The sequence below is a fragment of the Klebsiella sp. Q11 genome (assembly GCF_964241505.1).
In the GTDB taxonomy this organism is placed as follows: Bacteria; Pseudomonadota; Gammaproteobacteria; order Enterobacterales; family Enterobacteriaceae; genus Klebsiella; species Klebsiella michiganensis.
In genome coordinates, this window is sequence record NZ_CAXSXW010000007.1 from 223753 (window position 1) to 279648 (window position 55896).

Here is a 55896-nt window from a genome sequence, read left to right on the forward strand (position 1 = left end):
CGGCTCGCGCTGCGCTTAGCCGGGCTACAATTCGTGCGGTCTGTAGCCCGGGTAAGGCGTCAGCCGCGACCCGGGGCCTCGCCGGAACGAGCCGTGGTTTGACTATCGCGAACCGACGTCCAGACAAACGCGATAACGAACAGGACGGTAAACAGCACCACAATGGTCGGCGCCGGGGCGCTGTCGAGATAAAACGACAGCCACACGCCGCCCAGCGAACAGCTTAACGCTATCGCCACTGCCAGCAGCAGGGCGCTGACAAAACGCCGCGTCAGCAGCAGAGCGATCGCCCCCGGCGCTATCAGCAGCGAAATCGACAAAATGATCCCCACCGCTTTCAGCGTCGCCACGATGGTCAGCGCAATCATGCACAGCAGCCCATAATGCAGCAGCCCGCAGCGCAATCCGCTGGCCTTCGCCTGCTGCGGATCAAAGGCGTGCAGCAGAAAATCACGCCACTTAAGCCCGATTATCAGCGCAATCGCCAGCGCGATCAGCGACGTTTGCGCAATATCGCTGGCGGAAATACCCAGCATGTCGCCAAACAGAATATGATCGAGATGGACCTCCGACTGAATCGACACGTACAGCACCAGGCCCGCGCCAAACATCCCGGAAAATACGATGCCCATGATCGTATCGCGTTTAATGCGGCTGTTATCGTCGAGATAACCGGTGGCGATGGCGCAGAACAACCCGGCGATAAACGCGCCGATGGCGAAGGGGATACCGAGGATATACGCCACCACCACGCCCGGAAAAACCGCGTGGCTCATGGCATCGCCCATCAGCGCCCAGCCCTTGAGCACCAAAAACACCGACAGCAGCGCGCAGGGGACGGCAACGATCGCCGCCACCAGTATGGCGTTGACCATAAAGGAGAACTGGAAAGGTTCAATCAGCGCGCTCAGCATGAGGCCTCCCTGGCGCGGCGACGGCTGGCGAGCAGGCCGTGCTTCGGCGCGAAAACAAAAGCGGCTAAAAACAGCAGCGTCTGGGCGACGACGATAATCCCGCCGGTCGCCCCGTCCAGATAGTAGCTCAGCCACGCGCCGAAAAAGCTGGTCAGGCTGCCAATCGCGACGGCAATCGCCAGCAGGCGCGGGAAGCGGTCGGTCAACAGCCAGGCGGTGGCCCCGGGCGTCACCACCAGGCAAATCACCAGAAACGCGCCGACGGTCTGCAGCGCCGCCACGGTACAGGCCGCCAGCAGGGTAAAGAACAGCAGCTTCAGCGCGGTGGTATTCAGGCCAATGGAACGAGCGTGGTTCTCATCGAAAAAGGTCACCATCAGGTCTTTCCACTTCAGCAGCAGAATCGCCATCGAAATAGAGCCAATCGCCGCCAGCTGGATAATATCCTCCGGGGCGATGGCCAGAATATTGCCGAGAATAATGGTCTGGATATTCACCGAAGTGGGGTTCAGCGACACCATAAACAGGCCAATACCGAAAAAAGAGGAGAAGATCAGGCCGATAATCGCGTCTTCCTTCAGCTTCGAACGCTGGTTAAGAAACAGCATGCTGCCCGCCGCCAGCCCGCCGGAAAGAAACGCCCCCAGCGCGAAGGGCAGGCCGAGCATATAAGCGCCCGCCACGCCGGGCACGATGGAGTGGGAGAGGGCGTCGCCAATCAGCGACCAGCCTTTAAGCATCAGGTAGCAGGAGAGAAACGCGCACACCCCGCCCACCAGCGCCGAGACCCACATCGCGTTCAGCATATAGTGATAACCAAACGGCTCCAGTAGCCAGTTCATCTTTCGCCTCCCGCCGCCCGACGGCTGATAAACGGCCGCTCATCGTCGGTGATAATCCGCTCTTCCGCGCCGCTCAGCACCACGTGGCGCAGCACGCCGCTAAACGCCAGTTCGAGGTTTTCGGCGGTAAAGGTGCTTTCCGTCGGGCCGCTGGCCAGCACGGTGCCTTTGACCATCACCGTGTAGTCGCAGAACTCGCTTACCGAGCCGAGGTTGTGAGTGGAAACCAGCATGGTGCAGCCTTCGTCGCGCAGTTCCCGCAGCAGCTCGATGATGCGCGCTTCGGTCTGCACGTCGACGCCGGTAAAGGGTTCATCCAGCAGAATGACTTTTCCCTGCTGAGCGATAGCGCGGGCCAGAAACACGCGCTTTTTCTGCCCGCCGGAGAGTTCGCCGATCTGGCGGTGGCGGTACTCGCTCATACCGACCCGCGCCAGGGCGGCGTCGACAATCTCATGGTCGCGCGGTTTGGCCCGCCGTAGCCAGCCCATATGGCCGTAGCGCCCCATCATCACCACATCTTCCACCAGCACCGGGAAGGACCAGTCCACCTCTTCCGCCTGCGGAACGTAGGCGACGAGGTTCTGCCGCAGGGCGCGATTAACCGGCTGACCGAGAATCGCAATATCGCCTTTTCCGACGCGCACAAAGCCCATCAGCGCTTTAAACAGCGTCGATTTTCCCGAGCCGTTCACCCCGACCAGCGCCGCGATGGCGCTGCGTGGGACGCTAAATGAAGCATCGCGCAGCGCGGTATGACCGTTGCGGTAGGTGACGCTGACGTTGTTGACCGCGAGGCCCGGCAGCTCGTGACTCATGCCTGTTTCCTTAGTCCGTCGTTGATGCCCTGGACGATGGTTTGGGTCGTAACGCGCAGCAGGTCGAGGTAGGTCGGCACCGGGCCATCGGCGGTACTCAGGGAGTCGACGTACAGGACGCCGCCATAGTGGGCGTCGGCTTCCCGGGCCACCTGACGCGCCGGTTTATCGGAAATGGTGCTTTCGCTAAAAATGGTCGGGATGCGCTCTTTCTTCATGGTGTCGATGGTTTTGCGCACCTGCTGCGGGGTACCCTGCTGGTCGGCGTTGATCGGCCACAGATAGCGCTCCTGCAGGCCGTTATCGCGGGCCAGGTAAGAAAACGCGCCCTCGCTGGTCACCAGCCAGCGCTTATCCTGCGGCAGCTTCGCCAGTTCCGCCTTCAGCGGCGCCATGGTCTGACGGATCTTCTCTTTGTAGGCTTCGGCGTTGTGGCGATAGGCGTTGGCGTTTGCAGGATCGTATTTCACCAGCGCGTCGCGAATATTATCGACATAGATCAGCGCGTTGTCCGCCGACATCCACGCGTGCGGGTTGGGTTTGCCGTTATACGGCCCTTCGCTGATGCCCATCGGCTGAATGCCGTTGCTGACCACCACTTCCGGTACGCCGTTTAAGTGCTGATAAAAGCGGGCGAACCACAGTTCAAGGTTCAGGCCGTTGGCGAGGATCAGCTGCGCGCCCTGCGCGCGTTTGATATCCCCGGGGGTCGGCTGATATTCATGGATCTCGGCCCCCGGTTTGGTGATGGAGCAGACGTCGGCGGCGTCGCCCGCGACGTTTTGCGCCATATCGGCGATCACCGTGAAGGTGGTAATCACTTTAAATTTCTCTTTTGCCTGGACGGGGGCGACGGCCAGCAGCGCCAGCGTGGCGGCAAACATCAGATGCTTCAGGGGTGGCAGGTGCAGCATAAGGTCCCTCACAACGTTGCGGTTAATTAATCATCATTTATAGCCATTGCTATGTTATATAGCACAAGCTATTTATAAATGAAAATAATTCTTATTTAGATGTGAGGCGAATGATTAGCGTGCGAACCCGCGGCGGGAGAGGAAAAGGCCCGGCCACGCGGAAGGCCGGACGCTGAAGTCAGGAGAGATCGGCCACCGACTGGCGGGGGATCAGGCGGCCCGCCAGCGTGCGCCCTTCGGGAGAGAAGGTGGGGCGCTCGTCAATCAGGTTGCGGATACGCTGCAGGCAGTTCTCCATCAGCTGCTCCAGCGGCCAGGAGATACAGGTCAGCGGCGGATTGAGCAGGGAGGCGAGGGGAGAATCTTCCAGGCTCAGCAGCGAGACCTCCTGCGGTACGGCAACGTTGAACTCGCGCAGCAGGCGCATCGCTTCGGCGGCGTAGCGGTCCCGTTTCACGATAATCACCGAGTATTTGCTGAAGCTGTTAATCAGCGTCAGCAGCGCCTGTTCAACGTTATCGTTGGCCGCCAGCATCAGCTGCCGGTTAAAAGGGATGGAGTAGTTTTGCAGGACGTTGCGATAGCCTTCGAGCATCTGGCGGCTGGCGTCATCGCTGTCGTTATCAACGATCAGCGCGATATTGCGATGGCCCTTGCCGATCACGTAGCGGCAGGCGCTTTCGGTGGCAAAAGCGTAGTCGTAGCCCTGATTATTGACCCCGGCAATGCTGAAGCGGTCAAAGGAGATCACGTTGCGCGGCGCATCCGCCGGCACGGCGCCGAGCACCACCACCGCCACGCACTGGCGCTGTAAATCGTCGACGACCGCCGCCTGTTCCGCCGCATCCGTGACGTACTGAACAATCAGGTTTTTATTCAGCCCCTTCAGCGCTAGCGAGAGCATCGGCAGCAGGCGCGCGCCGCTGCTGTCATCGTTCGCCGGGATCACCAGCCCCACGTGATTAGATGTCTGACTGGCGAGGTTTTGCGCGGCAAAGCTCGGGCGGTAGTTAAGTTCCTCTACCGCGCGCAGCACCGCTTCCCGGCTCTCTTCGCGCACGCCCCGCGTGCCGGTCAGCACGCGCGATACCGTCGCTCGGGAGACATTCGCTAATCTTGAAACATCATCAATGGTTGGCATGGCATTTTCTGTCTGAATATTTTCGCCTAGCTTAGCATACCTGCTGAAAAAAGTGTCTACCGCCGACCGGCTTCAGCGTTGGCCAGAACCGGCAGCCAGGCCGCGCCGCGCACGCCGCTGGCGTCGCCGAAGCGGGCCTGTTTGATCTGCGTTCGGCAGCTGTCGGAAAAGAGATACGGGACAATCGCCGACGGCAGCTGCTCATAGATTTGCCCGACGTTGGAGAGCCCGCCGCCCAGTACAATCACCTGCGGATCGAGGATATTGATTACCGACGCCAGGCTACGGCCGAAAGCGTCAATAAAATGCCGCCAGTGGGCCAGCGCCTGCGGTTCGCCGTTTTGCGCGGCGGCGATAATCGCTTCCGCAGGCGCCTGCTCGCCGTAGCGGCGGGCAAAGCCGGTACCGGAGATAAAGCTTTCGATGCAGTTCTCTTTGCCGCAGTAGCAGGGCTGCGCCGGGCCGTCGCGCTCGGGGCAATAGCCCGGCAGAGGATTGTGTCCCCATTCGCCAGCGATGGCGTTAGGCCCGCTGAGCAGCCGTTGGTTCACCGCAACGCCGCCGCCGCAGCCGGTACCGATGATAACGCCGAATACGGTCGGTGCCCCCGCGCCCGCGCCGTCTACCGCCTCAGAGAGGGTGAAGCAGTCGGCATCGTTTGCCATCCATACCGGTTGACCAAGTTCCCGCATCAGGTCATGACGCAGGTCGTGGCCGTTGAGCACCAGACAGTTACAGTTTTTAATCAGGCCGCTTTGCGGGTCGATAGCCCCCGGCAGGCCGATGCCGAGAGTAAACGGCCGTTCGCTCCAGTCGCGGACGGTCGCAATCAGTCCGAGCAGCTGCTGCATAAACGCCTGATAGCTCTCTTTATGCGTCGGACGGCGCTGGCGATAGACGCATTCGCCCGCCGCGTTGAGCAGGACGGCTTCCATTTTGGTGCCGCCAATGTCTAAACCCAGATGTAGCATGGTTGTCCTTAATTGTGGTCGACGGTTTCCCGGGCCGCTACGCGTGTAGTCCAGGTAGCCCGGCTAAGCGTAGCGCGAGCCGGGAGGTCAGCCAGGTGACATGAGCATTTACCGTTTTCCCGGGTTGCGGCGTCAACGCCTTACCCGGGCTAGGTCATCTCCTCTCCCCCGGAGAGGGGGAACCCTACGCGTGCAGCGGTCGCGAGCGGTAAATGGCGATCAGTTCGCCGATCAGCTCTTTCGCCAGAATCGAGGTCATCAGATGATCCTGAGCGTGAACCATCACCAGGGTCATTTTGGTTTTACCCTCGCCTTCGTCGGCCTCAATCAGCTGGGTCTGTACCCGATGCGCCTCGCGGGCAAAATGCGCCGCTTCTTTCATTTTTTCGTCGGCGGCGGCGAAATCACCCGCTTTAGCGCAGCTCAGCGCTTCGTAACAGAGACTACGCGACTGCCCGGCGTTGATGATGATACCCATTACCTGTTCTTCTAATTCCATGACAAACCTCTGAATAGTATGAATTATGCGGACTGCGGCGCGCTTTCGGCCAGGGCCGCCGCGTTAGCGTGCTCCTGCTCCAGCAGCTGTTTTTCGTAGGCTTTGAGGAATGGCAGATACATCACCATCGCCGTCGCCATGCAAATCAGGCACATGATCACCGGGCTAAAGCTCCAGTTCGCCGCCCACGAGGCACCGATAGGGGCCGGCGTCGTCCACGGCGTCATCGACACCACGCGGCTCACCAGGTCCAGCTTCAGCGCAAAGTAGGCCAGGGTTGCGTTGATCATCGGCACCAGCACGAACGGCAGGAAGAACAGCGGATTCATAATGATCGGCGCGCCGAACAGAATCGGTTCGTTGATGTTGAATACGCCCGGCACCACGCCCATCCGGCCAATCGTCCGCAGATGCACCGCCTTACTGCGCAGCAGCATCAAAGCCAGCGGCAGGGTGGAGCCGACGCCGCCGATCAGCAGATAGTGATCCCAGAAGCCCTGGACATAGATATGCGGGATCGCGGTGCCTGCGGCCATCGCCGCCTGGTTGATCGACAGGTTCGCCATCCAGAACGGATTCATAATCCCGGTGACGATCAGCGCCCCGTGAATGCCGGCAAACCACAGCACCTGGCACACCAGCACCGACAGCAGAATCGCCGGTAGAGTATCGGACGCCGCCACCAGCGGTTTCACCAGCGACATGATCGCTTCCGGGATGATCATGCCCAGCTGCGCTTCGATAAACAGATTCAGCGGATGCAGCGTCAGCACGATCGCCAGCACCGGGATCAGGATCTCAAACGAGCGCGCCACGCCCGCCGGCACTTCAGGCGGCAGACGGATCGTAATATTGTGGCGCTTGAGGAAGGCGTACAGCTCGGTAGAGTAAATCGCCACCAGAATTGCGGTGAAGATCCCCTGGCCGGAGAAGTAGGCGGTGGAGATCTGGCCATCTTTCAGCGGCGCGGCCACCAGCAGGAACGACATCAGCGACAGCATCCCGGCGGTCAGCGAGTCCAGATTGTGGTGTTTTGCCAGGCTGGCGGCGATCCCGACGGCGATAAACAGCGTCATCACCCCCATGCTGAAGTTAAACGGCAGCATCAGCGCATCGCGATGATCGAGAGAAAATTGCAGCCAGGCGCGGGCAAAGCCCCACGTTGTATCCGGGGAAAACGGCGGGAAGATAAAGACCAGCAAAAACGAGCCGACGATCATAAAGGGCAGGGCGGTAATAAAACCGTCGCGGATGGAGGTGACGTATTTTTGTTGGCCGATCGCCCCCGCCATAGGCGTGATCTTCTGTTCAATCACGGCGATCAGCTTCGCGTACAGAGAGCTCATGATCTTTCCTTAGTTTTTGTTATCGATAAGGGAAAGCGCGAAATCCAGTACGGCGCCGCCTTTCTGCATGCCGTAATCCATCATGTTGATGGGTTCCACGCGGATACCGTATTTATCAGCCTGCTTTTGCAGATCTTTCTGCATGTATTTCACCTGCGGCCCCAGCAGGACCACCTGGTAATGGCCGACCTGTTGATCGAATTCCGCGACGCCAAAGGCGTTGATCTCCACCGGCAGACCGCGCTGCTCGGCTTCGGCGATCATTTTTTTCACCAGCAGGCTGGTGGACATGCCCGCGGAACAGCACAACATTATCTTTTTCATATATCGCTCCTGATGAGATGGATGCGCCGACTATAGTCATAACGGATATAAAACGGAAAGCGCTTTCCGTTAGTGGATTTATTTATTGTGACCACGATCACCTATGGCGGGCTTTTACTTTACCCGGGAGTGCGCGATCATCCTGGCGACACCTCTATTCTTAAAGGCAGGATTATGAACATTCAGTTGATGAATGTTGCCGTCGATATCATCGAACAGCGGCTGGCGCCGCTGGCCAACGTTCTGACGCGCAATAACCACATTACGGCGATGCGCGACAGCTTTGCGCTGGCGATGCCGTTTGTGATTGTGGGAAGTTTGCTGGTGCCGATTTTGTTTCCGCCCGTTTCCATCAACGGCGCATCGGCTTTCGGCCAGTTCTATTTCCAGCTGCGGCCCATTCTGCTGCCAACCTTTGAATTGACTATCGGGCTGGTGGCGCTGATTGTGGCCTTCGGCGCCAGCGCCAGCCTTGCCAAGCAGTACCGGCTGCCGGAGCGGCTCTGCGGGCTGACCGGCTGCCTGGCGTTTTTGCTGTTTATCGGCTTTCGCGACAACGGCGCGACCAATATTTTCCTCGGCGGAATGGGGATTTTTACCGCGCTGATTTCAAGCACTTACTCTATTGAAATCGTGCGCTTTTTCTATAAGAAAGGCTGGTGCATCCGCCTGCCGGAAGAGGTGCCGGTGATGACCCGCAACGGCTTTCAGCTGCTGATCCCGCTGCTGGTGGTGATGCTCTCTATTAGCGTCATCAACGCGCTGCTGCTGCAGAGCACCGGGCGCATTTTACCGGAGCTGATTAGCGAAGCGGTGCGGCCGCTGGTGGTGGCGTCCGATACCCTAACTGCGGTATTAATTTCTTTATTTATCTGCAACCTGCTTTGGTTTGTCGGCATTCACGGCGCGCTGATTATCACCGGGATTATGAACCCGTTCTGGATGACCTATCTGTTTGAAAACCAGCAGGCGCTGGCCGCCGGTTCCGCTACGCTGCCGCATATCTACCTGCAGGGATTCTGGGATTTCTACCTGCTGATCGGCGGCATCGGCTCGACGCTGCCGCTGGTTTTTATGGCGATGCGCAGCCGTTCGCGGCAGCTGAAAAGCGTGGGGAAAATTGGCCTCCTGCCCTCGCTGTTTAACATCAATGAGCCGATATTGTTCGGCTTTCCGATTATCATGAACCCGGTTTTCCTGCTGCCGTTTCTTTTTGTACCGCTGATAAACGCCTGTATCGCCTGGTATTTAACTCATCTTGGGGTTCTCGATCGGGCGGTGGCGATGCTGCCGTGGTCGATGCCGGCGCCGCTCGGCGCGGCGTGGTCAGCCAACGGCAGCTGGAAAAACCTCTGCATGTGCCTGTTCGCCATTTTTAATGCCTGGATGCTCTATCGTCCGTTCTTCAAGGTCTATGAACGGCAGCTCGCCGACGCCGAACGCTAAGCTTTTCGCCTGCCTGCCACAGCCCGCCGCGCGCGGGCTTTTTTATTTCCGCTCAAAGATGTGATCTAAATCACGAATATTTGCCCGCTATCGTTAAATTTGTGAACTCATCCGGCAATTACGGAAAGCGCTTTCCTTTAACGGATGTACATTTCCAATTTTGATCCGTAAATTTCCTCCCGTTCTCAGGCAGTGTTAATAAAAAAATAACCAAGGATAAAAAATGATCAGGCTAAATCATTCAATACCTCTGTCTTTACTCGCCCTCGCGGTGATGAGCGACTGCGCCATCGCCGATCAGAAGTACGATTTTATGCTCCACGGCTATATCCGTTCGGGGATCCTCGCCAACGCCGACGGTAACCGCGCCGACTCCGTTGGCCTGATGCCGGACGGCAAGTGGCGTCTGGGCAACGAAGAGGACACCAAGATCGAACTGATCCCGACGGTGACGTTAACCTCGGACAGCGGCGTGGTGGCTAAAGTCCAGGCCAACATTACCCATCAGTCGAAATGCACCTCAGACTGGAACTGTCAGGATGACGACGGGCATGATGTGCAGTTCCGTGAAGGTTTTGCCGAACTGTCAAATCTCGACTTCGCCCCGGAAATGACCTTCTGGGCCGGTAAGCGCTACAGCAGCTCCAACACCTCCAGCCACCAGTTCGACTGGGAGTACATTCAGTACAACGGTACCGGCGGCGGCTTCGACAACATGGATCTCGGCTTCGCGCGCTTCGATGCCGGGGTTTACGCCTTCTCGCCGACGGATGAAACCAAAGCCTACCCGGTCGACAAAGGCGATCAGGGCTATCCGGATGACTACTCGCTCAACCTGTGGCTGAAAAAGATCGGCGGCACCGGCTTCGATCTTGAGCTGATTGGCCACCACATGAACCGCAACGAGAAGCACCCGACCTCGGCGGAGAAGGGCTACGGCGTGACCGGCGTTTACAACTTTGACGGCTTTTACGGCCTGACCGGCGGCTACTCTCGCGTGGTCTTCCAGTACGGGCGCGGCCTGGCGGCGGGAGACTCGCTGGGTAAAAACGGCTGGGGCTGGGCAAACCTCGACGATACCCAGTCCTGGCGCGTGGTGCTGGATAACATGGCCTCGCTAGGCGACTGGGAAATCTCCACGTTCGCCTACTATCAGAAAGACAAAAACTACCGCTGGTGGACGGAAGACGCCGAAGGCTGGGGGCGCACCAGCTGGGTGGCGGGGATTCGCCCGTACCAGCAGATCACCAAAAACTTCGCCATGCAGTACGAGCTGGGCTACGAATATCTCGACGATAAAAACTACAAAGGCGTGGACGGCAAAGGCAAAGGCGGCCTGACTAAAGTGACCATCGCGCCGACCCTGACCTTTGATTCCGGCTTCTGGACTCGCCCGCAGCTGCGCTTCTTCGTGACTTACGCGAAGTGGGATAAAGGGGTGTCCGACGCGCTGGACGGCAACTACGACTGGAGCACCAATACCCTTTCCGCCGGTAGCTACTCGCGCAGCGGCGACACCGATACGCTGAACTTCGGCGTGCAGGCCGAAGTCTGGTTCTAAGGAGAGATAACGATGATTAAGCCGGTGAAAAAACTGATGCTCGTCGCGCTGCTTTCGGCGCTGGGAAGCGCAGGCGCGATGGCCGCGGAGCAGTCGCACTTTGAACACTTTATTACCCGCGACGGCGCAACGTTAAAAGATGGCGACAAGGTGTTCCGCTTTGCGGGCATTCATGCGCCGGAACTGCACCGTATCGAGGACGATGCGCGCGGTACCTGCAAGGCCGACTCGCGCGGCTGGGGGCAATACTTCCGCTGGCCGACGGCGGAGGAACAGGAAAACTGGATTAAAGCACTCGTGCAAACCGGCGCCAGGGCGCAGCGGGTATACGTACTCTCGGTGCAGCAGACGTTTGACGAGGCCTGCGGTCGCGAAACCCATATTCTGGCCCCGGAAACCGCCGACGGCATGCCGCGCCTGAACGAAAAGGCGATGCGGGTGTACGACAACATGATCGCCGAGGCGGACAAACAGGGGCTGCGCCTGATTCTGCCGTTTATCGATCACTGGTGGTGGTGGGGCGGTCGCGAGCAGCTGGCGGCGTTCTACCACGAAAAGCCGGAGGATTTTTACCGTACCGACAGTAAAACCTTCAAGGCCTATCTGGACGTGATTCGTCAGGTTATCACCCGTACCAACAGCGTGACCGGGCGCCCTTACTATGACGAAAAAGCGATTATGGCCTGGGAGACCGGCAACGAGCTGGAGGACACCAACGCGGCGTTCCTTCAGCAGACCGCCGCGTGGATCAAAAAGTGGGCGCCGCACCAGCTGGTGGTGGATGGTACCTATAAGAAAATTAATGCGTTTGCGCTTAACGATCCCCATGTCGATATCGTCAGCAACCATTACTACACCAATGCCGATAACAACCATCCCGAACAGGTGAAAAAAGACCTGACGGCGGCAGCGGGTAAGAAAGTCTACATGGTGGGCGAATTTGGCCTGCTGGACGCGCAGCAACTTAACGCCATTATGCAGTCGATCGTCCATAGCGAAGTCAACGGCGCGCAGGCGGCGGGCGGTTTAATCTGGGGCTTCCGCGGTCATCGTCACGACGGCGGCTTCTACTGGCACAAAGAGTCCACCGGCCACTACAGCTACCATCTGCCGGGCTTCCCGGTCGAAGGTAAGGCCAACCAGGAGATGGAGGTGGTCGACCTGGTGCGCACCGCCGCCGCGCAGATGAACGGGCAGGAGAAAGCGCCGCCGCTGCCGAAACCTGACGCGCCGACGCTGCGGCCGACGGATTCACCGTTTGCGATCAACTGGCTGGGGGCGGCGGTAGGGCGCGCCTATGATGTTGAGCGCGCTGATTCGCCATCCGGGCCGTGGAAGGTTGTGGGGCGCGACATTTCCGACGGCGTTAACGAGTGGAACCCGCAGACGATGGATCTGTTCCGCGATGACTATCGCAGTCTGCGGCTGGGGAATACGTACTATTACCGCGTCATCGCTAAAAACGAGAGCAGCAGTTCATCGCCTTCGAACGTGATTAGCGTGAAGCATACTCAGGCGAATCAGGCGCCGGAAGTCACGCTGGTGGAAACGCTCACCACCAGCCAGGACCAGGGCGTGCAGCTCAGCGCGAGCTGGCGCGATGACGCCCTCCCGGACCGCAACGTGACGGTGAGCTGGAGCAACGGCGGCAGCGCGCAGGCCCACTTCTGCGCGACGGATAAAGCCGAAACCCGCGCCTGGTTCAGCGCTCCCGGTGAATACGCGCTGACTTTTAGCGCCGATGACGGCCTGCTCAAAAGCAGCAAAACCGTTAAGGTCACGGTGACGGAAGCCGTCGGTAAAGCCCCCGCCGACTACTGCCGTTTTGGCGGCGGGGTATTGAACGTGACCGATGGCAAGATTGCGGCGGCGAAAAGCGAAAAAGACGCGCTGGCGATTGGCGGCGACGGCTTCCTCGGGCCGTTCGCCAACGACGGGGATAAGGTCAGCTGGCAGGTTTCCGCGCCGTGGGCCGGCAAGTATCAGCTGCGGGTGACGTTCAGCGGCAAATGGGGCGGTAAGAAAAATTCGTTTATCGTCAACGACGGCGCGCCAATCGCGGTTGAATTCCCGCAGACCGATGAGCAGGGCCAGCAGCTGCTGGTGCCGGTTGAGCTGAAGGCCGGCGATAACCGCATCGACTTCGGTAAATTCGCCGGCGACTGGGGCTACATGTTTATCAAATCGATTGAAGTGGTTGCAGAGTAGTGCTTATTGGCTGCGCCCGTTGGGTGCGGCCTTTTTTAACTTACAGGAGGCGTTATGACCCGGTATCAGTTTCCGGAAGGCTTTTTATGGGGCGCGGCGGCATCCGGTCCGCAAACGGAAGGGATAAGCAACAAGCCGCACCGTTCTATTTGGGATAGCTGGTTTGCCGAACAGCCGGAACGTTTTTATCAGCAGATTGGGCCGCAAACCGTTTGCGACACCTATCATCAGTATCCCCAGGACGTGGCGTTGATGAAGCGGACCGGGTTCAACTCCTTCCGCACGTCGATTCAGTGGTCGCGGCTGATTGACGACTTCGAAACCGGCGCGCCCAATGCGGACGCGGTGCGTTTCTATCATGCCTACCTTGATGAGATGATTGAAAAGGGCATCGAGCCGATGATCAACCTCTATCATTTTGACATGCCGGAAGCGCTGCAAAAGCAGTACGGCGGCTTTGAGTCGGCGCACGTGACCGATCTTTTCGCGCGTTTTGCCCGTACCGCTTTTGAGCTATTCGGTCACAAGGTGAAATACTGGATTACCTTCAACGAGCCGATTGTGCCGGTTGAGGGCGGCTACCTGTACGACTTCCACTATCCCTGCAAGAAAGACGGCAGGCTGGCGGCGCAGGTGGCGTTTAACATTATGCTGGCCCACGCCAAAGCGGTGCGCGAGTTTCGCGCGCTGGCGCTGGAAAGCGAGATTGGCGTGGTGCTGAATCTGACGCCGTCCTATACCCGCAACGACAGCGCGGAAGACCAAAAAGCGGCGTGGTATGCGGATCTGTTCTTCAACCGCAGCTTCCTCGATCCGCTGGTGAAGCATCAGTTCCCGAAAGCGCTGTGCGAAATTCTGGCCGCGCACGACTGCCTGCCGGAGGTGACAAAAGCCGACGTGGAGCTGATTACCGGATCGCGCGTCGATTTTCTCGGCGTTAACTATTACGTTCCGCGCCGGGTGAAGGCGCGCGAAAGCGACTATACGCTGGACTATTTCACCCCGGAGGTCTATTTCGAAAACTACGTGAATCCGCAAGGGCGCTTTAATCCTTATCGCGATAATAATGAGATTCTGCCGCAGGCGATTTATGACATTGCCGCCAATATTCGCGATAACTACGGCAATATAAAGTGGTTCCTCGCGGAAATCGGTATTGCGATGGATATTGAGTCGGAAGGCGAACCGGGCGCAGACGGGGTGATTGACGATTCGTTCCGCATCGGCCTGATGGAAGAGCATCTGGTGCAGCTGCATCGCGCCATTGCCGACGGTGCGAACTGCTTTGGCGTGCATCAGTGGACCTTTATCGATAACTGGTCGTGGATTAACTCGTTCAAGCGCCGCTACGGTTTCTGGCGGCTCGACCTGCAAACCGGAGAGCGGCAGATAAAGCGCAACGCGCTGTGGTTTGCCGAACTGGCGACCAGCAACGGCTTCAGTTCTGATAAATAGCTCGGCAAAATCCCCCGGAGGCGGCGCTTGACGCGCCTGTCCGGGCTACCAAACCGCACGAACTTGTAGCCGGACAGATGCGCAGCATCGCCTCCGGAAAACCGTACCTACCGGGGCTTCGAGGTCCCCGCCGTCTGCGGACAGGTAGCCCGGCTAAGGCGTCAGCCGCGAGCCGGGGATTACCGGCGCTATTTTTTCATTTCCGCCAGCGAGGCTATCCAGTTCATCGCCAGCTGCGGCCACTCGGCGGCGGGCAGGTCTCGGGTCCCGCGAATGCCAAATCCGTGTTTCCCCTCGGCGAACAGATGCAGCTCGGTCGGCACCTGCTGCGCGCGCAGGGCGTTAAACATCACCAGCGCGTTATCCACCGGCACGGAAGGATCGTCCACCGCGTGGAAAATAAAGGTCGGCGGCGTTTGCGGCGTGACGTTCTGCTCCGGTGAATAGCGGTGCTGCCGCTCTGCCGTCGGCGTTTCGCCAATCAATGCCTTGCGCGATCCGGGATGGGCAATCGCCGGATCCATGGAAATAACCGGATAGCCGAGCACCGCGAAGTCCGGCCGCGCGCTCTGCTGGTCAACCGCGTCCACGGCGGCGTAAGCCGGTTCGCTATAGCGTGTCTCCAGGCTTGCCGCCACGTGTCCCCCGGCGGAAAAGCCCATAATGCCGATTTTTTGCGGGTCGATATGCCAATCGGCGGCCCGCGCCCGCAGGGTACGCAGCGCGCGCTGCGCATCGGCCAACGGCGCCTCGCTGCCTTCCGCGTGACCGTCCGCCGGCATCCGATAGGTCATCACAAACAGGGTATAGCCCCGGGCGTTAAATACCGGGGCGAGATCGCTGCCCTCTTTATCCAATACCACTCGCTGGTAAGAGCCGCCCGGCGTCACCAGCAGCGCGATACCGTTGGGCTTCTCCGGCGCGTAAACGGTAATTGTCGGAGCGCGAACGCCGGTGACCGCGCGATCGGGCAGCGAGGGATCTTTGCTGCGCTCCACCAGCGATTCGCTCGCCGGGCTGTTTTTCGCGCCGGGCGCTTCACCGCCGGGCCAGACGGAAAAGGTGGGAAGAGAGGAAAATGCAGCCTGAGAAGCCAAAAGCAAAGCGATGGCGGCGGCCAGAGGTAAACGCGTCATAAGCATCTCCATTAAGGAAAAGGCTTATTTATCATTCATCAGGAACGGGTAAAGCGAGTTGTCTCACAGAACGCTGTTTCATTAAAATCAAAATGAAACAGCGTTCTGAAGATGTGCCTACTGCAGCTGGTCTTTATTAATACCCAACCGTTTCATGCGCGAAAGCAGCGTCGTGCGTTTTAATCCCAGACGCTGGGCCGCGCCCTTCGGTCCGGCGACCACGCCGTTGCTCTCTTTCAGCACCCGGACAATCAGCTGGTATTCGTCTTCCCCTTCCTCCGGCAGCACTTCCGCCGCCAGCGGCTCCGTCTCGATACTCATTTCCGGTAAGGAGAGCTGCAGCACGCTGCCGCGGGTCAGCAGCACCGCGCGCTCAATGACGTTTTCCAGTTCGCGCACGTTACCCGGCCACTCCATGCGGCTGAGCAGGCGCAGCGTTTCCGCCGGAATGCTGTCAATGTTGCGCCCGAGACGGCGGGCAATTTTAAAGGTGAAGGCCTTCACCAGCAGGGGAATATCCTCCGGCCGCTCGCGCAGGGGAGGCAGGTGGATCGGGAAGACGTTCAGCCGATAGTAGAGATCGCTGCGAAACTCGCGATCGGCGACCATTTGCTTAAGATCGCGGTTGGTGGCGGCGATCAGGCGCACGTCGGTATGAATCAGCTTATTGCTGCCGAGACGCTCGAACTCCTGCTCCTGCAATACGCGCAGCAGTTTCGGCTGTAGTTCAATCGGCATGTCGCCCACTTCATCGAGAAACAGCGAGCTTTTGTCCGCCAGTTCGAAACGGCCGATACGCTGGGCGCTGGCGCCGGTGAAGGCGCCGCGCTCGTGGCCAAAAAGGTCGCTTTCCAGCAGCCCGGCGGGCATCGCCGCGCAGTTCATTTTGACCATCCGGCGGCTATTGCGGCCGCTCAGATTATGAATAGCGCGGGCAATCAGCTCCTTACCGGTGCCGGTTTCGCCGAGGATCAGCACCGTGCTGTCGCTCTGCGCCACCATCTCCACCTGCTTGAGCACGCTGTTCATGGCCTCGCTGCGGCCGATGATTTCGCCAAACTCGCTCTCGACGTTGTTAAGCTGTTCGGTCAGGGCGAGGTTCTCATCGACCAGCCGCTCTTTCAGCCGCTGAATCTCGCGGTAGGCGAGGGCGTTGTCGATGGCGATCGAGACGCGCTCGGCGATTTGCCGCAGCAGCTTGAGGTTGGTGGTGGTGAAGACTTTCTCATCGCACTGCGCCAGCTTCAGCACCCCAAGCAGGGTATTGCCGGACATCAACGGCAGCAGGCACAGGGTCTGAATTTTGTTATCCCACATCTCGAAAAGCATTTTTTCGTACGGCGCCAGCGGGTCGTGCTGATGCAGGTTGAGCAGCAGCATCTCTTTGCTTTTGAATACCCGTTCGGTCAGGGTACCGGCTTCGTCCACTTCGCTCTGGTCGTGCACCGGGTGGCTGGCGTCGAGGTAGTGGGTGGAGTAGATATTGAGCTTGCCTTTGCGGTTGCTGCGCAGTACCACGCTGATGGCGTCGATGCGAAAGTAGCGGTGGATCTCTTTGGCCACTTCGCTGACCAGTTCGTCGATATCCAGCCGCGAGAGTACCGCGTTGGTGATCGCCACCAGGATGCGGAAGTTATCGCGTTCCCGGCACAGCAGGTCGTAATCAACGTTGTTGCTGACCCGGCTTTGGATCTGTTCGGTCACCACGGCAACGATTTGCGTAAAGGTGTGCAGCCGCTGGTACTCTTTTTCGGTCCACGGCCGGTTGTCGTCGCGAATAAATTCGCAGCCGCCGAAAATACGCCCTTCCGCCGCCAGCGGCAGCAGACAGTAATAGCCAAAGGTGGGATAGAGTCCGCTGCCGGCGAGCTGCGGCCAGGTTTCGGCAAAGGTGGCGCTATCGCAATGCAGCGCATCCGGGCGCGAGAGCAGGCGTCGAACCGGGCCGTTGGCGAGGACGGTTTCATCCTCGTAGCTCACCGGCTGCCCCGCGTCGTCGCAGGCGTGCCGGACCGCGCGATGGTTGCCGGAATGCCACAGAATAATCGCCGCCCGGTCGGCGAGCGCGGACTGCTGCACCAGGCCGGTCAGCGTCTCGCTCAGCGCGGCCAGATCCGGCTGCTGTAATAAAATGCGGGTGATATCAAACAGACCCTGCTGCCCAAGATCGCCCATCGGTGTATACGACATTGCTTAAGTCCAAAAGCGCCGCAAAGCGGCGCAGAAGAAAGTGATGACACAAATAATAGTCTGTTAATAAAGCGGTTGTGACCGCCATTAACCCATCCGTGGGTGCCCGCTGGTTTGGGCTGGATAATCATGCTGGCTTTTCCCGGCTCGCGCTGCGCTTAGCCGGGCTACAGGTGCGCGCAGTGTTGTAGCCCGGATAAGGCGTTAGCCGCAATCCGGGGGCCCGCACCGTTAACAAATTCTCGGCAGCGGCTCGGCGTGAGGAAGATCCAGCGTGCGCTTCACGCCGTACAGACCAACAGAGCGCACGCCCGCGCGCGGCACAACCTCGCCGATTATCGCCGCATCGCGGCCTAATGGATGAGACCGTAAATGCGCAAGCACGCTTTCCGCCGCCTCGCGGGCAACGGCGATCAGCAGCTTGCCCTCGTTGGCGAAATTAAGCGCGTCCAGCCCCAGCAGCTCGCACACGCCGCGCACGGTATCGTTCACCGGCAGCTTATTCTCGTACAGTTCAATCCCGCAGCCGCTGGCGGCGGCGAATTCATGGGCCACCGCGTTAACGCCGCCGCGGGTGGCATCGCGCAGGGCTTTCACGCCAGCAACGTCGCGCAGCGTCTGAATCAAGGGCGTTAGCACCGCGCAGTCGCTGGACAGCGCGCCGTCAAGCCCCATCTGTTCGCGCAGGTTGAGGATCGTTGCCCCGTGATCGCCAAGCGTGCCGCTGACCAGCAGCACGTCTCCCGCGCTAATCTGCTGCGCCCCCCAGCGAATACCGGTAGGGATGACGCCGATCCCGGCGGTATTGATAAACAGCTTATCCGCCGCCCCGTGCGGCACCACTTTGGTATCGCCGGTGACAATGGCGATGCCGGCCTCCCGCGCGGTCTGCGCCATGCTGTTCACCACCGCTTCGAGGGTGGCCATCTCCAGCCCCTCTTCGAGAATAAACCCGCAGGAGAGATAGCGCGGCAGCGCGCCGCTCACCGCCACATCGTTGGCGGTGCCGCAGACCGCCAGCTTGCCGATATTGCCGCCTGGGAAAAACAGCGGATCGATGACGTAGCTGTCGGTGGAGAAGGCGAGCCTGTCGCCCTGCGCGCTAAGCTGGGCGAGATCGAGACGCGCCTGATCTTCCTGCTCCGCCAGCCAGGGGTTGGCGAAAGCCTGCATAAACAGGTCGCCGATCAGCTGCTGCATCGCCTGACCGCCGCTACCGTGGGCTAACTGAACGCTTTTCATGCTTCGATTTCCTGACTGCGATATTGATACCAGGCGGCGCAGGCGCCTTCCGATGAGACCATCAGCGCGCCGAACGCGCTCTGCGGGTTGCAGGTATTGCCGAATAGCGGGCACTGGTGCGGTTTGCAGCGGCCGGTCAGCACCTCGCCGCAGCGGGCGCGCGGGTCGTCGCTGACCCGCTGCGGCGCCGGGCGGAAATGTGCTTCGGCGTCGAAACGCTGATACGCGGCCGTCAGATGCACGCCGGAGTCGTTAATCACCCCCAGACCGCGCCACTCGCTATCGCCGCTAAGGCAAAACACCTCGGCGATGGCCGACTGCGCCAGCGGGTTGCCCGCATCGGGCACCACCCGGCGATACTGGTTCTCCACGTCGCTGTGCCGCGCTATTGTCTGCTCAACCAGCATCACCGCGCCTTGCAGTAGATCAAGCGGTTCGAATCCTGCCACCACTAAAGGACGATGATAGTCGCTGGCGATAAATCCGTAGGCGTCGGTGCCAATCACCATGCTGACGTGACCGGGGGCGAGAAACGCGTCGATACCGTTATCCGGCTGGTCGAGCAGGCTGCGCAGGGTTGGCAGCAGGGTGATGTGCTGGCAGAAAAAATAGAAGTTGGCGACGCCGCGCTCGCGGGCCTGGCGCAGGGTCAGGGCGGTGGCGGGCATCGTCGTTTCAAAACCAAGGCCGAAGAACACCACTTCACGCTCGGGGTGCTGCTGCGCCAGCTTCAGGGCGTCCATCGGCGAATAGACGATGCGGACGTCTGCGCCGCGCGATTTAGCCTGCAGCAGTGAACCGTTTTTTCCCGGCACGCGCATGGCGTCGCCAAAGGTGCAGAAAATCACCCCCGGACGGCTGGCGATATCGATACAGGCGTCGATGCGCCCCATCGGCAGCACGCACACCGGGCAGCCGGGGCCGTGAATAAACTCGATATTTTCCGGCAGCAGCTGGTCGAGACCAAATTTAAAAATGGCGTGGGTATGACCGCCGCACACTTCCATAATGCGCAGCGGACGTTCGGCGGTATGCGGCAGCAGGCGCGCGCGCTGCCGGAGGTGTTCCACCAGCTGCATCACCTGTTCCGGAGCGCGGTATTCATCGACATAGCGCATTTACCGCTCCTCGCCGTACAGCAGCGCGCCGACGTCCGGCTCGACTTCAAACATATTTTGCAGCGCCTCGAGGGTGTCGCGGGCTTCGGCTTCGTTAATCACGCTCATGGCGAAACCCACGTGGACCAGCACCCACTGACCGAGACGCGGCTGGCCGCGATCGTCAACCGCGCCCACCAGGGTCAGGTCGACTTCGCGCTGAATGCCGCACACTTCGACCTTCGCCAGATTGCCGTCAATGGCGCAGATTTGTCCGGGAATGCCTATGCACATTGTTGCGTCTCCAGCCAGCTAAGCCACTGGTCCATGCCTTCGCCGCTGGTGGCGGAAAGCAGGATGATGTCAATATCCGGGTTCACCTCGCGGGCGCAGGCCAGACACTTTTCTACGTCAAAGTTGAGATACGGCAGCAGGTCGACCTTGTTAAGCAGCATCAGGCTGGCGGCGGCGAACATATGCGGATACTTCAGCGGCTTGTCTTCGCCTTCGGTTACCGACAGCACCGCCACTTTATGACGTTCGCCGAGGTCAAAGCTCGCCGGACACACCAGGTTACCGACGTTTTCGATAAACAGAATGCCGTGGTCCGCCAGCGGCAGGCGCGGCGCGGCGTCGGCGATCATCTGCGCGTCGAGATGGCAGCCTTTGCCGGTGTTGACCTGAATCGCCGGGGTGCCAGTGGCGCGGATGCGCGCGGCGTCGTTCACCGTTTGCTGATCGCCTTCAATCACCGCGCAGGCGGTTTTCTCTTTCAGCCGCAGCAGGGTTTCCGTCAGCAGGGTGGTTTTGCCGGAGCCGGGGCTGGAGACCAGATTCAGCACCAGCTGGTTTTTAGCGGCGAAGCGCGTGCGGTTGCGGGCGGCCAGACGGTTGTTTTTATCCAGCACGTCGATTTCCACTTCCAGCATCCGCCGCTGGCTCTGGCCCGGCGCATGGGTACCCGCCTCGCCGTGACCGTAGTGCAGGTCGCCAGCCTCCGAGCGGGTGGGGGAAAAGTTATCGGTTTTCACGCCGGTAATGTTCATCATCTGGCGCGGGGCGGGCGCGAAGGGGGCGCTGCGAAACGCCGAATGCGGGTTATGCTCGTCGCCTTCTATATAAAGGTTGCCTTCACCGCAGCCGCAGGTTGTACACATAATCTTATTACTCCACTTCTAGTCGCTGAATCTGTAAGCCGTCATCCGCCACGATTTGCAGCCGGTCGCTCTGACACTGCGGGCAGCGGCGCACGTGCTGTGAGATGAGATGCACGTACTGCTGGCAGGATTCACACCAGCATTCAGCCTGTTGTTCGGCGATATGCAGCTCGCAGCCCTCCGCCAGCGTGCCGCGGCACACCAGCTCAAAGCAGAAGGTCAGCGCGCTGGCCTCCACGCAGGAAAACGCCCCGACCTTCAGCCACACGCCGGTCACCCGACGCGCGCCGGCCTGCAGCGCCTGCTGTTCGATAATTTCCAGCGCCCGCTGGCTAAGAGTGATTTCGTGCATGGTGCCTCCGTATCGCGATGGCCCATTAATGCAATAACGATGCCAGGTCATAAGTAATGTCATAAAAATGTCGATGACACCGCTCAGACATCGTCATCGACATGTCTTTCTTATAGGGTAAATTTATTAAAATCGTTAAAAATCAATTAATTAAATTTTGGCATGAAAAGTGCTTAACCGGTGCATCTCATACAACGGGGGATCCGGGATGACTATTTGGGAATTAAGTGAAAAGGCGGACTACATCGCCGATCGTCACCGCCAGCATCAGGAGCAGTGGCACACCTATTGCAACTCGCTGGTACAGGGAATAACCCTGTCGAAAGCGCGTCTGCATCACGCCATGAGCTGCGCGCCGGATAAAGAGCTGTGCTTCGTACTGTTTGGCCATTTTCAGGTCTACGTGGCGCTGGCGGAGGGCTTTAACAGCCACACCATCGAGTACTACGTCGAAACCAAAAACGGCGACGACAGACGTCTGATTGCCCAGGCCACGCTGGGCTCAGACGGCACCATTGATGGCCGGATCAGCAACCGCGATCGCGAGCAGGTTCTGGAGCACTATCTGGCGACTATCGCCAGCGTTTACGACCGTCTCTACGAGGCAATCGAACAAGACCAGCCGGTGGATTTAAGCCACCTGACGCTGGCCCGTTAATCGTCAGGTGTCGACAAGTGTCGAAGCTGACACCTGCGCAACCTGTTTTCGTCAAAAATGACTTTCACCTGAGGATGACCCGGTGAACCGTTTTGTAATTGCTGACTCCACCGTCTGTATCGGCTGTCGCACCTGCGAAGCCGCCTGCGCTGAGACTCACCGCCAGCAGGGCCTGCAGGCCATGCCCCGGCTGCATTTAATGCGCAATGAAAAAGAATCCGCGCCGCAGATGTGCCACCACTGTGAAGATGCGCCCTGCGCCGCCGTCTGCCCGGTTAACGCCATTAATCGCGTCGATGGCGCGGTGCAGCTCAATGAGAGCCTGTGCGTAAGCTGCAAGCTGTGCGGCATCGCCTGTCCGTTCGGCGCCATTGAGTTTTCCGGCAGCCGTCCGCTGGATATGCCGGCTAACGCCAATACGCCCCTGGCCCCCGCCGCGCCGCCGGCGCCGGCCCGCGTCAGCTCGCTGCTCGACTGGGTGCCGGGCGTGCGCGCCATCGCCGTCAAATGCGACCTGTGCCACTTCGATGAGCAGGGCCCGGCGTGCGTACGCACCTGCCCGACCAAAGCGCTGCTGCTGGTGGATATCCGCGATATCGCCCAGGCCAGCAAGCGTAAGCGGCAGCTGACTTTTAATACCGATCTCGGCGATCTGTCGCTGTTCCAGGCGCAACAAGGGGACGTGAAATGAGTGTGATTTCCTTAGTGAATCAGGCGGTGGCCTGGTACGCCGCCAGCGCGGTGCTGGCGTTTCTGTTCGCCCTGCGCAAACCGCTGAGCGGGGCGATCGCCGGGATTGGCGGAGCGGTCGCCAGCGCGATGCTGGTGCTGGCGGGCGGAACGGCGCTGCTGATGCCGGAGCGCGTTAGCGGCGGCATGCTGCAGATGCTGCATTTGACCCTGCGCGTGGGCGGCGTCAACGCGCTGTGGCTGCTGGCAATCGGCCTGTCGGCGCTGCCGATTTCGCTGTTCAATATTGCCTGGCATCGTCATCCGCAGGTGAAAGCCAACGGCCTGCTGGTGAATCTGCTGCTGGCCGCCGCCGTCTGCGCCGTGGTGGTGACAAACTTCGGCGCGCTGGTGGTGATGGCGGAGATTATGGCCCTTTGCGCCGCGTTTCTTACCGGCTGCGCGCAGTCCGGCAAGCTGTGGTTTGCGCTGGGTCGCCTCGGTACGCTGCTGATGGCGTGGAGCTGCTGGCTGGTCTGGTCGTCCTACGGCACCCTTGAGCTGGCGCAGATTACCCAGCTGGCGCTGGCGGCGCCGCAGAACGCGCTGCTGTGGCTGCCGGGCCTGGTCGGCTTTGCGCTGCTGGCCGGAGTTATTCCGCTGCACGGCTGGGCGCCGCAGGCCCACGCCGGCGCCAGCGCACCGGCCGCCGCGCTGTTTTCCACGGTGGTGATGAAGGTCGGTCTCTACGGCATCCTGACGGTCTCGCTGGCCGGCAGCGTACCGCCGCTGTGGTGGGGCGTGATGCTGCTGGTGCTGGGCATGATCACCGCCTTCGTCGGCGGGCTGTACGCCCTGATGGAGCACAATATTCAGCGCCTGCTGGCGTACCACACCCTGGAAAACATCGGCATTATCCTGCTCGGCCTCGGGGCGTTCGTCACCGGCGTGGCGACCCATAACCCGACCCTGATGGTGCTGGGCTTTATTGGCGGCATGTATCACCTGATCAACCATAGCCTGTTTAAAACCACCCTGTTCCTCGGCGCGGGGGCGGTGTGGTTCCGCACCGGCCATCGCGATATCGAAAAGCTCGGCGGGATCGGCAAGAAAATGCCGCTGATTTCGCTCGCGATGCTGGTGGGCCTGATGGCGATGGCCGCGCTGCCGCCGCTGAACGGCTTTGCCGGGGAGTGGGTTATCTATCAGTCCTTCTTTAAGCTGAGCACCGGCGACGCGTTTGTTGGCCGCCTGCTCGGGCCGCTGCTGGCGGTGGGCCTGGCGATTACCGGCGCGCTGGCGGTGATGTGTATGGCGAAAGTCTACGGCGTCACCTTCCTCGGCGCGCCGCGAAGCAAAGAGGCGGAAAACGCCACCTGCGCGCCGGGGCTGATGACCTTTAGCGTGGTACTGGCCGCCGTCTGCTGCGTGATTGGCGGGGTTGCCGCGCCGTGGCTGCTGCCGCTGGTGAGCGGGGCGTTTCCGGTGCAGGCGGAGGTCTCCAGCGCGGTGTCCCAGCCGATGATCGCCATTCTGCTGATTGCCTGCCCGCTCCTGCCGCTGCTGCTGATGATCTTCTTCAAGGGCGATCGCCTGCCGGCGCGCTCCCGCGGCGCGGCCTGGGTCTGCGGCTACGACCATGAAAAATCCATGGTGGTGACCGCCCACGGTTTCGCCATGCCGGTGAAAGAAGCCTTTGCGCCGATTCTGAAACTGCGCCACTGGCTGAACCCGGTGCGCCTGGTGCCCGGCTGGCAGAACGCTTCCGCGCCTGCGCTATTTCGCGGCGTGGCGCTGGTGGAGCTGGCGGTACTGGTGGTGATTGTGATTTCCCGAGGAGCCTGAGAATGAGCGTATTAATTGCATTGTTGCAGGCGCTGGTGCTGTTCGCCGTCGCGCCGCTGTTGTCCGGGGTGACCCGCGTCGCCCGCGCGCGTCTGCATAATCGCCGCGGTCCGGGCGTGCTGCAGGAGTACCGGGACATTCTGAAACTGCTGGGCCGCCAGAGCGTTGGCCCGGATGCCTCCGGCTGGGTCTTCCGCCTGACGCCGTACGTGATGGTCGGCGTGATGCTGACCATCGCCACCGCGCTGCCGGTGGTGACCGTTGATTCGCCGATGGCGGGGCTGGGCGACCTGATTACCCTGATCTACCTGTTCGCTATCGCCCGCTTCTTCTTTGCTATTTCCGGCCTTGATACCGGCAGCCCGTTTACCGCTATCGGGGCGAGCCGCGAAGCGATGCTCGGCGTGCTGGTGGAGCCCATCCTGCTGCTCGGCCTGTGGGGCGCGGCGCAGGTCGCGGGGTCCACCCATATCAGCAGTATCACCGACACCATTTATCACTGGCCTGTCGCCCGCACTCTTCCGCTGATTCTGGCGCTGTGCGCCTGCGCCTTCGCCACCTTTATCGAAATGGGCAAGCTGCCGTTCGACCTGGCGGAAGCGGAGCAGGAGCTGCAGGAAGGCCCGCTCTCGGAATACAGCGGCAGCGGCTTCGGCGTGCTGAAGTGGGGCATCAGCCTCAAGCAGCTGGTGGTCCTGCAGATGTTCGTCGGCGTATTTATCCCGTGGGGACAGATGACCAGCTTTAGCGTCGGCGGTCTGCTGCTGGCGCTGGTGGTTGCCGTCGTCAAGCTGGTGCTCGGCGTGCTGGTGATTGCGCTGTTCGAAAACAGCATGGCGCGTCTGCGCTTTTGCGCCACCTCCCGCGTCACCTGGGCCGGGTTTGGTTTTGCCTTTTTAGCCTTCGTCTCCTTGCTGGTGGCGTGATTTAAGAGAGTTTGAGCATGTCTGAAGAAAAAATCGGTCAACACTATCTCGCCGCGCTGCATCAGGCCTTTCCGGGCGTGGTGCTGGATGAAGCCTGGCAGACCAAAGACCAGTTGACGGTCACGGTGAAGGTCAACTATCTGCCGGAAGTGGTCGAGTTCCTGTACTACAAGCAGGGCGGCTGGCTGTCGGTGCTGTTCGGCAACGATGAACGCAAGCTGAACGGCCACTACGCCGTCTATTACGTGCTGTCGATGGAGCAGGGCACGAAGTGCTGGATCACCGTGCGCGTGGAAGTGGACGCCAATAAACCCGAGTATCCGTCGGTGACGCCGCGCGTGCCGGCGGCGGTATGGGGCGAGCGCGAAGTGCGCGACATGTACGGCCTGGTGCCGGTGGGGCTGCCGGACGAGCGCCGGCTGGTGCTGCCGGACGACTGGCCGGATGAACTCTATCCGCTGCGTAAAGACAGCATGGACTACCGCCAGCGTCCGGCGCCGACCACCGACGCCGAAACCTACGAGTTTATCAACGAGCTGGGCAGCAAGAAAAACAACGTGGTGCCGATTGGCCCGCTGCACGTCACCTCCGACGAACCGGGCCACTTCCGCCTGTTCGTTGACGGCGAGAATATTATCGACGCCGACTACCGCCTGTTCTACGTTCATCGCGGGATGGAAAAGCTGGCGGAAACCCGGATGGGCTACAACGAAGTCACCTTCCTGTCGGACCGCGTGTGCGGTATCTGCGGTTTCGCCCACAGCACCGCCTACACCACTTCGGTGGAGAACGCGATGGGCATCGTGGTGCCGGAGCGCGCGCAGATGATCCGCGCCATTCTGCTGGAGGTGGAGCGCCTGCACTCGCACCTGCTGAACCTCGGCCTCGCCTGCCACTTTACCGGCTTCGACTCCGGGTTTATGCAGTTCTTCCGCGTGCGCGAAACCTCGATGAAGATGGCGGAAATTCTTACCGGGGCGCGTAAAACCTACGGTCTGAACCTGATTGGCGGCATTCGTCGCGATCTGCTGAAAGAGGACATGATCCAGACCCGCCAGCTGGCGCAGCAGATGCGCCGCGACGTGCAGGAGCTGGTGGATATGCTGCTCAGCACGCCGAATATAGAGCAGCGTACCGTGGGCATCGGTCGTCTCGACCCGCAAATCGCCCGCGACTTCAGCAACGTTGGCCCGATGGTGCGCGCCAGCGGCCACGCCCGCGATACCCGCGCCGATCACCCGTTTGTCGGCTACGGCCTGCTGCCGATGGAAGTGCACAGCGAACAGGGCTGCGACGTCATCTCGCGCCTGAAGGTGCGCATCAACGAGGTCTACACCGCGCTGAACATGATCGACTTCGGCCTCGATAACCTGCCGGGCGGCCCGCTGATGGTCGAAGGGTTCACCTATATTCCGCACCGCTTCGCGCTGGGCTTCTCGGAAGCGCCGCGCGGAGATGATATCCACTGGAGCATGACCGGCGACAACCAGAAGCTGTACCGCTGGCGCTGCCGGGCGGCGACCTACGCCAACTGGCCGACCCTGCGCTATATGCTGCGCGGCAATACCGTCTCCGACGCGCCGCTGATTATCGGCAGCCTCGACCCATGCTACTCCTGCACCGACCGCATGACCGTAGTCGACGTGCGCAAGAAGAAAAGCAAAGTGGTGCCGTACAAAGAGCTGGAGCGCTACAGCATCGAGCGTAAGAACTCGCCGCTGAAATAAGGAATCGCCATGTTTACCTTTATTAAAAAAGTCATCAAAACCGGCACCGCGACGCACTCATACCCGCTGGAGCCGATGCCGGTGGATAAAAACTTCCGCGGCAAACCAGAGCATAACCCGCAGCAGTGCATCGGCTGCGCCGCCTGCGTTAACGCCTGTCCGTCGAACGCCCTGACGGTGGAGACCGATCTGGCCACCAACCAGCTGGCGTGGCAGTTCAACCTCGGACGCTGCATTTTCTGCGGACGCTGCGAAGAGGTTTGCCCGACAGCGGCGATTAGGCTCTCTCAGGAGTACGAGCTGGCGGTGTGGAAAAAAGAGGATTTCCTCCAGCAGTCGCGTTTTGCCATCTGCCACTGTCGGGTATGCGAACGGCCGTTCGCCGTACAGAAAGAGATCGACTACGCCATCGCGCTGCTCAAACACAACGGCGACAGCCGCGCCGAGCTGCATCGCGAAAGCTTTGAGACCTGCCCGGAGTGTAAACGCCAGAAGTGCCTGGTGCCGTCCGACCGTATTGAACTGACTCGCCATATGAGAGAGGCCAGCTGATGAGCAACTTATTAGGGCCGCGCGATGAAAACGGCATTCCGGTGCCGATGACGGTGGATGAGTCCATCGCCAGCATGAAGGCATCGCTGCTGAAGAAAATTAAGCGTTCCGCCTACGTCTACAGGGTGGACTGCGGCGGCTGCAACGGCTGCGAGATCGAGATTTTCGCTACCCTGTCGCCGCTGTTCGACGCCGAGCGTTTTGGGATCAAAGTGGTGCCGTCGCCGCGTCACGCCGATATTCTGCTGTTTACCGGGGCGGTAACCCGGGCGATGCGTTCTCCCGCGCTGCGCGCGTGGCAGTCCGCGCCGGACCCGAAAATCTGTATCTCCTACGGCGCCTGCGGCAACAGCGGCGGCATCTTCCACGACCTCTACTGCGTATGGGGCGGCACCGATAAAATCGTGCCGGTGGATGTCTATATTCCCGGCTGCCCGCCGACCCCCGCCGCGACGCTGTACGGCTTCGCGATGGCGCTGGGCCTGCTGGAGCAGAAAATCCACGCTCGTCTGCCGGGCGAACAGGACGAACGGCCGACCGAGCTTCTGCACCCGGATATGGTACAGCCGCTGCGGGTGCGCATCGACCGCGAAGCGCGCCGGCTGGCGGGCTATCGCTACGGTCGCCAGATAGCCGACGACTATATGCGCCTGCTGGGGCAGGGCGATAGCCAGGTGGTGCGCTGGCTGGAGGCGGAAAAAGATCCGCGCCTGACCGAGATCGTCACCCATCTGAACCAGGTGGTCGAGGGAGCGCGTATCCGATGAGCGAGACGGTGGTGTTCAGTCAGCTGAGCCGTAAATTTATTGATGAGAACGATGCGACGCCCGACCAGGCGCAGCAGGTGGTCTATTACAGCCTGGCGATTGGCCACCACCTCGGCGTCATCGACTGCCTTGAGGCGGCTCTGAGCTGTCCGTGGCAGGCGTATCTGGCGTGGATTGCGACCCTCGAAGAGGGCAGCACCGCGCGGCGCAAAATGGAAGGCGTGCCGAAGTACGGCGAGATTGTTATCGACAGCAATCATGTGACGATGCTGGCCAACGCTTTTGATAAAGCGCAGGCCCGGCAGACCCCCGAGCAGCAGGTATGGAGCAAAACGCTGCTCAGCATGCTGCATGATATTCACCAGGAAAGCGCCATCTACCTGATGGTGAGGAGACTCCGTGACTGACGTTTTACTCTGTGTCGGCAATAGTATGATGGGCGACGACGGCGCAGGTCCGCTGCTGGCGGAGATGTGCGCGGCTAACCCCGTCGGCGAATGGGTGGTGATTGACGGCGGCAGCGCGCCGGAAAACGATATCGTCGCCATTCGCGAGCTGCGCCCCGAGCGCCTGCTGATCGTCGATGCCACCGATATGGGCCTGAATCCCGGCGAGATCCGCATCGTCGATCCGGACGATATCGCCGAGATGTTTATGATGACCACCCACAATATGCCGCTCAACTATCTGATCGATCAGCTAAAAGAGGATATCGGCGAGGTGATTTTCTTGGGTATTCAGCCGGATATCGTCGGCTTTTATTACCCGATGACCCAGCCGATTAAGGACGCGGTCGAGGTGGTGTACGCGCGGCTTGATGGCTGGCAGGGGAATGGCGGTTTTGCGGCACTTGAAGCCGCAGAGGAGCCGGCGTTCCCCGGCTAAGCGCAGCGCGAGCCGGAAGTTCGGTCAGGGTGAACAAGCGTACTTTTTTCCCGGGTCGCGGCGTAAACGCCTTACCCGGGCTACCGGTCCGCGAGCGTTGATGAACCTGTAGCCGGAAGTTAGGTCAGGGGGAGCAAGTGGACTTTTTTCCCGGGTCGCGGCGTAAACGCCTTAGCCGGGCTACCGGTCCGCGGGCGTTGATGAACCTGTAGCCGGAAGTTCGGCCAGGGGGAGCAAGTGTACTTTTTCCCGGGTCGCGGCGTAAACGCCTTAGCCGGGCTACCGGTCCGCGGGCGTTGATGAACCTGTAGCCCGGCTAAGCGTAGCGCAAGCCGGGAAAATTTCCGTGTTACAGGTGTTTGTTAGGCTGAGGCTCCCTCAGTCCGCGGGGCACACTACGCCAAATCTTCCCCATTGCTGGCAATCACCTTCTTATACCACCAGAACGACTTTTTGCGTTTTCGCGCCAGCGTGCCGCGTCCGGCATCGTCGCGGTCGACGTAGACAAAGCCGTAGCGCTTGCTCATCTCGCCGGTAGAGGCTGACACCAGATCGATACAGCCCCAGCTGGTGTAGCCCATCACCGGAATGCCATCCTCGATGGCGTCACCCATCGCCTTAATATGCTCGCGCAGATAGCTGATGCGGTAGTCGTCGTTAATCTCGCCGTTAGCGTCAATCTCATCCCGCGCGCCGAGACCGTTTTCCACGAGGAACAGCGGTTTCTGGTAGCGGTCATACATCATATTCATGGTGATGCGCAGGCCTAGCGGGTCGATGCCCCAGCCCCATTCGCTGGCCTGAATATGCGGGTTCTTCAGCGATTTAACGATATTGGCGGCGCTGGTGTTGCCGGCGTTCATCTCCGCCGACGCGCAGCGCGAAGCGTAGTAGCTGAAGGAGACGAAATCGACGGTATGGCGCAGGATTTCATCATCGCCCGCTTCTTTGGCGATAGTCACGCCTTTCTCGCGGAATACCCGCGCCGCCCAGACCGGATACGCGCCGCGCGCCTGGACATCGATAAAGAACAGGTTCTCGCGATCTTTCTCCAGCGCCATCCATACGTCTTCCGGCTTACAGGAGTAAGGGTAGAAGTTGCCGCCCGCCAGCATACAGCCGACCTGATTTTGCGGATTCACCTCGTGGGCGATTTTGGTCGCTAAGGCGCTGGCGACCAGTTCATGATGGGCGGCCTGGTATTTCACCTGCTCCTGATTTTCCCCCTCTTCAAACACCAGACCGGCGCCGGAGAACGGGCTGTGCAGCATGATGTTGATTTCATTGAAGGTAAGCCAGTATTTCACCAAACCATCAAAGGCTTCAAAGCAGGTGCGGGCGTAGCGGGTGAAGAACTCCACCATTTTTCGATTGCGCCAGGAGCCGTACTCGGTGACCAGGTGCATCGGCACGTCGAAATGGCACAGCGTCACCAGCGGCTCGATGCGGTGCTTTTTGCACTCCTCGAACAGCGAGCGATAAAAGGCGATCCCTTCCGGGTTCGGTTCCAGCTCATCGCCCTCAGGAAACAGACGGCTCCAGGCGATAGAGGTGCGGAAGACGCTAAAGCCCATCTCCGCCATCAGGGCGATATCTTCTTTATAACGATGATAAAAATCGATCGCCTCGTGGCTCGGGTAGAACTCATCGTCGCGCAGCGCGAAGCGTTTCTCCTGCCCCAGCTTGACCGCCAGGCGGTGCGCACCGTGGGGAATCATATCGACGGTGGTCAGCCCTTTGCCACCCTCCAGATATGCCCCTTCGGACTGGTTGGCGGCCAGTGCGCCGCCCCATAAAAATCCCTGTGGAAAAGTCGCCATGCGTTACCTCGTTAACAAAATGGTGTTCAGGCGTGAGAAGCCTGGGTGCCGGCCTGGCGCTGTCTGGCGTCGGCGGCGGCTTCTTCTTGCGGAATATCTTCAAAGCCAAGCATCAGCGTCAGGACAAACGACAGCACTACCGCCAGCGCCATGACGCCGAAGACCCAGACGATGGTCATCGGATTGGCCGGGTCGAAAAACTGGACGCTGGTAAACAGCCCCGGCGCCGCCATTGAGTGGCTGGCGAGCCCGGCAATACCGGCCACCGCGCCGCAGATAAAGCCGCTGATCAGGCTGGCGATCAGCGGTCGCTTCAGCCGCACCGCCACGCCGTACAGCGCCGGTTCGGAAATCCCCGCCAGAATCGCGGAAGCCGCGGCCGCCAGCGCCGTCTGGCGCAGCTCCGGGTTTTTGGTTTTCCACGCCACCGCCAGCGACGAACCGCCCAGCGACAGATTAGCGCCGATTTCCGACGGCATTACCATGCCCTCTTTGCCGGTTTCGGCGATGGTCTGAATGATAGTCGGGGTAAAGACCCGGTGCATCCCGGTCATTACCAGCAGCGGCCACAGCGCGCCCATAATCGCCACCGACAGCCAGCCGAGATAGCTGTGGATCGTATAGACCAGCGCGGAAATGGCGCTACCGATCCAGATGCCGAGCGGGCCAATCAGCAGAATCGACAGCGGAGCGGCGATCAGCACGATCAGCATCGGTTTAAGGAAGTTTTTTGTCACCGCCGGGGTGATACGGTCGACCCAGCGTTCGATATAGGAGAGGCACCAGGTCATCACCAGCGCCGGGATCACGGTATAGGTGTATTTCACCGCCGTCACCGGAATAAAGGCGAACTCCACGTGCTCGCCCTGGGCGGCTTTGGCCATCAGCTCGATAAAGCTCGGGTGTACCAGCACCCCGGCAATCGCAATCGCCAGCGACATATTGGTTTTGAACTTCACCGCCGCGGAGGCCGCGACCATCAGCGGCAGGAAGAAGAACGCGCCGTCGCCGATAACCGTCAGAATAGTCAGCGTTGGCGCGCCTTTGGGCAGCGCGCCGGTCATCTCGAGGATCATCGCCAGCAGCTTAACCATCGATCCGCCGATAATCGCCGGGATCAGCGGCGACATAGTGCCGATCAGCGCGTCGAGGATCCCGGCGCCGATGCGTTTCAGGGTAATGGGCGGTTTCCCCTGCGGTTCGGCGGGTCGCAGATCCCCCGGCAGCAGCGCAACCACTTCGCGATACGCCTGGGAGACGGTATTGCCCACGATCACCTGGCACTGGTTATCGCTACGCACGACGCCGAGCACGCCTTTCAGCCCTTTGAGGGTGGCGCTGTCGACCCGCTCGTTGTCTTTGACCACGAAACGCAGGCGGGTCATGCAGTGGGTGACGGCGGCAACGTTATCTGCGCCGCCAATTGCCGCGATAATCTGCTGCGCCAGAGCTGCATAATTTTTAGACATCGGATTTTATCCTGTTTATCAATGGGGTACTGGCTTGTCGCCGCGCCGGAAAGCGGAGCGGCATCATGCATACATAAGAAACCGGTTCCACAAAATCATGATTAGTTTCATGAATGCATACAAGAAATAAAAAAATAAGATCTCGATTTTGTGATTTTGATCGCTGTGTGCGCATCAGCGCGGGCGACGCGCAAATGCTGAAAAAGCGCAGCGCGTGCAGTACACTGCGGGCAACATTGGCAACAGGAATAACCACATGGCAACGATGCTGGAGGTAGCGAAGCGCGCGGGGGTGTCAAAGGCCACCGTTTCGCGGGTGCTGTCGGGGAACGGCTATGTCAGCCAGGAGACCAAAGATCGCGTCTTCCAGGCGGTGGCCGAAAGCGGCTACCGGCCGAATCTGCTGGCGCGCAACCTGGCGACGAAAAAGACCCAGACCCTCGGGCTGGTAGTGACCAACACCCTTTATCACGGCGTCTATTTCAGCGAACTGCTTTACCACGTGGCGCGGATGACCGAAGACAAAGGGCGGCAGCTGATCCTCGCCGACGGCAAGCACAGCGCGGAGGAGGAGCGCGAGGCGATTCAGTATCTGCTCGATCTGCGCTGCGATGCGATTATTATCTATCCGCGCTTTCTCAGCGTTGATGAGATGGATGAGATTATCGAAAATCATGAGCGGCCGATCATGGTGCTCAACCGCCGCCTGCGCCGCAACGCCAGCCACTGCGTCTGGTCCGATCAAAAGGCCTCGGCGATGATGGCGGTGGAAAAGCTTATCGCGCTGGGCCATCGGGAAATCGCGTTTATTACCGGTTCGCTGGATTCGCCAACCGGCGTAGAGCGTCTCTCGGGCTATAAAGACGCGCTGGCCCGCGGCGGCATTGCCCTGAATGACTCTCTGATCGTCGAAGGCCGCTGGACGCCGGAAACCGGCGCGGCGGGAGTCGAGACGCTGCGCCAGCGCCGCGTCGGCTACAGCGCGCTGGTGGCGAGCAACGACGATATGGCGGTTGGCGCGATGAAGCAGCTGCACCAGCTCGGCGTCAAGGTCCCGGAGCAGGTTTCGGTGGTGGGCTTTGACGATATCGCGCTGGCGCCGTTTATGGTGCCGGCGCTCTCCAGCGTCAAAGTCCCGGTGACGGAGATGATCAAAGAGAGCATCAACCGGCTGATCTTTATGCTCGACGGCGGCGATTTTAAATTTCAGCAAACCTTTTCCGGCGAGCTGATTGAACGCGACTCGATGGTTCCCGGCCCGCACGCCTGACGTCGTCAGCTGTCATCGTCACAACTGACGATGACAGTATCTCCCGTATTTATCTTCTTTAATATCAGTCAGATAAAAGTTGGAACGCATTATGCATACTCCGGCGCGTAACCTTCTTACAGCTGGAGAAATGGATGAACCGTTTCATTATCGCCGACGCAAGCAAATGCATCGGCTGCCGCACCTGTGAAGTGGCCTGCGTGGTCTCTCATCAGGAAAATCAGGACTGCGCCGCGCTGACGCCAAAAAGCTTTTTACCGCGTATTCACGTGATCAAAGGCGTTAACGTGTCGACGGCCACCGCCTGTCGTCAGTGCGAAGACGCGCCGTGCGCCAACGTCTGTCCGAACGGCGCGATCGGCCGCGACCAGGGCTTCGTCCACGTGATGCAGGAGCGCTGTATTGGCTGTAAAACCTGCGTGGTGGCCTGTCCGTACGGCGCCATGGAAGTGGTGGTGCGCCCGGTTATCCGCCACAGCGGCGCGGGGCTGAACGTGATGGCGGAAAAAGCCGAAGCCAACAAATGCGACCTTTGCCACCACCGTGAGGAAGGCCCGGCCTGTATGGATGCCTGCCCGACCCACGCGCTGATTTGCGTCGACCGCAACAAGCTCGAACAGATGAATATCGAAAAACGCCGCCGCACCGCGCTGGCCTGGTAAGCCGGTCGCGCAATGAACGGGGTGCAAATCCGCATTCGCGGTAAAGTGCAGGGGGTGGGATTCCGCCCCTTCGTCTGGCAGCTGGCGCAGCAGCTGGGGCTGCGCGGCGACGTGTGCAACGACGGCGACGGCGTGCTGGTGCGCCTTGTCGGCGATGATGCGCCATTTCTCGCCGCGTTAACCCGGCGCAGCCCGCCGCTGGCGCGTATCGACAGCGCGGCAGCGGCGCCTTTTGTCTGGGCCGCGCCGCCGCCGGGCTTTACCATCCGCCAAAGCGGGGCCGGAAGCATGCGCACGCAGATTGTGCCCGATGCCGCTACCTGCCCGGCATGCCTGGCGGAGATGAACAACCCGCGGGAGCGCCGCTACCGCTATCCGTTTATCAACTGCACCCACTGCGGGCCGCGCTTTACCATTATTCGCGCTATGCCCTACGACCGCCCGCTGACCTCTATGTCGCCGTTTCCTCTTTGCCCCGCCTGCGCGACGGAATATGGCGATCCCGCCGATCGCCGCTTTCACGCGCAGCCGGTAGCCTGCGCCGAGTGCGGGCCGCAGCTGGAGTGGCGCGGCCCGCAGGAGCATTTATTTGGCGAGGCCGCCTTAGATGCGACGATTGCTCGCCTGCTGGCGGGCGATATTGTGGCGGTGAAGGGGCTGGGCGGTTTCCATCTGCTGTGCGACGCCGGAAACCGCGAGGCCGTGGCGAAGCTGCGGGCGCGTAAGCATCGCCCGGCGAAACCGCTGGCGGTGATGCTGGCGACAACGGCGGGGCTCGATGAACCGGCGCTGACGCTGCTGACCTCTCCCGCCGCGCCGATCGTGCTGCTGGAGAAAACGCAGGTGGCCGGCCTGTGCGACCAGATTGCGCCAGGGCTTGCGGAAGTAGGGGGGATGCTGCCGTCTAATCCACAGCAGCATTTACTTTCGCAGGCGCTGGCGCGCCCATTAGTGATGACCTCCGGCAACCTCAGCGGCCGCCCGCCGGCGTTAACCAACGCCGAGGCGCTGGCGGATTTAGCCGGAATTGCCGACGGTTTTCTGCTGCATAATCGCGAGATTGTGCAGCGGATGGATGATTCCGTGGTGCGGCAAAGCGGCGAGATGCTGCGCCGTGCCCGCGGCTACGTGCCTGACGCGCTGGCGCTGCCGCCGGGTTTCCACGACATACCGCCGCTGCTGGCTCTCGGCGCGGATATGAAAAATACGTTCTGCCTGCTGCGCGGCGATGAAGCGGTGCTCAGCCAGCATTTTGGCGATCTCGATGAGGAGGGCGTCGAGGCGCAGTGGCGGCAGGCGCTGCGTCTGATGCAGGAGATTTACGCTTTTACCCCGCAGCGGGTGGTTGCCGACGCCCATCCCGGCTACCGCGCTTCGCGGTGGGCGGCGTCGCTTATGCTGCCGGTGGACCGCGTGTTGCATCATCATGCCCACGCGGCCGCCTGCCTGGCCGAGCACCGCTGGCCGCGGGAGGGAGGCGACGTGATTGCCCTTATCCTCGACGGTATCGGGATGGGGGAAAACGGCGAGCTGTGGGGCGGCGAGTGCCTGCGGGTCAACTATCGCGAGTGCGAGCATCTCGGCGGTCTGCCGGCGGTGGCGCTGCCCGGCGGCGACCTCGCGGCGCGTCAGCCGTGGCGCAATCTGCTCGCCCACTGCCTGGCCTTCGTCCCCGAGTGGCAGAATTATGCCGACACCGCCGCGCTGCGCCAGCAAAGCTGGCCGCTGCTGGCGCGGGCAATCGAGCGCGGTATTAATGCGCCGCAGGCATCGTCGTGCGGCCGTCTGTTTGACGCCGTCGCCTGCGCGCTGGAGTGCGCGCCGCTAACTCTGAGCTATGAGGGGGAAGCGGCGTGCCGTCTGGAGGCGCTGGCGGCGACCTGCGAAGGAGTTGATCATCCGGCGACGCTACCGTGGCGCGATGGAAAACTGGATCTGGCGACGTTCTGGCAGCAGTGGCTGAGCTGGCAGGCGAGCCCGGCGCAAAAAGCGTGGGCCTTTCATGATGCGCTGGCCCGCGGGCTGGCGGCCATGATGCGCGATTGCGCGAACGCGCGGAATATTCACACGCTGGCCTTCGGCGGCGGGGTACTGCACAACCGCCTGCTGACGGCGCGATTGACCTTTTATCTGGCCGATTTTACTCTGCTCTTTCCGCAGCAGCTGCCCGCAGGCGATGGCGCGATTGCCCTCGGCCAGGCGGTTATCGCTGCGGCCCGCCTGCAGGCTTAAAGGACACCGATATGATAGTGACGATTTTGCGTCAGCAGCCGCGCGCAGCGGCGCTGGTGCTGGCATTGATTGCCGCCAATTTGCTGGCCTGGGGCTGGGCGTTTACGGCGTTCGGCGGCAGCGGCGCGCTGATGGCCGCCAGCCTGCTGGCCTGGGGTTATGGTCTGCGCCACGCGGTGGACGCCGACCATATCGCGGCGATCGACAACGTGACCCGCAAAATGATGCAGCAGGGGAAGCGGCCTTTTGCCGTTGGCGCGTGGTTCTCGCTGGGGCATTCGTCGATTGTGGTGCTGGCTTCGGCGGCGATTGCCGCGACCGCCACCGCGTTTGGCCAGCAGATGAGCTGGTTTCACGAGACCGGCAGCGTTATCGGCACCGCCGTGTCGGCGCTGTTCCTGCTGGTGATGGCCTTTATCAACCTGGTTATTTTGCGCAGCGTCTGGCGCAGCTTTCGGGCGTGGAAGCAGGGCGAAAAGGTGAGCGATGAGGTCATGACCGGCGGCGGCATGATGAGCTGGTTGTTCGGTAAAACCTTCCGCCTGATTAGCCGCAGCTGGCAGATGTATCTGGTGGGCTTTCTGTTTGGCCTCGGCTTTGATACGGCGACGGAAATCGGCGTGCTGGGGATCTCCGCCGCCAGCGCGTCGAGCGGGGTGTCGATTTGGTCGATTATGGTTTTTCCGGCGCTGTTCGCCAGCGGGATGGCGCTGGTGGATACGCTCGATAACGTGCTGATGGTCGGCGCCTACGGCTGGGCGTTCAGCAAGCCGCAGCGCAAGCTCTATTACAATATGACCATTACCGGCACCTCGGTGGTGGTGGCGCTGTTTATCGGCGGTCTGGAAGCGCTGGGGCTGTTGATGGATAAGTTCTCTCTGAGCGGCGGCCTCTGGCGCTGGGTTGGCGCATTGAACGACCATCTCGGCGACGCCGGTTTTGTGGTGGTCGGGCTGTTCGTGGCCTGCTGGGTGCTGTCGGTGCTCAACTACCGCTGGCGCGGGTACGATAATCTGGCGCGGTAGGTTGGGCATTTCCCCGGCTCGCGCTGCGCTTAGCCGGGCTACCAAACCCGAGCGCCTCGCAAGTTGGGTAGCCCGGGTAAGGCGTTTACGCCGCGACCCGGGAATAACATTATTTCATCGAGGTTAACTCACCAGCTGCTTGAGCAGGGCAAAAGCATCTTTCATGCGATCCTCGCTGACCACAAAAGCGCGCAGCTGGTTCTCGGCGTCAACGCCTTTCGCGACCAGGCCGTCTTTGGCGGCAACGATATTCCACGTCAGATCCTCGCGCCGGGTATCGCCCGCCAGGTGCAGCGGTAAATCCGGCGTTTTGACCTTCACCAGCATCGGCGGCAGCTTCAGTTCTCCCTGCTGGTCCAGCAGATTTTTACTCAGGCACATAGCGCTTAGCAGAATCGGCTGCAGAAAAGGCAGGACCATGCCGTTGATTTCCGCGCAGTCGCCGAGGGCGTAAATCGCCGGATGGCTGGTTTGCAGCTGGCTGTTCACCACCACGCCGCGGTGAGTTTTCAACCCCGCATGCCGCGCCAGCGCCGTTTCCGGGCGTAAACCGGCGGCGGCCACCACCGCATCCACCGTCACCGTACGCTGGCGGTCAAGGGTGACGCGAATCCCGTCGGCGCTCTGCGCCAGGCTTTCCAGCTGGGACTTCAGCATCAGATGCACGCCCATGTCGGTCAGACGATGCTGCAGTCGGCTGCTGGCCTCGGGCGGCATCAGGGCCGACAGTACGCTGGCGGAGTTATCCACCACCGTCACCGCTTTGCCGGCGCGGCAGAAATCCATCGCCAGCTCGCAGCCAATCAGCCCGCCGCCAACGATCAGCACCCTTTTTGCATCGCGCAGATGGCTTTGCGCCGCACCGTATTCCCGCTGGCTGTTCAGGGTCAGCATCAGCTCGCGGCCCGGCACCGGTGGGATAAACGGCGTCGCGCCGGTGGCCAGCACCAGTTTGTCATAGCGCCACTCGCGGTCCTGGCTCTTCACCAGGTGCTGCTCGGCGTCGATATCGCTGACCCAGGTATGCGGAAACAGGCGCAGATTGTACTGCTCGGCAAACTCGCCCGCCGTTTGCAGGGTCAGGTCGTCGGCGTTCTGCCCGCGGCTGACCACATGGCTGAGATCCGGTTTGTTGTACTCATCCATGCTGTCGGCGGCGATCAGGGTCAGCGGGATATTCGGGTCCTGCTTGCGAATATTTTTCACCAGCTGACGGGCCGCGAAGCCCGAGCCGATGATGACGATGCCATCACTCATTTTGCCTCCGATGCCAGAACGTCAAACACATCTTTACCCAGCGAACACTCAGGGCAGAGGAAGTTATCCGGGACTTCGCTCCACGGCGTACCCGGCTGGACGTCCTGGTTCGGTTCGCCCTGTTCGGGGTCGTAAATCCACTGGCAAACGCTGCACTGCATTTTCGGGCCGAGATCGGCTGCCGCTGGCGCTGCGCAGGGCGTTGCCTCAGGCGCGGCGTGTTTGGCCTGGCTCGCCGGCAGCGGGGAGAGGGCCCACTGGCGGGCGATTTCGCGGCCGTGCTCGCGGCACAGCTCCAGCGCGTCGAGATCCGGGCGCCATTTGGCCTTCAGGCTCAGGGACATTTCAAAGCCCGCATCCTGTAAACGCGTGGACAGGCGGTCAACCGCGCCGCCGCTCCAGCCGTGGGAGCCGAAGGCGCTGGCGCGCTTATTACGGAAACGCAGGCCGGTCATCTCCTCCACCAGCCCGGCGATTTTCGGCATCATCACGTTATTCATGGTTGAGGTGCCGACCAGCACGCCCTTCGAACGGAACACGTTGGTCAGAATGTCGTTTTTATCGCTGCGGGCGACGTTGAAAATTTTCACCGCCACGCGCGGATCCACGTCGGTAATGCCCTGGGCTATCGCGTCGGCCATCATGCGGGTGTTGTTGGACATGGTGTCGTAGAAAATCGTGATGCGGTCTTCCTGATAATCCGCCGCCCACTCGAGATATTTTTCGACGATCTGCGTCGGGTTATCGCGCCAGACCACGCCGTGGGAGGTCGCAATCATATCCACCGGCAGGTTAAAGCTGAGGATTTCGGTAATTTTCGGCGTCACCAGGCGGCTGAACGGGGTCAGAATATTGGCATAGTAGCGCTGGCACTGCTCATAAAGCTCAACCTGGTCAACTTCATCATTAAACAGATGTTCATCGCAGTAGTGCTGGCCGAAGGCGTCGTTGCTGAACAGCACCGCGTCGCCGGTCATATAGGTCATCATGCTATCCGGCCAGTGCAGCATCGGGGTTTCGACGAAAATCAGCTGCTTGCCGTTGCCGATATCCAGGCTGTCGCCGGTTTTCACCACCTTAAAATTCCACTCCGGGTGATGATGGTGTCCGGTGATGGAGTCGATGGCGTTGGCGGTACAGTAAATCGGGGTGTCCGGGATCTGGGTCATCAGCTCGGTCAGCGCGCCGGCATGGTCCTCCTCAGCATGGTTGATAATGATGTAATCAATATCGGCGAGGTCGATTTCACCGCGCAGGTTCTGCACGAATTCACGGCTGAATTTATGATCGACGGTATCGATCAGCACATTTTTTTCTTCCCGGATGAGATAGCTGTTGTAGCTGCTGCCGCGCAGCGTTTTGTATTCAGTCCCGTGGAAATCACGCACTTCCCAGTCGCGTTGGCCAACCCAATGAATGTTATTTTTAACCAGAATAGACATAGCAACCTCAATTAATTCAGCAGTGTTCAAATAAGATGTTTTGCTTATATCAAGTTGCGTGCCAACTTTTTAAATAATTGAATTTAAAGTGTTTTAAGTTTTTTATTAAATCTGTTGATGTCAAATTGACAATGGTTAAAATAGTCGATATGACTACGTTTGGTGTCAAAATGACTATGAGGCGACAATGAGTTTCTCCGTCGAGGCCCTGGCGAAAATCGCCATTGATTTACAAAGCGATCTCGGCCATGCCGACCGTTTTTCGCGTTTGATTACCACCCTGCGGCAGATACTCGGCTGCGATGCTTCGGCGCTGCTGCGCTACGAGGCGCACCAGTTTGTGCCGCTGGCGATTGATGGCCTGGCCCAGGACGTACTTGGCCGACGCTTTGCCCTTGAAGGCCACCCGCGGCTGGAGGCGATTGCCCGGGCGGGGGACGTGGTGCGCTTCCCGGCGGATAGCGATCTGCCGGACCCTTACGATGGCCTGATCCCCGGACAGGAGAGCCTGAAGGTGCACGCCTGCGTCGGCCTGCCGCTGTTTGCCGGGCAAACCCTGATCGGCGCGCTCACCCTCGACGGCATGGATGCGGACCGTTTTGACGGCTTCAGCGACGAGGAGCTGCGCCTGATTGCCGCCCTGGTGGCCGGGGCGCTCAATAACGCGCTGCTGATCGCCCGGCTGGAGAATCAAAACGTGCTGCCGGAGCAGGCTATCGTGTATCCGGCAGCCGAACGTCAGGAGATGATTGGCCTGTCGGCGCCGATGCTGCAGCTGAAAAAAGAGATCGATATCGTCGCGGCTTCTGACTTAAACGTGCTGATTAGCGGCGAGACCGGCACCGGCAAAGAGCTGGTGGCGAAAGCGGTGCATCAGGGGTCGCCGCGGGCGGCCAATCCGCTGGTCTATCTCAACTGCGCGGCCCTGCCGGAGAGCGTGGCGGAGAGCGAGCTGTTTGGCCACGTCAAAGGGGCGTTTACCGGGGCGATCAGCAACCGCAGCGGTAAATTTGAAATGGCGGACAACGGGACGCTGTTCCTCGATGAAATTGGCGAGCTTTCGCTGGCGCTCCAGGCCAAGCTGCTGCGGGTGCTGCAGTATGGCGATATTCAGCGCGTCGGCGACGATCGCAGCCTGCGGGTTGATGTGCGTGTGCTGGCGGCCACTAACCGCGATCTGCGTCAGGAGGTGGTGGAGGGGCGCTTTCGCGCCGACCTGTATCATCGCCTGAGCGTGTTTCCGCTGTCGGTTCCGGCGCTGCGCGAGCGGGAAAGTGATGTAGTGCTGCTGGCCGGCTATTTTTGCGAACAGTGCCGTTTGCGTATGGGGCTGGCGCAGGTGATTTTAAGCGAAGCGACGCGGGCCAGGCTGCTCGCCTGGGCATGGCCGGGCAACGTACGCGAACTGGAGCACGCGATTCATCGGGCGGTGGTGCTGGCGCGGGCGACGCAGGCGGGTAATGATATCGTGCTGGAGCCGCAGCATTTTCAGCTGGCCGGGGAAGCGCCAGCCTTGCCGACCGTCAGCCCGCAGCCGGCGGCGGAAGCGGTGAGCCTGCGCGAGGCGACGGAGGCGTTCCAGCGCGAAGCGATCGCCAGCGCGCTGGCGGCTAATGGCCGCAGCTGGGCCGCCGCCGCCCGCGCGCTGGGGCTCGACGTCGCCAACCTGCACCGGCTGGCGAAACGTCTGGGGCTTAAAGGATCCCGGCCTGATAAAAGTTCTGCAGGTTAATCGCGCCGACCAGCTGGCCGCTTTCATCCACCACCGGAGCGGCGCTGATTTTATGCTTCATCAGGCGCTCTTTGGCTTCTATCGCGCGGCTTTCCGCTTGCAGAGTGACGCCGTTGCGGGTCATCGCCTGGCTGACGATATCCTGTAAGCTGCCGCCGCCCACCAGCCAGCGGCGCAGGTCGCCGTCGGTAAAGACGCCCTGCACGTGATTGCGCTCATCGCAGACCGCCACCAGCCCCAGGCCGGTGCGGCTGAGTTCGAGCATCGCGTCCATGACGCTGGTGTCGTTGGCGACGCGCGGCACGTCGCCGTCGCGGCGCATCAGATGGTGAACTTTGTTCAGCAGCCGCGCGCCCAGCGCGCCGGCCGGGTGCGAACGGGCGAAATCTTCTTCGTTAAAGCCGCGGGCCTGCATGACCGCCATGGCCAGCGCGTCGCCGAGCATCAGGGTATTGACGGTGCTGGAGGTGGGCGCGAGGTGCATCGGACAGGCTTCACGCTCTACGGCAATATCAAGCACCGCTTTGGCCGCCAGCGCCAGCGGTGAAGTGGATTTACCGGTCATCGCCAGCAGCGGAATAGATTTTTCCTCCAGGCGCGGAACGATAAGATCCAGCTCTTTAGCGCTGCCGGAGTAAGAGATAAACAGCATCACGTCGCGGCTGTCGAGCATGCCGAGGTCGCCGTGCAGCGCTTCCGCCGGGTGAACAAAAAATGCCGGGGTGCCGGTGCTGGCGAAGGTGGCGGCCAGCTTTTTACCAATATGACCCGATTTACCGATACCGGAGACGACCAGTTTGCCCTCGCAGTGGATAATGGTTTCCGCCGCGCGGATGAAGTCGTCGCCCAGGCGTTCAGGCAGGCGGCTCGCCTCCTGAAGCTCCAGCATCAGGGTCTGGCGTCCGGCTTCTAACAGAAAGTTACTCATGATGTTCTCCAGTAATAATGACTTCGATGCCTTTGTCTTCCAGCGCCCGCTTAAATTCCGGGCTGATATCGGCATCGGTAATCAGTTTGTCTACGCTCTCCAGGCCGCAGACGATATTGGGACTTTTGCGGCCAAACTTCGACGAGTCGGCCATCAGGATAACTTCGCGGGCGGCATTGCACATCGCTTTGCTGACCGTATAAACCTCATTAAAGGTGGTGACGCCGGCGATTAAATCAATGCCGTCGGTGCCCATAAACAGTCGATCGAAGCTGAAGTGTTCGAAGGCGTTTTCCGCCAGCTGGCCGTGAAAGGAGGCCGATTTTTTGCGGAACGTGCCGCCCGGCATCAGGATGGTTTGTTCGTTATCCAGTTCGGAGAGGGCGTTGACGATATGCAGGCTGTTGGTCATCACGGTAATGTTATTGAAGCGGCTGAGCATCGGCACCATTTGCAGCACCGTACTGCCGGCGTCAAGAATGATCGAGTCGCCATCGTGAATGAAGCTGACCGCGGCTTCGGCAATCCGCTCTTTTTTATGGGTGTTGATCAGCGTTTTGTGGTCGATGGGCGGATCGGCCTCGTCTTTATTTAACACCACGCCGCCGTAAGTGCGGATAACGGTACCGGCATTCTCAAGGATCACCAGATCCTTACGGATGGTGGTGCCGGTGGTGTCGAAGTGTTGCGCCAGCTCTTCGACCGAGCATTTGCCCTGCGATTGCAGGTGCTCGAGAATGGCTGCCTGGCGCTGACGTGGTTTCATAGGCGTTGTATCCTGCGTTTAAAGTTTCGAAATGATAATTTCGCAAGATATTAACGTTCACAACGAAATTATCCATGTTTCGGATTAAGCGCTAATGATAGTGCATTCTGACAGAGCGGATCATTGGGAAAGATCACATCAGGCTGCAATTCCTTAAGATGCTTACCGGTGAGGGCGGGAATTTTTTGCGGCCTGGCGAAGACGGTGAGGCCTTTCATTAACAGCGTATCGCGAATGTGGTCGTTTTCGTCGACGGCGATGGCGACGACGGCGCGCGGCTTGAACCGCCCCGAGGAGCGGCCGACGCCGACGCGTCCCTGCTGGCACAGCCGATCGAATGCGCGATTGAACTGCCTGATCTGCCAGCCGCCAAAGGCGAGCTGGGTTATCCAGGCGATGGCGGCGATAGTGATAAGTGCGGTAACCATAAAAGTCTCCTTAAGGCGTGTGCGATATTTCCCCGGAGGCGGCGCGTTGCGCCTTACCCGGGCTACGGATCGGCGCGGGGTGCCGGTTTTGTAGCCCGGATAAGCGCAGCGCAATCCGGGACCTCTGGTTTAAAACATCACCTGCCCGCCGGTGACGTTGATGGACTGCCCGGTGCAGTATGAAGCCTGCGGACTGGCGTAAAACATCAGCACGTTAAGTACGTCCTGGTAATCGCAGCCGCGCTTCAGCGGGACTTTGTCGATGTAATACTGCTCGACCTGCTCCTCCGGGATCCCCAGCTTGGTGGCGTACTGCGGCAGCAGAGACTGGAACATCGGCGACTTCAGCAGGTTGCCGAGCATCAGGGAGTGCACGGTAATCCCGTACTCCGCGAGGTCCAGCGCCAGCGACTGCGTCAGCCCCACGCCGCCAAACTTCGCCGCGCTATAGCCGGAGTTATGCTTGCTGCCCACTTTGCCGGATTTAGAGTTGATCTGGATGATGCGTCCTTTAATGCCGTCGCGGATCATCAGGCGAGAGAACTCGCGGGCGCAGAGGAAGTAGCCCACCAGATTCACCTGCAGCGAACGGTCGAAATCCCCCAGCGCGAAGTCGCTGATAAACGCCGCTTTAGCGATCCCGGCGCTATAGACCAGCAGGTCGACGCGGGAAAATATTTCGTCTACCCCGCGGGCGAGGGCGACCACGCTGGCTTCGCTGGTGGCATCCGCGCCGAAGCCCCACGCCGTGCCTTCGCCATGTTCTGCATTGATGGCCTGCGCGACGCGGGTCGCTTTATCGCTCTGAATATCGACCACCGCCACGCGATAGCCTTCTGCGGCAAGCCCGCGACACAGAAACTCCCCTAAGGTTTGTCCCCCACCGATGACAACAGCAACCTGATTCATAATTTTCTCCTTACAGCTTAAGCAACAAATTTCAGTACGCAGCCGGCGGCGATACCTTCCGGCACCGGCCCCGCCACGTGTACGGTTCCGGGGAATTCCGCTTCGCGGTGGCCGTCAAAGCGCAGCGTGATATGGCCCAGCTCGCGCAGGTTCTGCTCGGCGACTTCGCCGACGGCGGTGACCGGGTAGCGCAGCTCGCCGAGCTGCAGCTCAGCGCCCGGCACCAGCGCGCCGGAGAGCTCGCCGTGGTTGTGAATAAAGCAGTACTCTTCGATATCGGCCGGGGCGCCTTCGCGGAAGGTGATCAGCATCTGCTCGTCCAGCGCCATCGCCGCGCTGGCGCCGATATGCGTAATGGTGGTCTGGTAAATCACGGTCATCTTCAGGCACCTCTTATTGGTAAATAAATCCGGAAACGAACCAGGCGATCAGCACCGTTGGCGCGCCGGTCAGGAAGCGGCTCACCAGTACCGACGGTACGCCGACGCGCACGGTGTCCTGGCGCGCTTCCGCCAGCGACAGGCCAACCGGGATAAAGTCGCAGGCGGCCTGGGCGTTAATGGCGAACAGCGCGGGCAGGGCGAGATGCGGCGGAATATTGCCAAGGCCAATCTGCACGCCAATCAGCACGCCGATAACCTGGGCGATGACCGCGCCGGGGCCGAGAAACGGCGACAGCAGCGGGAAAGAGCAGATCAGCGCCAGGGTGACGAGGCCCAGCGGATGGCTGGCGAGCGGCGCCAGGCCGTGGGCAATCCAGTCGCCGATGCCGGAGGCCATGATGATGCCGATCAGCGCCGCGACGAAGGCCATAAACGGCAGAATGGTTTTCAGCACCGTATCGATGGTGTCGCGCCCGGCCTGGAACAGCACCGCCACGACCGAGCCCATCCCCATACCAACTTTGGCCAGCAGGCCGTCGCTCTGCTCGGTTATTTTCTTGCTGGTGTCATAGTCGCGGGCCGCCGGCTGGGCAGGCGCGGCCTGCGGGGCCGGGGAGGGCCCCTCTTCCAGCGCGAAAATGTTCTCTTCTTTGACGCCGGAAACGTAAATGTCTTCGACGATGTACTGCGCCAGCGGACCCGATTTGCCGGTCGCGTGGATATTAATGGTCGGGATGCGGCGCTTCGGGTAGATACCGCAGCGCAGGGTGCCGCCGCAGTCGATAATCGCCACGCCGATTTCCGCTTCCGGCGGCTCGCCCTCTTTGAAACCATCGACCGCCTGCCAGCCGGTGAGGTGGGCAATTTTATCGACGATCGCCGGACGGGTGCCCGCGGTGATATAGACAATTTTTTTACCGGCAACGGCGTCCAGTTCGAGCGGTCCGCCCCAGCCGCCGGTGCCTTTTTCAATGCGAATACGGGTCATGATGTCGCTCCTGACAGGTGGACTTTCTGCTCAAGCTGGATGGCCATTTTTTTCTCAAAAATCGACGTGGTCAGATCGGTTACCCAGCCGCGGAAGAAGTTCGTCACCAGACCCACCAGCAAATAGCTCACCGCCAGCGGCCCTAACGGCAGGCCGAGGGTGGTCAGCCCGTTGGCGATCCCCAGATAGACGAACAGTTCGCCGGGGTTGATATGCGGAAACAGGCCGTTCATTGAGTGGCAGCTGTAGGAGGCCGCCGCGTAGTAGCTCGGTTTGTATTTCTCGGGCATAAAGCGCCCAAGGCTCAGGGTCATCGGGTTACAGAAAACGAAGGTGCCGATGCAGGGCAGCAGCAGGTAGCGCGAGATCGGATTACCGGCGCAGCGCTGCGCCAGCTTTTCGATCCGCTGCTGACCGATAAAGTTGATCAGCGCATTCATGATCACCAGCAGGCTGATCAGCAAAGGCAGGATCCCGGTGACCATTCCGGTGAATACCTCGCCTCCCTTCTGAAACAGGCCGATAAACCACTCGGCGCCGTGGGTAACGACTTCAATCATTGTTCTCTCCTTCAGCGTGTTATTTTTCTTGCTAACTGGCGGCTAATTTTAATCATTTTAAAAGGTTTGAAATTGTTATATTGATCGCAAAATGAAAGATAAATATTTTATTTTGAAAGTTTATAGCTGAAGTGAAAGAAAGATCCGGCGAGGCATAAGCAAAAACGGCAAGAAAAAAGAATTTACATCGTCGCCGCTTCCTTGTGAGCGGGCGCATGCTTTACCATAATTATCCCTTGCCGATTTGTTAAATGGATGTCCCATGTTGAAGCATCGTTATCTGGCTTTACTCCCTCTTTGCGTTCTACTCGCTGCCTGCAGCAGCAAACCTCAAACCCCCGCGGAAAAGGAAATGGCGGGCGGCACGGGCGGTTTTTTACTTGAGCCGCAGCATAACGTGATGCAGATGAGCGGTGATTTCGCGAATAACCCGGCGGCGGAGCAGTTCATCGACAAGATGGTGAGCAAGCACGGCTTTGACCGACAGCAGCTGCATGAGATCCTCTCGCAGGCTAAACGTCTGGACTATGTTCTGCGTCTGATGGACCGCCAGGCGCCGACCGGGCTGCCGCCGTCAGGGCCAAACGGCGCCTGGCTGCGCTATAAAAAACAGTTTATTACTCCGGATAACGTGCAGAACGGCGTGGCGTTCTGGAACCAGTATCAGGATGCGCTCAACCGCGCGTACCAGGTTTACGGCGTGCCGCCGGAAATTATCGTCGGGATTATTGGCGTTGAGACCCGCTGGGGCAGGGTGATGGGTAAAACCCGTATCCTCGATGCGCTGGCGACGCTGTCGTTTAACTATCCGCGCCGCGCCGAATACTTCTCCGGCGAGCTGGAAACGTTCCTGCTGATGGCGCGCAGCGAACAGGATGACCCGCTCGATCTGAAAGGCTCCTTCGCCGGGGCAATGGGCTATGGTCAGTTTATGCCCTCTTCTTATAAGCAGTATGCCGTGGACTTTAACGGCGACGGGCATATCAATCTGTGGGATCCGGTCGATGCCATCGGCAGCGTGGCGAATTACTTCAAGCAGCACGGTTGGGTGAGCGGCGATCTGGTCGCGGTACAGGCGCTGGGCCAGGCGCCTGGCCTGAACAATGGGTTTAAAACTAAATACAGCGTCTCGCAGCTGGCGGCGGCAGGATTAACCCCGACCCAGCCGCTGGGTAACCATCAGCAGGCGAGCCTGCTGCGTCTGGATGTCGGTACCGGCTATCAGTACTGGTACGGCCTGCCGAACTTCTACACTATCACCCGCTATAACCACAGCACCCATTACGCGATGGCCGTCTGGCAGCTGGGCCTGGCGGTTTCTCAGGCCCGGATGCAGTAATCCCGCCTTCTGCGCTCCTCTCCGTCCGGAGAGGAGTCTGTAACATTTTGCAGCATTTCCTTTTGTTGACGCCAATTTACAATCTACGCTTCTTTTAATATTGTTATGTTATAACGTTCTATTGAGGCGTAAACATTGACTTCCTTATTGATGACTTCAGGCATCGCCCGGCTGACGATGGCCTGCGTAGTGCTGGCCGCGCTGTGGCTGGCAACCTGGTGGGCGGTATCCCTGCCATGATTAAGCTCGATCACCTGGTGGCTGGCTATGAAGGGCTGGCGATCACGCCGTCCCTTAGCGGCACGATTGCAACGGGGAGTATGACGGCTATCGTCGGCCTGAACGGCTGCGGGAAATCGACGCTGTTAAAGACGCTGGCCGGATTTATCCCGCCGGTCAGCGGCCGCCTGAACTGGCGCGACGGACGGCCGGTTATCGGCTGGCTGGCGCAGCGGCATGCGCTGGAGTCGCAGTTTCCGCTCACGGTGCAGGATGTCGTCAGCCAGGGGGCCTGGCCGCAGGTATCGTTGCTGCGCGGGCTCGGGGGGGAGGTGCGCCAGCGTATCGTCGCGGCCATAGCGCGGGTGGGGCTGCTAGCGATGGCGAAAACGCCGATTGAGGCGCTCTCCGGCGGCCAGTTTCAGCGCATGCTCTTCGCGAGGGTGATGGTGCAGCGCGCGCCGCTGGTGATGCTCGACGAACCGTTTACCGGCATCGACGAAGCCACCTGCCGTGAGCTGATGGCGCTGATCCTGGAAATGCATCAGCAGGGGCAGACGATTCTGGCGGTGCTGCACGATAACCAGCGGGTCGCCGACTATTTCCCGGAAACGATGCTGCTGACGCCGCAGCGCGCCCGCTGGGGCAGTACGCCTGATGTGCTGCCCGCCTTTCACTCCGCGAGGCTGGCATGATCTGGCACACCTTCATTCAGCCCTTTATCGAGTTTGGCTTTATGCGCCGCGCGCTGGTGGTGTGCCTGGCGCTCTCCCTGAGCACGACCATGCTCGGCGTCTTCTTACTTTTACGCCGCATGAGCCTGATGGGCGATGCGCTCTCGCATGCGATTTTGCCCGGCGTGGCGGTGGGCTACCTGCTTAACGGGATGTCGCTGCTGGCGATGACCGTCGGGGGTTTTATTGCCGGCATTGCGGTGGCGCTGGTGGCGGGGTGGGTCAGCCGACGCACGCTTTTAAAAGAGGATGCCAGCTTTGCCGGATTTTATCTCGGCTCCCTGGCGCTGGGCGTCACGCTGGTCTCGCTGCGCGGCTCTAACGTCGACCTGCTGCATCTGCTGTTCGGCTCGATTCTGGCGGTAGACCGCGATTCGGCGCTGTTTGTGACCGGCGTTGCCAGCCTGACGCTGATTTGCATCGCCCTGTTTTATCGCGGCCTGGTCAGCGAAGCCTTCGACAGCGTCTGGCTTCAGGTGAACGCGCGAAGAGTGCCTGCGCTGCTGCACGGCCTGTTCCTCGCCCTGCTGGTGCTCAATCTGGTGGCCGGGTTTCAGGTGCTCGGCACGCTGATGGCGGTGGGGGTCATGATGCTGCCCGCGGTCGCGGCGCGCTGCTGGGCGCGGACGCTGCCGGGCATTCTGCTGCTGGCGGCTCTGATGGGCGGTTTTTGCGCGTGGATGGGGCTGAGCCTGTCGTGGGCGGCGAATTTGCCTGCCGGACCCGCCATTGTGCTGACCGCCAGCGGCCTCTTTTTTGTATCGGTGTTTTTTGGCTCGCGCAGCCGGCTGGTTGTCGGCTGGCGTAAATTAATGGGGTAAGGACAATGATGAAACGTACCGGGATATGGCTGGCGCTGGCGCTGGGTCTGGCATCGCACGGGGTGATGGCGAAAACGCTAAACGTGGTGAGCAGTTTTTCCGTGTTGGGCGATATGGTGCAGCAGATTGGCGGCGAACATGTGCATGTGGATACGCTAGTGGGGCCAGACGGCGATCCGCATACCTTCGAGCCCTCGCCGAAAGAGAGCGCGCTGCTGAACAACGCCGATGTAGTGGTGGTCAACGGCCTGGGGCTGGAGGGCTGGCTGGACCGGCTGATTAAAGCATCCGGGTTCAAAGGCGAGCTGGTGGTGGCTTCCCGCGGAGTCAAAACCCACACGCTTGAAGAAGATGGCGCAACGGTAACCGATCCGCATGCTTGGAACAGCGCCGCGAACGGTGCGCTGTACGCGCAGAATATCCTCAACGGCCTGGTGAAAGCCGACCCGGAAGATAAGTTGGCGCTGGAGGCCTCCGGCAAGCGCTATATCAGCCAGCTTAACGAGATCGATCGCTGGGCTAAAAGCCAGTTCACCGCCATTCCACAGGCAAAGCGTAAGGTTCTGACCAGCCATGATGCTTTCGGCTATTTTGGCCGCGCCTATGGCGTGACTTTCCTCGCGCCGCAGGGGCTATCTTCGGAAAGTGAGGCCAGCGCGGCGCAGGTGGCGGCATTAATTCGACAAATTAAAGCCGACGAGGTGCATACCTGGTTTATGGAAAATCAGCTGGATCCAAGACTGGTTAAACAGATTGCCAGCGCGACGGGCGCGCAGCCGGGAGGAGAGCTCTACCCTGAAGCGCTCTCTCAACCGGGCGGCGTGGCGGACAGCTACGTGAAAATGCTGCGTCACAACGTGGAGCTGATCGCGGCGAGTATGAAATAAATAAAAACCGGCCCGCGATGGGCCGGTTATCCGCCGCTATGGTTCTGAGAGTATCTGCTTGATTTTTTAGTTCAATGTGAATCCACTGGCAATACAGCCCACGCCCAGCAGGATCTGTACGCCTTCGAACAGCGGGTTGAATGAGCGGGTGAAAATATGCAGTAGCGCGGTTAGCAGTGAAACTGTGCCGCATACAAACAGGCACAGGCGCACCTGGCGAATTTTTTTCACGTTCTGCTCTGAGGTAAGCGTTGCTTTGGCCATTCCTGGTAACCTCTCATTTAACTCTTCCTTATATGTGCGGTGAATTGTGACACCGGCGCCCCCGGGCGGCTATCCGAAAATGCAGCGTTGGCTATAGCCGATGTTTTTCGCCAGCCGACTCGTAAATTCGTTACCTCGTCCCCATATCTCCGTTGAAAGTGCTATCTTTGATGGCCTCTTTGTACAGCTTACGTGGGGCGACGAATGACAGATTCGGAATTAATGCAGCTGAGCGAGCAGGTGGGGATGGCGCTGAAAGCGCGCGGTGCGACGGTGACCACGGCGGAGTCCTGTACCGGCGGCTGGGTCGCCAAAACCCTTACCGATATCGCCGGCAGTTCGGCATGGTTTGAGCGCGGTTTCGTCACTTACAGCAATGAAGCGAAATCGCAGATGATTGGCGTCAGCGAAGCGACGCTGCTTAGCCATGGCGCGGTGAGTGAACCGGTGGTGGTGGAGATGGCCATCGGCGCGCTGCGTGCGGCTCGCGCGGACTATGCCATTTCGGTCAGCGGCATCGCCGGGCCGGACGGCGGCAGCGCGGAAAAGCCGGTGGGAACCGTCTGGTTTGGCGTGGCCAGCGCCAGCGGACAGGGCGTAACCCGGCGCGAATGCTTTGCCGGAGACCGCGAGTCGGTACGCCGCCAGGCCACGGCCTACGCGCTAAATCTCCTCTGGCAACAATTTCTACAAAATACTTGATACTGTATGACTATACAGTATAATTGCTTCAACAGAACAGAATTCACTACCCGGTTACACCCGGCATGAGAGGAGTAATAATGGCTATCGACGAAAACAAACAGAAAGCGTTGGCGGCAGCACTGGGCCAGATCGAAAAACAATTCGGTAAAGGCTCCATCATGCGCCTGGGTGAAGACCGTTCCATGGATGTGGAAACTATCTCCACCGGCTCGCTTTCCCTTGATATCGCCCTGGGCGCAGGCGGCCTGCCGATGGGCCGTATCGTCGAGATCTACGGGCCTGAATCTTCCGGTAAAACCACGCTGACGCTGCAGGTTATCGCCGCCGCGCAGCGCGAAGGCAAAACCTGTGCGTTTATCGATGCGGAACACGCGCTGGACCCGGTTTACGCACGCAAGCTGGGCGTCGATATCGACAACCTGCTGTGCTCCCAGCCGGATACCGGCGAACAGGCTCTGGAAATCTGTGACGCGCTGGCGCGTTCCGGTGCGGTAGACGTTATCGTCGTTGACTCCGTTGCGGCGCTGACGCCGAAAGCGGAAATCGAAGGCGAAATCGGCGACTCTCACATGGGCCTCGCGGCGCGTATGATGAGCCAGGCGATGCGTAAACTGGCGGGCAACCTGAAGCAGTCCAACACCCTGCTCATCTTCATCAACCAGATTCGTATGAAAATTGGCGTGATGTTCGGTAACCCGGAAACCACCACCGGCGGTAACGCGCTGAAGTTCTACGCCTCCGTGCGTCTGGATATCCGTCGTATCGGTGCGGTGAAAGAGGGCGACAACGTTGTCGGCAGCGAAACCCGCGTTAAAGTGGTGAAAAACAAAATCGCCGCGCCGTTTAAACAGGCTGAATTCCAGATCCTCTACGGCGAAGGGATTAACTTCTTCGGTGAGCTGGTCGATCTCGGCGTGAAAGAGAAGCTGATTGAGAAAGCCGGCGCATGGTACAGCTATAACGGTGATAAAATCGGTCAGGGTAAAGCGAACGCCATCTCCTGGCTGAAAGAGAACCCGGCTGCGGCAAAAGAGATCGAGAAGAAAGTTCGTGAACTGCTGCTGAGCAATCAGGACTCCACGCCAGACTTCGCGGTTGATGGCAACAGCGAAGCGGAAACCGAGCAAGATTTCTGATATCGTCTGAACAGACTAACAAGGGGCCGCTTATGCGGCCCTTTTGCTTTTTTTGATTAGCGAGGCTGACCGTGACTGAAACTTCATCCCGCCGCTCTGACTACGCCAGGCTGCTGGATCGCGCGATTCGCATTCTGGCAATGCGCGACCACAGCGAACAGGAGCTAAGGCGAAAGCTGGCTGCACCGGTCATGAGCAAAAACGGCCCTGAAGCGTTAGATGTGACGCCGGAAGAGGTCGATAAAGTCGTTGAATGGTGCATTGAGAACCGCTATCTGGACGACGAACGCTTTGTCCGTCAGTTCATTGCCAGCCGCAGCCGCAAGGGGTACGGCCCGGCGCGCGTCCGCCAGGAGCTAAAGCAGAAGGGGATCTCCCGCGAGACGACAGAGGCAGCCATGCGCGAGTGCGAAATCGACTGGGCGAGGCTTGCCAAAGAGCAGGCGCAGCGAAAATATGGCGAACCCCTGCCCAGCGTATTTGCAGAAAAAGTCAAAATTCAGCGCTTTTTGCTCTACCGCGGCTATCTGATGGAGGATATTCAGGAAATCTGGCGAAATTTTGCAGATTGACCCATCCGGGATTTTACTTCCCCGTGAAGAAAACTTATCTTATTCCCACTTTATTTTCGTGAGTAGCCTGCCGGTCGATACTGGGTAGTGGCTGCCAGCGACATTTCGTTAGCTTGATTTCAGGATAATTATGAGCAAGAGCACCGCTGAGATCCGTCAGGCGTTTCTCGACTTTTTCCATAGTAAAGGACATCAGGTAGTTGCGAGCAGCTCCCTGGTGCCGCATAACGACCCGACCCTGCTGTTTACCAACGCCGGGATGAACCAGTTCAAGGATGTTTTCCTTGGTCTCGACAAACGTAATTATTCGCGCGCGACCACCGCGCAGCGTTGCGTTCGTGCGGGTGGTAAGCACAACGATCTGGAAAACGTCGGCTACACCGCGCGTCACCACACCTTCTTTGAAATGCTGGGTAACTTCAGCTTCGGCGATTACTTCAAGCAGGATGCCATCAAATACGCATGGGAACTGCTGACCGGTGAAAACTGGTTCGCCCTGCCGAAAGAAAAACTGTGGGTGACCGTCTACGAAACCGACGATGAAGCGTTCGATATCTGGGCAAATGAAGTTGGCGTACCGCGCGAGCGTATTATCCGCATCGGCGACAACAAAGGCGCGCCGTTTGCTTCCGATAACTTCTGGCAGATGGGTGACACCGGGCCGTGCGGTCCATGCACCGAAATCTTCTTCGACCATGGCGACCATATCTGGGGCGGCCCTCCGGGAACGCCGGAAGAAGACGGCGATCGGTATATTGAGATCTGGAATATCGTCTTCATGCAGTTCAACCGTCAGGCTGACGGAACCATGGAGCCGCTGCCGAAGCCGTCCGTAGATACCGGTATGGGCCTCGAGCGTATTGCCGCCGTGCTGCAGCACGTCAACTCCAACTACGATATTGACCTGTTCCGCGATCTGATTAAGAGCGTGGCGAAGGTTACCGGTGCGACCGATCTCTCGAACAAGTCGCTGCGCGTTATCGCTGACCACATTCGTTCCTGCGCCTTCCTGATTGCCGATGGCGTTATCCCGTCGAATGAAAACCGCGGCTACGTGCTGCGCCGCATCATTCGTCGCGCAATTCGCCATGGCAACATGCTGGGCGCGAAGGAGACCTTCTTCTGGAAACTGGTTGCCCCGCTGATTGATGTGATGGGTTCCGCCGGCGAAGAGCTGAAACAGCAGCAGGCTCAGGTTGAGCAGGTGCTGAAGACCGAAGAAGAGCAGTTTGCCCGTACGCTGGAGCGCGGACTGGCGCTGCTGGATGAAGAGCTGGCTAAACTGCAGGGCGACACGCTGGACGGCGAAACCGCTTTCCGCCTGTACGACACCTACGGTTTCCCGGTTGACCTGACCGCGGACGTTTGCCGCGAACGCAATATCAAGGTTGACGAAGCCGGCTTTGAAGCCGCGATGGAAGAGCAGCGCCGTCGCGCGCGCGAATCCAGCGGCTTTGGCGCGGACTACAATGCGATGATCCGCGTCGACGGCGCCTCTGAGTTTAAAGGCTATGACAGCCTGGAACTGAATGGCAAAGTCACCGCGCTGTTTATCGATGGTAAAGCGGTTGACGCGGTGAACGCCGGTCAGGAAGCGGTTGTTATCCTCGACCAGACGCCGTTCTACGCCGAATCCGGCGGCCAGGTGGGTGACAAAGGCGAACTGAAGGGCGCCGGTTTCTCCTTCCAGGTCAGCGACGCGCAGA

At 60.0% G+C, this 55896-nt stretch carries 54 protein-coding genes (1 of these 54 only partly in view); 26 read left to right on the forward strand and 28 right to left on the reverse strand.

The window, feature by feature from the left end; genetic code table 11:
• Positions 1 to 59: 59 nt before the first annotated feature.
• From sitD to ACESQ2_RS13680, 9 genes are all read right to left on the reverse strand, one after another.
• Entirely contained in the window at positions 60 to 914 is an 855-nt protein-coding gene (sitD, locus tag ACESQ2_RS13640) for an iron/manganese ABC transporter permease subunit SitD (protein ID WP_014226547.1), read from the reverse strand.
• Entirely contained in the window at positions 908 to 1756 is an 849-nt protein-coding gene (sitC, locus tag ACESQ2_RS13645) for an iron/manganese ABC transporter permease subunit SitC (RefSeq protein WP_185219866.1), read from the reverse strand. Before sitC ends, sitD begins: the two co-directional genes overlap by 7 nt.
• Entirely contained in the window at positions 1753 to 2574 is an 822-nt protein-coding gene (locus ACESQ2_RS13650) for a manganese/iron ABC transporter ATP-binding protein (protein ID WP_014226545.1), read from the reverse strand. Before ACESQ2_RS13650 ends, sitC begins: the two co-directional genes overlap by 4 nt.
• Positions 2571 to 3488 (reverse strand): metal ABC transporter substrate-binding protein, encoded by a 918-nt coding sequence (locus ACESQ2_RS13655; protein ID WP_373170686.1) that lies wholly within the window; start codon positions 3486 to 3488, stop codon positions 2571 to 2573. Before ACESQ2_RS13655 ends, ACESQ2_RS13650 begins: the two co-directional genes overlap by 4 nt.
• Positions 3489 to 3666: 178 nt before the next feature.
• Complete coding sequence (locus ACESQ2_RS13660) at positions 3667 to 4629, reverse strand: LacI family DNA-binding transcriptional regulator (RefSeq protein WP_025106458.1); 963 nt, start codon at positions 4627 to 4629, stop codon at positions 3667 to 3669.
• A 56-nt stretch (positions 4630 to 4685) separates the two neighbouring features.
• The gene (locus ACESQ2_RS13665; protein WP_224260170.1) at positions 4686 to 5600 is read right to left on the reverse strand and encodes an ROK family protein; all 915 of its coding nucleotides are present in this window, start codon (positions 5598 to 5600) and stop codon (positions 4686 to 4688) included.
• A 184-nt stretch (positions 5601 to 5784) separates the two neighbouring features.
• A complete protein-coding gene (locus ACESQ2_RS13670) occupies positions 5785 to 6099 on the reverse strand; it encodes a PTS lactose/cellobiose transporter subunit IIA (RefSeq protein ID WP_004104873.1) in 315 nt (104 codons plus the stop codon).
• 23 nt (positions 6100 to 6122) lie between these two features.
• Positions 6123 to 7445 carry a PTS sugar transporter subunit IIC gene (locus tag ACESQ2_RS13675; protein WP_373170688.1) on the reverse strand — a complete coding sequence of 441 codons (1323 nt, stop codon included), beginning with the start codon at positions 7443 to 7445 and terminating at the stop codon, positions 6123 to 6125.
• Positions 7446 to 7454: 9 nt separating this feature from the next.
• Entirely contained in the window at positions 7455 to 7769 is a 315-nt protein-coding gene (locus ACESQ2_RS13680) for a PTS sugar transporter subunit IIB (RefSeq protein ID WP_004104871.1), read from the reverse strand.
• Between the two features lie 174 nt (positions 7770 to 7943).
• Between ACESQ2_RS13680 and ACESQ2_RS13685 the strand changes: the two genes are divergently transcribed.
• From ACESQ2_RS13685 to ACESQ2_RS13700, 4 genes are all read left to right on the forward strand, one after another.
• Positions 7944 to 9215, forward strand: a complete 1272-nt coding sequence (locus ACESQ2_RS13685) for a PTS sugar transporter subunit IIC (protein ID WP_025106460.1) — start codon at positions 7944 to 7946, stop codon at positions 9213 to 9215.
• A 223-nt stretch (positions 9216 to 9438) separates the two neighbouring features.
• The gene (locus ACESQ2_RS13690) at positions 9439 to 10776 is read left to right on the forward strand and encodes a carbohydrate porin (protein WP_057173210.1); all 1338 of its coding nucleotides are present in this window, start codon (positions 9439 to 9441) and stop codon (positions 10774 to 10776) included.
• 15 nt (positions 10777 to 10791) lie between these two features.
• Positions 10792 to 12984: a CBM35 domain-containing protein gene (locus tag ACESQ2_RS13695; protein ID WP_345911614.1), complete on the forward strand. Its 2193-nt coding sequence runs from the start codon at positions 10792 to 10794 to the stop codon at positions 12982 to 12984.
• A 54-nt stretch (positions 12985 to 13038) separates the two neighbouring features.
• Positions 13039 to 14439 (forward strand): glycoside hydrolase family 1 protein, encoded by a 1401-nt coding sequence (locus ACESQ2_RS13700; RefSeq protein WP_345911600.1) that lies wholly within the window; start codon positions 13039 to 13041, stop codon positions 14437 to 14439.
• 188 nt (positions 14440 to 14627) lie between these two features.
• Here the strand turns inward: ACESQ2_RS13700 and ACESQ2_RS13705 are convergent, their stop codons facing one another.
• The 7 genes from ACESQ2_RS13705 to hypA all read right to left on the reverse strand — a co-directional run bounded on the left by ACESQ2_RS13705 (position 14628) and on the right by hypA (position 21613).
• Positions 14628 to 15575, reverse strand: a complete 948-nt coding sequence (locus ACESQ2_RS13705) for an alpha/beta hydrolase (RefSeq protein WP_025107271.1) — start codon at positions 15573 to 15575, stop codon at positions 14628 to 14630.
• Between the two features lie 117 nt (positions 15576 to 15692).
• Positions 15693 to 17765, reverse strand: a complete 2073-nt coding sequence (gene flhA, locus ACESQ2_RS13710) for a formate hydrogenlyase transcriptional activator FlhA (protein ID WP_172869523.1) — start codon at positions 17763 to 17765, stop codon at positions 15693 to 15695.
• A gap of 231 nt (positions 17766 to 17996) precedes the next feature.
• Entirely contained in the window at positions 17997 to 19007 is a 1011-nt protein-coding gene (hypE, locus tag ACESQ2_RS13715; protein ID WP_373170691.1) for a hydrogenase expression/formation protein HypE, read from the reverse strand.
• On the reverse strand, positions 19004 to 20125 hold the full coding sequence (gene hypD / locus ACESQ2_RS13720; protein WP_014226535.1) for a hydrogenase formation protein HypD: 1122 nt from the start codon (positions 20123 to 20125) through the stop codon (positions 19004 to 19006). Before hypD ends, hypE begins: the two co-directional genes overlap by 4 nt.
• Positions 20126 to 20398 carry a HypC/HybG/HupF family hydrogenase formation chaperone gene (locus ACESQ2_RS13725; protein WP_004104861.1) on the reverse strand — a complete coding sequence of 91 codons (273 nt, stop codon included), beginning with the start codon at positions 20396 to 20398 and terminating at the stop codon, positions 20126 to 20128.
• Complete coding sequence (hypB, locus tag ACESQ2_RS13730; protein WP_104011371.1) at positions 20389 to 21261, reverse strand: hydrogenase nickel incorporation protein HypB; 873 nt, start codon at positions 21259 to 21261, stop codon at positions 20389 to 20391. The genes ACESQ2_RS13725 and hypB overlap by 10 nt, the downstream gene beginning before the upstream one ends.
• 7 nt (positions 21262 to 21268) lie before the next feature.
• Entirely contained in the window at positions 21269 to 21613 is a 345-nt protein-coding gene (hypA, locus tag ACESQ2_RS13735; protein ID WP_004114752.1) for a hydrogenase maturation nickel metallochaperone HypA, read from the reverse strand.
• A gap of 208 nt (positions 21614 to 21821) precedes the next feature.
• Here hypA and hycA point away from each other — a divergent pair, with 208 nt between their 5' ends.
• The 9 genes from hycA to hycI all read left to right on the forward strand — a co-directional run bounded on the left by hycA (position 21822) and on the right by hycI (position 29642).
• A complete protein-coding gene (gene hycA, locus ACESQ2_RS13740) occupies positions 21822 to 22271 on the forward strand; it encodes a formate hydrogenlyase regulator HycA (protein ID WP_004134329.1) in 450 nt (149 codons plus the stop codon).
• An 82-nt stretch (positions 22272 to 22353) separates the two neighbouring features.
• A complete protein-coding gene (locus ACESQ2_RS13745; protein WP_014839318.1) occupies positions 22354 to 22962 on the forward strand; it encodes a 4Fe-4S dicluster domain-containing protein in 609 nt (202 codons plus the stop codon).
• Positions 22959 to 24785, forward strand: coding sequence for a formate hydrogenlyase subunit 3 (hycC, locus tag ACESQ2_RS13750; protein WP_042945924.1), 1827 nt, complete (start codon positions 22959 to 22961; stop codon positions 24783 to 24785). Before ACESQ2_RS13745 ends, hycC begins: the two co-directional genes overlap by 4 nt.
• Before the next feature lie 2 nt (positions 24786 to 24787).
• Positions 24788 to 25711 carry a respiratory chain complex I subunit 1 family protein gene (locus ACESQ2_RS13755; protein WP_046877486.1) on the forward strand — a complete coding sequence of 308 codons (924 nt, stop codon included), beginning with the start codon at positions 24788 to 24790 and terminating at the stop codon, positions 25709 to 25711.
• A 17-nt stretch (positions 25712 to 25728) separates the two neighbouring features.
• Complete coding sequence (hycE, locus tag ACESQ2_RS13760) at positions 25729 to 27438, forward strand: formate hydrogenlyase subunit HycE (protein ID WP_046877487.1); 1710 nt, start codon at positions 25729 to 25731, stop codon at positions 27436 to 27438.
• 9 nt (positions 27439 to 27447) lie between these two features.
• Entirely contained in the window at positions 27448 to 27990 is a 543-nt protein-coding gene (locus tag ACESQ2_RS13765; RefSeq protein ID WP_009651597.1) for a formate hydrogenlyase complex iron-sulfur subunit, read from the forward strand.
• Positions 27990 to 28757, forward strand: coding sequence for an NADH-quinone oxidoreductase subunit B family protein (locus ACESQ2_RS13770; RefSeq protein ID WP_032750980.1), 768 nt, complete (start codon positions 27990 to 27992; stop codon positions 28755 to 28757). Before ACESQ2_RS13765 ends, ACESQ2_RS13770 begins: the two co-directional genes overlap by 1 nt.
• Entirely contained in the window at positions 28754 to 29164 is a 411-nt protein-coding gene (locus ACESQ2_RS13775) for a formate hydrogenlyase maturation HycH family protein (RefSeq protein WP_224260173.1), read from the forward strand. Before ACESQ2_RS13770 ends, ACESQ2_RS13775 begins: the two co-directional genes overlap by 4 nt.
• Positions 29157 to 29642 (forward strand): hydrogenase maturation peptidase HycI, encoded by a 486-nt coding sequence (gene hycI, locus ACESQ2_RS13780; protein WP_032694626.1) that lies wholly within the window; start codon positions 29157 to 29159, stop codon positions 29640 to 29642. The genes ACESQ2_RS13775 and hycI overlap by 8 nt, the downstream gene beginning before the upstream one ends.
• Before the next feature lie 395 nt (positions 29643 to 30037).
• Here the strand turns inward: hycI and ACESQ2_RS13785 are convergent, their stop codons facing one another.
• Entirely contained in the window at positions 30038 to 31462 is a 1425-nt protein-coding gene (locus tag ACESQ2_RS13785; protein WP_032694625.1) for a 6-phospho-beta-glucosidase, read from the reverse strand.
• A gap of 26 nt (positions 31463 to 31488) precedes the next feature.
• Positions 31489 to 32931 carry a PTS cellobiose/arbutin/salicin transporter subunit IIBC gene (gene ascF, locus ACESQ2_RS13790; protein ID WP_004104835.1) on the reverse strand — a complete coding sequence of 481 codons (1443 nt, stop codon included), beginning with the start codon at positions 32929 to 32931 and terminating at the stop codon, positions 31489 to 31491.
• 256 nt (positions 32932 to 33187) lie between these two features.
• Here ascF and ACESQ2_RS13795 point away from each other — a divergent pair, with 256 nt between their 5' ends.
• The 4 genes from ACESQ2_RS13795 (at position 33188) to ACESQ2_RS13810 (ending at position 38120) form a co-directional block, all read left to right on the forward strand.
• On the forward strand, positions 33188 to 34201 hold the full coding sequence (locus ACESQ2_RS13795; protein WP_025107280.1) for a LacI family DNA-binding transcriptional regulator: 1014 nt from the start codon (positions 33188 to 33190) through the stop codon (positions 34199 to 34201).
• Between the two features lie 134 nt (positions 34202 to 34335).
• Positions 34336 to 34863, forward strand: a complete 528-nt coding sequence (gene hydN, locus ACESQ2_RS13800; protein WP_048260191.1) for an electron transport protein HydN — start codon at positions 34336 to 34338, stop codon at positions 34861 to 34863.
• Between the two features lie 12 nt (positions 34864 to 34875).
• Entirely contained in the window at positions 34876 to 37095 is a 2220-nt protein-coding gene (gene hypF, locus ACESQ2_RS13805; RefSeq protein WP_373170695.1) for a carbamoyltransferase HypF, read from the forward strand.
• A gap of 11 nt (positions 37096 to 37106) precedes the next feature.
• The gene (locus ACESQ2_RS13810) at positions 37107 to 38120 is read left to right on the forward strand and encodes a HoxN/HupN/NixA family nickel/cobalt transporter (protein ID WP_025107282.1); all 1014 of its coding nucleotides are present in this window, start codon (positions 37107 to 37109) and stop codon (positions 38118 to 38120) included.
• A 123-nt stretch (positions 38121 to 38243) separates the two neighbouring features.
• Here the strand turns inward: ACESQ2_RS13810 and norW are convergent, their stop codons facing one another.
• Both norW and norV read right to left on the reverse strand, forming a co-directional pair.
• Complete coding sequence (gene norW, locus ACESQ2_RS13815) at positions 38244 to 39377, reverse strand: NADH:flavorubredoxin reductase NorW (protein ID WP_286115635.1); 1134 nt, start codon at positions 39375 to 39377, stop codon at positions 38244 to 38246.
• Positions 39374 to 40819 carry an anaerobic nitric oxide reductase flavorubredoxin gene (gene norV / locus ACESQ2_RS13820; protein ID WP_286115636.1) on the reverse strand — a complete coding sequence of 482 codons (1446 nt, stop codon included), beginning with the start codon at positions 40817 to 40819 and terminating at the stop codon, positions 39374 to 39376. Before norV ends, norW begins: the two co-directional genes overlap by 4 nt.
• 187 nt (positions 40820 to 41006) lie before the next feature.
• Here norV and norR point away from each other — a divergent pair, with 187 nt between their 5' ends.
• Entirely contained in the window at positions 41007 to 42551 is a 1545-nt protein-coding gene (norR, locus tag ACESQ2_RS13825; protein WP_373170697.1) for a nitric oxide reductase transcriptional regulator NorR, read from the forward strand.
• Here norR and gutQ read toward each other — a convergent pair.
• The 7 genes from gutQ to srlA form a co-directional block, all read right to left on the reverse strand.
• Positions 42514 to 43479, reverse strand: coding sequence for an arabinose-5-phosphate isomerase GutQ (gene gutQ / locus ACESQ2_RS13830; protein WP_014226519.1), 966 nt, complete (start codon positions 43477 to 43479; stop codon positions 42514 to 42516). The two genes, norR and gutQ, sit on opposite strands and share 38 nt — an antisense overlap.
• Positions 43472 to 44245, reverse strand: a complete 774-nt coding sequence (locus ACESQ2_RS13835; RefSeq protein WP_004104826.1) for a DNA-binding transcriptional repressor — start codon at positions 44243 to 44245, stop codon at positions 43472 to 43474. Before ACESQ2_RS13835 ends, gutQ begins: the two co-directional genes overlap by 8 nt.
• A 68-nt stretch (positions 44246 to 44313) precedes the next feature.
• Complete coding sequence (gene gutM, locus ACESQ2_RS13840; protein ID WP_373170699.1) at positions 44314 to 44673, reverse strand: transcriptional regulator GutM; 360 nt, start codon at positions 44671 to 44673, stop codon at positions 44314 to 44316.
• Between the two features lie 129 nt (positions 44674 to 44802).
• A complete protein-coding gene (srlD, locus tag ACESQ2_RS13845; RefSeq protein WP_014226518.1) occupies positions 44803 to 45582 on the reverse strand; it encodes a sorbitol-6-phosphate dehydrogenase in 780 nt (259 codons plus the stop codon).
• Positions 45583 to 45599: 17 nt separating this feature from the next.
• Positions 45600 to 45962: a PTS glucitol/sorbitol transporter subunit IIA gene (gene srlB, locus ACESQ2_RS13850; RefSeq protein WP_102803937.1), complete on the reverse strand. Its 363-nt coding sequence runs from the start codon at positions 45960 to 45962 to the stop codon at positions 45600 to 45602.
• Positions 45963 to 45975: 13 nt separating this feature from the next.
• Entirely contained in the window at positions 45976 to 46953 is a 978-nt protein-coding gene (locus ACESQ2_RS13855) for a PTS glucitol/sorbitol transporter subunit IIB (protein WP_373170701.1), read from the reverse strand.
• A complete protein-coding gene (gene srlA, locus ACESQ2_RS13860; protein WP_004104818.1) occupies positions 46950 to 47513 on the reverse strand; it encodes a PTS glucitol/sorbitol transporter subunit IIC in 564 nt (187 codons plus the stop codon). Before srlA ends, ACESQ2_RS13855 begins: the two co-directional genes overlap by 4 nt.
• A gap of 262 nt (positions 47514 to 47775) precedes the next feature.
• Between srlA and mltB the strand changes: the two genes are divergently transcribed.
• The 4 genes from mltB to ACESQ2_RS13880 all read left to right on the forward strand — a co-directional run bounded on the left by mltB (position 47776) and on the right by ACESQ2_RS13880 (position 51513).
• A complete protein-coding gene (gene mltB / locus ACESQ2_RS13865; RefSeq protein ID WP_324176511.1) occupies positions 47776 to 48852 on the forward strand; it encodes a lytic murein transglycosylase B in 1077 nt (358 codons plus the stop codon).
• Positions 48853 to 49055: 203 nt separating this feature from the next.
• Entirely contained in the window at positions 49056 to 49766 is a 711-nt protein-coding gene (locus tag ACESQ2_RS13870; protein WP_171820960.1) for a metal ABC transporter ATP-binding protein, read from the forward strand.
• A complete protein-coding gene (locus ACESQ2_RS13875; RefSeq protein WP_014226515.1) occupies positions 49763 to 50626 on the forward strand; it encodes a metal ABC transporter permease in 864 nt (287 codons plus the stop codon). The genes ACESQ2_RS13870 and ACESQ2_RS13875 overlap by 4 nt, the downstream gene beginning before the upstream one ends.
• A gap of 8 nt (positions 50627 to 50634) precedes the next feature.
• Complete coding sequence (locus ACESQ2_RS13880) at positions 50635 to 51513, forward strand: metal ABC transporter substrate-binding protein (RefSeq protein ID WP_046877499.1); 879 nt, start codon at positions 50635 to 50637, stop codon at positions 51511 to 51513.
• 66 nt (positions 51514 to 51579) lie between these two features.
• Here the strand turns inward: ACESQ2_RS13880 and ACESQ2_RS13885 are convergent, their stop codons facing one another.
• Complete coding sequence (locus tag ACESQ2_RS13885) at positions 51580 to 51777, reverse strand: hypothetical protein (protein WP_049068936.1); 198 nt, start codon at positions 51775 to 51777, stop codon at positions 51580 to 51582.
• Positions 51778 to 51981: 204 nt separating this feature from the next.
• On the opposite strand from ACESQ2_RS13885, the gene pncC reads away from it, so the two are divergent.
• The 4 genes from pncC to alaS form a co-directional block, all read left to right on the forward strand.
• A complete protein-coding gene (gene pncC, locus ACESQ2_RS13890; protein WP_014226512.1) occupies positions 51982 to 52479 on the forward strand; it encodes a nicotinamide-nucleotide amidase in 498 nt (165 codons plus the stop codon).
• Between the two features lie 80 nt (positions 52480 to 52559).
• Complete coding sequence (gene recA / locus ACESQ2_RS13895) at positions 52560 to 53618, forward strand: recombinase RecA (RefSeq protein WP_004104808.1); 1059 nt, start codon at positions 52560 to 52562, stop codon at positions 53616 to 53618.
• A 71-nt stretch (positions 53619 to 53689) separates the two neighbouring features.
• A complete protein-coding gene (recX, locus tag ACESQ2_RS13900) occupies positions 53690 to 54190 on the forward strand; it encodes a recombination regulator RecX (protein ID WP_009651620.1) in 501 nt (166 codons plus the stop codon).
• A 130-nt stretch (positions 54191 to 54320) separates the two neighbouring features.
• Positions 54321 to 55896: the 5' portion of an alanine--tRNA ligase gene (gene alaS, locus ACESQ2_RS13905; RefSeq protein WP_032720437.1), read on the forward strand. It continues 1052 nt past the right edge of the window; the window shows 1576 of its 2628 coding nt (coding positions 1-1576); its start codon is at positions 54321 to 54323; its stop codon lies off the right edge, out of view.

What these genes read in the sequence shown, in the direction of transcription:
- sitD (WP_014226547.1), bottom strand. Translation starts at nt 914, where the DNA reads ATGCTGAGCGCGCTGATTGAACCTTTCCAGTTCTCCTTTATGGTCAAC.
- sitC (WP_185219866.1), bottom strand. Translation starts at nt 1,756, where the DNA reads ATGAACTGGCTACTGGAGCCGTTTGGTTATCACTATATGCTGAACGCG.
- ACESQ2_RS13650 (WP_014226545.1), bottom strand. Translation starts at nt 2,574, where the DNA reads ATGAGTCACGAGCTGCCGGGCCTCGCGGTCAACAACGTCAGCGTCACC.
- ACESQ2_RS13655 (WP_373170686.1), bottom strand. Translation starts at nt 3,488, where the DNA reads ATGCTGCACCTGCCACCCCTGAAGCATCTGATGTTTGCCGCCACGCTG.
- ACESQ2_RS13660 (WP_025106458.1), bottom strand. Translation starts at nt 4,629, where the DNA reads ATGCCAACCATTGATGATGTTTCAAGATTAGCGAATGTCTCCCGAGCG.
- ACESQ2_RS13665 (WP_224260170.1), bottom strand. Translation starts at nt 5,600, where the DNA reads ATGCTACATCTGGGTTTAGACATTGGCGGCACCAAAATGGAAGCCGTC.
- ACESQ2_RS13670 (WP_004104873.1), bottom strand. Translation starts at nt 6,099, where the DNA reads ATGGAATTAGAAGAACAGGTAATGGGTATCATCATCAACGCCGGGCAG.
- ACESQ2_RS13675 (WP_373170688.1), bottom strand. Translation starts at nt 7,445, where the DNA reads ATGAGCTCTCTGTACGCGAAGCTGATCGCCGTGATTGAACAGAAGATC.
- ACESQ2_RS13680 (WP_004104871.1), bottom strand. Translation starts at nt 7,769, where the DNA reads ATGAAAAAGATAATGTTGTGCTGTTCCGCGGGCATGTCCACCAGCCTG.
- ACESQ2_RS13685 (WP_025106460.1), top strand. Translation starts at nt 7,944, where the DNA reads ATGAACATTCAGTTGATGAATGTTGCCGTCGATATCATCGAACAGCGG.
- ACESQ2_RS13690 (WP_057173210.1), top strand. Translation starts at nt 9,439, where the DNA reads ATGATCAGGCTAAATCATTCAATACCTCTGTCTTTACTCGCCCTCGCG.
- ACESQ2_RS13700 (WP_345911600.1), top strand. Translation starts at nt 13,039, where the DNA reads ATGACCCGGTATCAGTTTCCGGAAGGCTTTTTATGGGGCGCGGCGGCA.
- ACESQ2_RS13705 (WP_025107271.1), bottom strand. Translation starts at nt 15,575, where the DNA reads ATGACGCGTTTACCTCTGGCCGCCGCCATCGCTTTGCTTTTGGCTTCT.
- flhA (WP_172869523.1), bottom strand. Translation starts at nt 17,765, where the DNA reads ATGTCGTATACACCGATGGGCGATCTTGGGCAGCAGGGTCTGTTTGAT.
- hypE (WP_373170691.1), bottom strand. Translation starts at nt 19,007, where the DNA reads ATGAAAAGCGTTCAGTTAGCCCACGGTAGCGGCGGTCAGGCGATGCAG.
- hypD (WP_014226535.1), bottom strand. Translation starts at nt 20,125, where the DNA reads ATGCGCTATGTCGATGAATACCGCGCTCCGGAACAGGTGATGCAGCTG.
- ACESQ2_RS13725 (WP_004104861.1), bottom strand. Translation starts at nt 20,398, where the DNA reads ATGTGCATAGGCATTCCCGGACAAATCTGCGCCATTGACGGCAATCTG.
- hypB (WP_104011371.1), bottom strand. Translation starts at nt 21,261, where the DNA reads ATGTGTACAACCTGCGGCTGCGGTGAAGGCAACCTTTATATAGAAGGC.
- hypA (WP_004114752.1), bottom strand. Translation starts at nt 21,613, where the DNA reads ATGCACGAAATCACTCTTAGCCAGCGGGCGCTGGAAATTATCGAACAG.
- hycA (WP_004134329.1), top strand. Translation starts at nt 21,822, where the DNA reads ATGACTATTTGGGAATTAAGTGAAAAGGCGGACTACATCGCCGATCGT.
- hycC (WP_042945924.1), top strand. Translation starts at nt 22,959, where the DNA reads ATGAGTGTGATTTCCTTAGTGAATCAGGCGGTGGCCTGGTACGCCGCC.
- ACESQ2_RS13755 (WP_046877486.1), top strand. Translation starts at nt 24,788, where the DNA reads ATGAGCGTATTAATTGCATTGTTGCAGGCGCTGGTGCTGTTCGCCGTC.
- hycE (WP_046877487.1), top strand. Translation starts at nt 25,729, where the DNA reads ATGTCTGAAGAAAAAATCGGTCAACACTATCTCGCCGCGCTGCATCAG.
- ACESQ2_RS13765 (WP_009651597.1), top strand. Translation starts at nt 27,448, where the DNA reads ATGTTTACCTTTATTAAAAAAGTCATCAAAACCGGCACCGCGACGCAC.
- ACESQ2_RS13770 (WP_032750980.1), top strand. Translation starts at nt 27,990, where the DNA reads ATGAGCAACTTATTAGGGCCGCGCGATGAAAACGGCATTCCGGTGCCG.
- ACESQ2_RS13775 (WP_224260173.1), top strand. Translation starts at nt 28,754, where the DNA reads ATGAGCGAGACGGTGGTGTTCAGTCAGCTGAGCCGTAAATTTATTGAT.
- ACESQ2_RS13785 (WP_032694625.1), bottom strand. Translation starts at nt 31,462, where the DNA reads ATGGCGACTTTTCCACAGGGATTTTTATGGGGCGGCGCACTGGCCGCC.
- ascF (WP_004104835.1), bottom strand. Translation starts at nt 32,931, where the DNA reads ATGTCTAAAAATTATGCAGCTCTGGCGCAGCAGATTATCGCGGCAATT.
- ACESQ2_RS13795 (WP_025107280.1), top strand. Translation starts at nt 33,188, where the DNA reads ATGGCAACGATGCTGGAGGTAGCGAAGCGCGCGGGGGTGTCAAAGGCC.
- hydN (WP_048260191.1), top strand. Translation starts at nt 34,336, where the DNA reads ATGAACCGTTTCATTATCGCCGACGCAAGCAAATGCATCGGCTGCCGC.
- hypF (WP_373170695.1), top strand. Translation starts at nt 34,876, where the DNA reads ATGAACGGGGTGCAAATCCGCATTCGCGGTAAAGTGCAGGGGGTGGGA.
- ACESQ2_RS13810 (WP_025107282.1), top strand. Translation starts at nt 37,107, where the DNA reads ATGATAGTGACGATTTTGCGTCAGCAGCCGCGCGCAGCGGCGCTGGTG.
- norW (WP_286115635.1), bottom strand. Translation starts at nt 39,377, where the DNA reads ATGAGTGATGGCATCGTCATCATCGGCTCGGGCTTCGCGGCCCGTCAG.
- norV (WP_286115636.1), bottom strand. Translation starts at nt 40,819, where the DNA reads ATGTCTATTCTGGTTAAAAATAACATTCATTGGGTTGGCCAACGCGAC.
- norR (WP_373170697.1), top strand. Translation starts at nt 41,007, where the DNA reads ATGAGTTTCTCCGTCGAGGCCCTGGCGAAAATCGCCATTGATTTACAA.
- gutQ (WP_014226519.1), bottom strand. Translation starts at nt 43,479, where the DNA reads ATGAGTAACTTTCTGTTAGAAGCCGGACGCCAGACCCTGATGCTGGAG.
- ACESQ2_RS13835 (WP_004104826.1), bottom strand. Translation starts at nt 44,245, where the DNA reads ATGAAACCACGTCAGCGCCAGGCAGCCATTCTCGAGCACCTGCAATCG.
- gutM (WP_373170699.1), bottom strand. Translation starts at nt 44,673, where the DNA reads ATGGTTACCGCACTTATCACTATCGCCGCCATCGCCTGGATAACCCAG.
- srlD (WP_014226518.1), bottom strand. Translation starts at nt 45,582, where the DNA reads ATGAATCAGGTTGCTGTTGTCATCGGTGGGGGACAAACCTTAGGGGAG.
- srlB (WP_102803937.1), bottom strand. Translation starts at nt 45,962, where the DNA reads ATGACCGTGATTTACCAGACCACCATTACGCATATCGGCGCCAGCGCG.
- ACESQ2_RS13855 (WP_373170701.1), bottom strand. Translation starts at nt 46,953, where the DNA reads ATGACCCGTATTCGCATTGAAAAAGGCACCGGCGGCTGGGGCGGACCG.
- srlA (WP_004104818.1), bottom strand. Translation starts at nt 47,513, where the DNA reads ATGATTGAAGTCGTTACCCACGGCGCCGAGTGGTTTATCGGCCTGTTT.
- mltB (WP_324176511.1), top strand. Translation starts at nt 47,776, where the DNA reads ATGTTGAAGCATCGTTATCTGGCTTTACTCCCTCTTTGCGTTCTACTC.
- ACESQ2_RS13875 (WP_014226515.1), top strand. Translation starts at nt 49,763, where the DNA reads ATGATCTGGCACACCTTCATTCAGCCCTTTATCGAGTTTGGCTTTATG.
- ACESQ2_RS13880 (WP_046877499.1), top strand. Translation starts at nt 50,635, where the DNA reads ATGAAACGTACCGGGATATGGCTGGCGCTGGCGCTGGGTCTGGCATCG.
- ACESQ2_RS13885 (WP_049068936.1), bottom strand. Translation starts at nt 51,777, where the DNA reads ATGGCCAAAGCAACGCTTACCTCAGAGCAGAACGTGAAAAAAATTCGC.
- pncC (WP_014226512.1), top strand. Translation starts at nt 51,982, where the DNA reads ATGACAGATTCGGAATTAATGCAGCTGAGCGAGCAGGTGGGGATGGCG.
- recA (WP_004104808.1), top strand. Translation starts at nt 52,560, where the DNA reads ATGGCTATCGACGAAAACAAACAGAAAGCGTTGGCGGCAGCACTGGGC.